Source organism: Streptomyces sp. NPDC056061, assembly GCF_042266885.1.
Classification (GTDB): Bacteria; Actinomycetota; Actinomycetes; order Streptomycetales; family Streptomycetaceae; genus Streptomyces.
Genome location: NZ_JBHJWQ010000017.1, coordinates 1 through 54,497, shown reverse-complemented (window position 1 = coordinate 54,497; position 54,497 = coordinate 1). Strand labels below are relative to the sequence as shown.

Genomic DNA, 54,497 nt, shown 5'->3' with positions numbered 1-54,497 from the left:
CGAGCTCCGCCGGGTCACCGGGAACTGACCCTCCCCCCACGAGAGAACACCCAGGAGGGTTGATCATGGCAGAACTGTTCCGAATGCCCGCCGTGGCCGCCGACGCGGACGCCGCGGTGCTGTCCGCCTGGCAGGTGGCGGAGGGCGCGACGTTCACCAAGGACGACGCGCTGGTCTCCATCGAGACGGACAAGGCGGAGGTGGACGTCGCCGCAGACCGGGACGGCGTGCTGCTCAAGACGCTCTACGAGCCCGGCGTGGAGATCGAGGTCGGCGACCCGATCGCGGTCCTCGGTGCCGTCGGCGAGCAGGCCGGTGACCTCGACGCCCTGCTCGCGGAGCTCGGCGTCGCCGTGGCCGCGCCCGGCGCCGCCCCGCAGGCGGTGCGCCGCGACGTGCCCGAGGAGCCGGCCGCGCAGGCCGCCCCGGCCCCGTCGTCGGCGTCCGCCGGCACCGCGGATCGCGGCGGTCGCGTCTTCAGCAGCCCGCTGGCCCGCAGGCTGGCCCGGGAGGCGGACCTCGATATCGAGACCCTCACCGGCACCGGCCCCGGCGGCCGCATCGTCCGGCGCGACGTCGAGGCCGCGGTCGCGGCCGGTCGCACGCGGCGGACGACGCCGCCCCCGGCGCCTCCGGCAGCGGCCCCCGCACCGCAGGCACCCGTGCCCGCACCGCAGGCGTCCGTTGCCGCCGACGAATCCGGTGATCACGAGGACATCCCGCACAGCCGGATGCGCCGGGCCATCGCCAGGCGACTTACCGAGAGCAAGCAGAACACCCCGCACTTCTACCTGCGGGCGACCTGCGCCGTGGACGAACTGCTCGCGCTGCGACAGCGGATCAACGCCGTCAGCCCGGTCAAGGTCTCGGTCAACGACCTGCTGGTCAAGGCCGTCGCCACGGCACACACCCACGTGCCGGAGATGAACGCGATCTGGCGCCAGGACGCCGTCCGCAGGTTCACCGCGGTCGACGTGTCGGTCGCCGTCGCCACCGAAACGGGCCTGGTGACCCCGGTCCTGCGCGGCGTGGAGAACCTGTCGGTGTCGGCGATCGCCGCCCGGACCCGCGAGGTCGCGGACCGGGCGCGATCCGGGGCGCTGCACCCCGCCGACCTGGAGGGCGGCTCGATCACCGTCTCCAACCTCGGCATGTACGGGGTCGAGGAATTCGCCGCCATCATCAACCCGCCGCAGGCCGCGATCCTGGCCGTCGGCGCCGCACGCGACGAGGCGGTGGTCCGCGACGGCGCGGTCACCGTGGCCAAGGTGCTCGGTGTGGTCCTGTCCGTGGACCACCGTCCGGTGGACGGCGCCATCGCGGCACGCTGGCTCGCGGCCCTCACCGAGGCCGTGGAGAACCCCGTCCGGCTCGTCGTCTGAACCCATCCGGTGACCGGCGGCCCGCGGCGTCATCGCCGCGGGCCGCCGGGCCCCGCCCCCTCGGCCGCAGCCCGCGCCCGTCGGCTGCCAGAGCACCCTTGAGGACACCGATGTCTTTGATCCGCGGTTCCCGCACCCCAGGTGCGGACACACCACACGCAACCCCGCGCGATGCGCTCGGCGAGCTCGACCACCGCAATATGCGGCGGCTGATGCCGCTGCTGCTGGCCGCCTACATCATGTCGTTCTTGGACCGGACCAATATTGGCCTGGCCAAGGAGCGCCTGGAGGTAGATCTCGGCATCTCCGCCGCCGCCTACGGCCTGGGCGCGGGGCTGTTCTTCCTCACCTACGCCGCCTCCGAGGTGCCCAGCAACCTGATCATGTACCGGGTGGGCGCCCGCTGGTGGATCACCCGGATCATGCTGACCTGGGGCGTCATCTCCGCCTGCATGGCCTTCGTGCAGGGCGAGAAGTCCTTCTACGCCATGCGCCTGCTGCTCGGCGCGGCCGAGGCCGGACTGCTCCCCGGCATCCTGCTCTACTTCACGTACTGGTTCCGGTCCGAGACCCGCGGCAAGGCCATCGGGCTGCTCCTGCTCGGCGCCTCCATCGCCAGCGTCGTCGGCAACCCGCTGGGCGGACTGCTCATGGAGATGGACGGGATCGGCGGCTGGCACGGCTGGCAGTGGATGTTCGTGATCGAGGGGGTTCCCTGCCTCTTCCTGGCCGTCGCCATCTTCAAGTTCCTGCCGGACGGACCGGCCGAGGCGCCGTGGCTGTCGGCCGAGGAGGCCCGGCTCGTCCAGGACGCCGTCACCCGCGAGCAGACCGAGGGCGCCCAGGCCGCCGGAAACGACTCCGGCTCGCTGCTGACCGTGCTGCGCGACAAGCAGATGCTGCTGGCCATCTTCGCCAACTGGACGCACCAGGTCGCCCTGTACTCCGTCGTCTACTTCCTGCCCGGCATCATCGGCGGCTGGGGCCACCTCTCCCCGTTCACCATCGGCCTGCTCACCGGGCTGCCCTGGCTCACCGCTGCCGTCGGCGCCATCCTCGTGCCGCCGCGGGCCACCACGCCCCGCCGCTCCCGCAATTTCGTGGTGGTCGGCCTGCTGATGATGTTCACCGGCCTGATCGTCGCCGCCGTCGCCGGCCCCGTCATCGCCCTGCTCGGCTTCTGCTTCACCGGTCTGGCGTTCTTCGTCGTCCAGCCCCTGCTGTTCAACTTCCCGGCCACCCGCCTCGCGGGCAAGACCCTCGCGGGCGGCCTGGCGCTGCTCAACACGATCGGCATCACCGGTGGCTTCGTCGGCCCGTACATCATGGGCTACGCCGAGGACGCCACCGGCAACCACCTCTCCGGGCTGTGGGTCTCCATCGTCCTGCTGGCGCTGGGCGCGCTGGCGGCCACGAGGCTGCGCTTCTCCCCGAAGTCCTGAGGCACTCCCGGGTCCGGACCGCGCCACGGTCCGGACCCGGACGCACGTCGTGGCCCCCGCGGAAGACATCGGCGCCGAGAGCGTTTCGGGAACCCGCGCGTGCCGGATGACGTGAGGGAGCCGCCGCCAGGCCCAGCAGCGCCGGCCCAGGTTCGTCACCCCCATGGTCGTGATCAGCGAGCGTCCGGCCGAAGCCGAGGACCGGGCGGTCCCCGGCCACTGAGGGCGACTTGATCATCGGCAAGGACGGCAAGTCGGCCATCGGCACCCCGGTCGAGCGCGCCACCCGCTACGTCATGCTCCTGCACCTGCCCGCAGACCACGGCGCCGAAAGCGTCCGGGACGCTCTGGCCGACACGGTCCAGACCCTGCCCGCCCACCTTCGACAGTCCCTAACCTGGGACCAGGGATCAGAGATGGGCGCCCACGGCGCCTTCACCGTCGCCACCGACGTCCCGGTCTACTTCTGCGACCCGGCCAGCCCCTGGCAACGCGGCTCGAACGAAAACACCAACGGCCTGCTGCGCCAGTACTTTCCCAAAGGCACCGACCTGTCCGTCCACACCCGCGAGCACCTCGACGCGGTCGCTGCCGAGCTGAACGGCCGCCCACGCAATACGCTCGGCTGGGAAACCCCAGCCGAGCGCCTGCATAAACTACTCGCGGCCTGATCAAACCGACCACGTGTTGCGACGATCCCTAGAAACCGCCACGAGTGCCCGCCCCTCGCGGTTCCCGGCGTTCCCCGTGCGTCACGGCCGGCTCCGGCCCACCGCTCGTGCCCGCGGTCCGTCCGGGAGGACGTACGTCCTCAGCCCATGGCGTTCTCCGCCTGCGCACTGAGGGTGGACGGTCCCTGCCGGGCGTCCTTGCAGTAGGGGACGGTCCCGGTCAGGTCGGCGTACCGGGCGGAGATCCATGCCGCCTTGTTGCGCAGCAGGTACCAGACGTCATTGCCCGCCGTGTCCTGCGCCCGGACCTTGCAGCGCACGCCCACCTGATCCCGGTAGTGGAGAGTGCCCACCACCGACGAGTCCGTGCTGGGGTACTGCCGCTCGTTCAGGCCCGTGGGGCTGACCACCGTGGCGTAGGGCTTGGCCGGAACGAGCGGGGCCGCGGCGGCGAGCGGCGCGGCACCGAGTACCACGGCGGCGGCTGCCCCGGAGGCCGCGGCGACGTGCCGAACACGCATTGCCCACATCCATGACATGGCTGTTCCTCCAGATCGAGGTCGTGACTGGTGGCCGTATCCCACCACCGCGGAGGGCCGCCGCCCGGCACACCGCGCCAAGGGAGCGGAAAGCTTGCCGGAACGGGTGAAGACCCTACGCACGTGGACGACATGTGCCCGACCGGTTCTCGGCACGGTGCGTGCCGTTGAGGCGGAGGACTCGTCACGCACACGAGGACGAGCGGCTCGTCGCGGACGTGTCCGCCATGCCCGCGGGGCGTCGGCGACGCACGGTCCGCTCCGAGGCGCCGGACCCCGGGGTCGGACGCATCGGTTGTCGCACCAGCCATGACCAGTGAACCCGTGCGTACCGCTCCGTTAGCATGTTCGAACTCGTCACGGGTGCCCCCATCGCCCGTCCTTCACCGGAAGGCCACGCAATTCGGTACGAGGGGCGACCTGTTCAGTCAAAACCTAACAAATCGGCCAGTTAATTGATATCTAAAGTGTCGCGGGTGTCTTCGCGAATAAACGTAAGAGCTGCGCTCGCCGCCTGGCGTACGCCACGGGCGATGCTGTGGACCGCGACGGCTGTGGTGGCCCTCGGATTCCTTGTCGCGCTGGAGATCGCCGCGCGCCACTACGGCCTGCCGGGGCCGATCGCCAACCAGGCGAAGGAAGTGGTGGTCGCCCCCAAATCGGGATTCCTGCTGTACGCCAGCATGGCGCTGATGATGGTGGTGCTCACCTGGAAGCAGCGGTTCATCGCGACCGGTGTCGCGATCGGAATCGACCTCGTCTTCCTGCTCGTGCGATGGGTGGCGGGCATCGAGGTGACCGAGGGGCATCCCTTCGGGAACGGCGCCCTGTGGGTGATTCTGGGCTGCGCGGTCATCGCGGTCACGCACCGCACGGGCCGGGAACGCGTACTGCTGCTGAAGGGCGTGGGGCTGGGACTGCTCCTGGTGGCGGGCCGCAAGACCGGTGACACCTGGCTGCTCATCACGTCGAAGACCCGCCCGATGGTGCTCGACCAGTACGTGGCGACCGCCGATCACGCGCTGGGCAACCCGTCGTGGGTGGCGGGGCGGATCGTCGAGGCCGGCGGGCCGGTCGTCAACCACATCCTGCACTTCGTCTACGGCCAACTCGCGGTGGCCGCAGTCATCTTCGCGCTGTACCAGCTGCGCCACGTTGCGGCCGAGCGGCGCTTCCCCAGCCACCATCTGGTGCGCACCTTCTTGGTCATCGGCCTCCTCGGACCGGGCATCTACATGATCTACCCGGTGGTCGGGCCGATCCTCGCCTACGGCCCCGACGGCGGGCACTGGGCGCTGGCCGACATATGGCCGGGCACACCGCCGCCGTTGAACCCCCCGCATTCGATGCCGTTCGACGAGATCACCCCGCGCAACTGCATGCCCAGCCTGCACACGGCGTGGGCCACCGCGATATTCATTCATTCCCGCAAGGGGCCACGGCTTCTGCGCTTCGCCGGTACGTTCTGGCTGATCGCCACGCTCGGTGCAACGCTGGGATTCGGCTACCACTACGGTGCGGATCTCGTTGCCGGTGTGGTGTTCACGCTCACCATCGAGGCGGCACTGCGCTCGCTCGAACGTGGCTGGGACCGGTCGGGAACCCAACTGGTCGCCTACGGCGCGACGGTGTTCGCCCTGCTCCTGGCGTCCTACCGCTACCTGCCGACGGAGATGGCCAGGTATCCGTGGGTGTTCGGACCGCTTCTGATTCTCGCGATGGTCTCAGTGATCTACTGCTATGTACGGACCATCAGGCGGTGGGAGCGGAAGGAAGCACCGGTGCTCGAACCGGAACCTCAACTCGAACGCGTGTGAGTCGCATCGCGCCGGTACGTGAGCGAGTTCCGGGCACGACCCGGGGCGATCGCAACGGCCGCCCCGGTCCCCGGGACCGCCGCGGTCTGCTTCCCCGTCCCGGGCGGCAGCGGCGGTCGCGGTGGCCGAGCGGGACGGGGGAGCACAAGGACCCCGAGCGTGGCCCCGGCCCCGTGCGGGCGGGTGTCCCGCACCCGCCCGCACGGGGACAGGCATCTGTTCGCCGACCCGGGCGAGTCCGCCCCAACCCGTCGGCGCACGATCGCCGGTGCCCCACCTCGTCGCACTCGTCCGCTCCGGCGCCGGGTTCCGGAACGGCGTTTTCGTCGAACGCATGGAGAGCACCGCAGTGTGATCGGATTCGTGGCCGGGCTCACCGATCGCTCAGGAGGGCGGCGAAGCGACCGAATCCCTCGTCCTCGGCGCGATTGTCGGCGAGCTCCGCGCACAACACAGGAAAATCGGCCCAGGCATCGACCAGGGACCGCCACCCGGGGTGCACTCGAACAAGCGTCCGATGTTGATCAGGCCACGGCGACACCTGCGGAAAACACAACCGGAACCGCCCGCACCAGCGATCGTCCCGCCTCGTGACGAACGTCTCCGGCGGTTCGACCGGGTAGGACCCTCTCATGCGTCGAGCGCAACGGGGGCTTGAGAAGGGCGTCTTCGAGCACCCCGGGATACCGCCGTCGGCATGCACCACCAGAGAACCACAACTCTTGACAACTGCTCGCGCCCCGTTCGGGGCCGGACCGGCTCGGTGGAGCACCGGTCGACGGTGTGGTCGTGGTGGACCTGTTCCCGGACGCCTCCCCCCCTGCGCAGCCTGGTGGAGTACGGCCAGGGGCGGAGACATCGGCGGCGACGCAGGGGAGGGCCCGCCGTCCCTGGGTCGTTGTCCACCCCGTGCGCCAGGCCATCGCCCCGCTGGAGCCGCTGCACGAGACCGACACGCTCGTCCTCACCCGCCTGCCCGCCGACAGCGGACGCAGGAGCCGCGCGGGCACGCGGACCGGGGACACCACGAAGACCAACGGTGAACTGCGGCGGCTTCAGGACCGGACGAACTCCGCCTTCGCAGCCGTCGGCGGTGGGGCCGCGATACCCCGGACCTCGCGCTGCGTCCGGGATCGGAACGTCACAGCGCCGCCCCACCATCCACCCGGATCACCTGGCCGGTGATGTACGCCGCACGGTCCGAAAGGAGGTAGGAGACCAGTTCGGCAGTGTCCTCGGGGCGGCCGAACCGCCCGAACGGGATGCGCTCGAGCATCTTCTCCCGCATCGGTACGGGGATGTCCTCCATCATCTGAGTATCGGTGATTCCGGGAGCGACCACATTGACCCGGACACCGTGGCCCGCGACTTCCCGCGCGAGCGACTTGCTCATGCCGATGATGCCCGCCTTGCTGGCGGCGTAGTTGCTCATGGTCACGAATCCGCTCAGGGCGACGATGGAGGAGATGTTGACGCAGGCACCGGACTTGCGCCGCAGGAAGCGGTACAGGACCGACTGGCACACGTTCCACATGCCGGTGAGATTGGTGTCGATGACGTCGTCCCATGCCTCACCGGGCAGCAGGGGCATGGGGCCGTTCTTGGTGATCCCCGCGTTGTTCACGAGCGCCGTGACGGGACCCAACTCGCTCTCGGCGCGGGCCACCATCTCCTCGACGGCGTCGCGGTCGCGCACGTCGCACTCCGTGAACAGCGCGCGGACACCCAGGGCTTCGACCTCCTCCTGCGTCTCGCGCGCCTCCTTGCTCTCGGACCGGTGGCAACCGATGACGTCGTAGCCCTCCGCGGCGAGCTTGAGGGCGATACTCCGGCCGATTCCCCGGGCCGCCCCGGTCACCAGGGCGCAGCGCCGGTCGTCCGGCTCGCGTTCCGTGTGGTGTGCGGGCCGGTCTCAGCGATGTCGTCGGACAAGGTCTCTCCCCGGGGCGCGGCACTGTGGCACCACAGGAAAGCATCAGCCCCCAAAGAACCACTTACTGACTTCGGCTCGTTAGGGTGATCTTCGTCGAAGTCCCTGATGGGCCTGGGGTGTTGGTTGTATCCCGTGGTGTGTGAGGTATGCGGATGGGGGCGGGCTGACCACTGCAGGACGTCAGCGCCGGGAGACGGTACGGATGCAGGCGGCCGAGCTGTTCGAGCAGAAGATCAAGCCGCCGGAGGTCGCACAGCGCCTGCGGGTGAGCCGGAAGTCGGCCTACCAATGGCACCAGCTGTGGCGGGACGGTGGTGAGCAGGCTCTGACCTCCCGTGGACCGAGCGGATCGCGATGCCGTCTGTCCCCGCGCTGTCCGGAGAAACTCGCTGTTTACCTGGAGCAGGGCCCGGCTGCGCATGGCTGGGTGGAGGATCAGGTGTGGACCGCGGCGAGGGTGGCCACGCCGATCGGCAGGAAGTTCCACGTCTCCTACAGCGTCTCGGGTGCCACCCGGCTGATGCACCGGCTCGGCTTCAGCCCGCAGGTGCTCGCGCGGCGGGTGGCCGAGCGCGACGAGCAGGCCGTGACCGTCTGGAAGGAGGCGACCTGGGCGGAGGTAAAAGAGCTCGGGCGGCCTGCGGAGGTTACATCTGCTTCGAGGACGAGGCAGGCTTCACCCGGCAGCCGCCCAAAGGGCGCACCTGGGGCCGGCGCGGCCACACCCCGGTCGTGACGGTAAGCAGGCGGCGTTCGGGACGGCTGTCGGTGGCCGGACCGATCGCGATGCGGCCTGGCTCCCGCACCCGGCTGTGCCACCGCCTGCGCACCCACCCTGCGGGCCGGGGCAAGCGCCGCAGCATGGGCGAGCGCGACTTCATCGCCCTGATCGACGGTGTCCACCAGCTCGTCAAGGCACCGATTGTGCTGGTCCGGGACCGGCTGAACACCCATGTCTCCCACACCTTGCACAAGTTGATCGCCGAGCGCGAGTGGCTGACGGTGTTCCTGCTGCCCGCCTGCTCGCCCGACCTCAACCCGGTCGAGGGGGTATGGGCCCACGTCAAACGCAGCCTGGCCAACCTCGCCGTCGTCGCCCTCGACCGCCTGGAAACGCTCGTCCGCAACCGGCTCAAACGCCTTCAGTACCGGCCCGACACCCTCAACGGCTTCATCACCGGGACCGGCCTCGCCCTCGACATCCCAACGTCACCCTAATGAGCCGAAGTCAGTAACGGGAAGGTCGTGCCCTGACTCGATCCTTTCATGAAAACGAGTCTCCATTCGAAGCGGGGCGGTTCAAGGGCGGGAGTCCGTTCATGCCTCAGCGCGCGGACGGCGAGCGCTGCTCTACGGGTTGTTTGTCACCTCGAAGCCCGAGCCGTAGACGTTGGCGGGGTCGGCGGAGTCACGGGCGCGCAGGTCAGCGAGGATGTTGGCCGAGCTGGTGTACACGTAGGGAGGAATACCGAGGATGATGCCCTTGGTTATGCCCGCCCATGGGCCTTCCGCCTGGAAGCCGTTGGCCTCGGAGGGGTACGGCGTACCGGGTACATGCCAGATGGCCGGGCCACCTGAGTCGCCGCCCTTGTGCTTGGCGTGTGACTGGTAGACGCCGCTGCTGTTGTTGGTGATGCGCCCGTACCAGACTCCCAGTTGTCCGGACACCACGAGTTCGTTGTTGTTGAACAGAGCGGCGCCGAGGAGACGCTCGTCGTCGCGGGCCGGCGTCAGGGCGTTCGGGCTGGCCTCGCCGCCGGGGACCTCCAGTTCGTCGGTCTGCTTCAGATACGGCCCCTGCGACGAGAGTGCGACCCCGTCGACCAGTTCGATGATCATGTAGTCTTTGGTCAGGTGCCCGGTCATCGATCCCTCGGGGTCTTTGAAGTACCGCACGTACCCGATCGGGCCGGCGGCGGTGTCCTGCCGGTGGTAGACGGGGGCGATGTCCTCGTGGATCTCGCGGTCCGCGTAGCGCGGGTCGTTGAGGCAGTGGCCTGCGGAGATGGCGATCTTCCGCCCGTAGTCGTCCTGGCCGACCGCGCCCAGGGTGCAGAAGGCGTTTGGCATGGCGGGGTTGAAGGCGATTTGCATCCCGTTGTATACACGCTTGCCGGAGACGCGGTCCTCCGGCGTGGTATCGGCGGCGGAGGCGGCAGAGGTCGTGCCGGTGGCGAGTGTCCCGGCGAGTGCCAGGGTCACGGTGAGTATGCTGAGTCGTCTGAACATGGGTGCTTCCTGTCCGTCGGGGTGACTGTTCAAGGGCTACTGCACCGTGCGAAGCCGGCCGGTGAGGCCGTCCAGGCGGAGGCAGAACGTGTCAGGGGCTGTGTCCTGTTCCGGGGCTCGGGGCCAGCACGCCTCGGTCCACCGGCGCAGCAGTAGAACGATGACGGCCGCACAGCACCGCTACACCGGTCCCCAGCGCTACCAGCCCCTTCCACCGCCGCAGAACGAACAGCCCTCAGGCCCTCTGGCCAGGTTGCGGCCGCACGCGTTTCAAAGACGTCCGTATCCGCAAGGTTGGCCGCATACCTCCGGCAGATCGGCCGGACAGGACCTCTTGCTACCGCGGCGCCCGCACCTCTACGCAGCAAGACGTGGGTGTCCATCACCTCGAAGTGTGGAGATGCGGTCATCGATGAAGACATGGCGCTCACTCAGGAGAAGATCGAGAGTGATCCGGTGCTCTCTTCCCTGTTGCCGGGCTGGAAGGCAACACCAAGAGCTGAGGCGCGAGCACCGAACTGAGCGTGCCGAACCCTTGAGCTTGACGCTGTCGGTGATCTTGGAGTTTCCCGGTGCGTCAGCATGATCAGCGGGCATGCTCGGGGCTGTTCCGAAGACCGATGTAGCCACCGAGGTGTCCGTTGTCGCTCCGTGCCCGTCCCGGTGACCAAGTCCCGTCTCTGACCGTGCAGATCGCGCGGGCGAGCAACCCGGGCGGTACGACGGCGATGTGGGTGAGAGACCGGCTGGATGGGCTGTGGTGCGACGAAGGCCTCGCGGGCTGGTACCCACGTGACGGGCGCCCTGGTCTCTCACCCGCCCAACTGGCCACCATCTCGGTTCTGCAGTTCCTGCTCGGACTGTCCGACCGGCAGGCCACCGAGGCGGTGCGCTGCCTACAAACGCTGCATGGCCTACGACGCGCCGCTGACCCTGTTGCTGGTGAAGGAGACCGGGCTGCGGGCCAAACCTCTATGGAGCCGCCGGTTCGCCTCCGAGACGGGCGCATTCGGCTCGGCCGGTGCCGGGCAGATCACCGAGCACCTGGCCACTCATCCACCAGCGACGGACTTGCACGTGCACGAGGTCGAGTCGGGCCCCGGTCGGCCGAACTGGTGCGCCAAGCCGTGCCGCTGGTGCGGCTGACAGGTAGCCAAGGGCGCCGGACAGGTTCTCGGCCACGGAACAGAGGCCGAGGTCGGGCACCGGCCGCGTAGGTGCCGCCAGCCCGCGCGGCAGGACCGCGCGCTCTGCGGGATCGCCTGTGTGCAGGCGTCGGCCGAGTGGGTCCAGGTCCGCGACCCGGAGAACGGGCAACGGTGGGAGGCCCGTCACCGCGGCGACTGCGCGCGGTGGCCGAGCCCCGAGAAAGACCCGCAGCGCCGGGAGGAACTGCGCCTGCAACGTGAGAAGGAGGAGCAGGCCGAGCAGAAGCGGGAGGCAAAACGAAAGGCCGCCCGCGAGGCGCGGGAAGCCAAGCGCCGCGTGGCCGAGAAGGAGCGCCAGGCCGCCCGGGAGGTCCAGGAGCGGGTGCAGCGTCTCGGGGTGAAGGGATCGGTCGACGTGGCCGTCCCGTTCGACAAGGGGTTGGACCCCAACACGCGGATGCGGCTGGTGGAGCGGCGCCTCACTCTCGGCGACGACACCACCGCCACCGTCTGGGACGTCGAGACCTACGGTGCCGGCCGTCCCACCAGCGCGTACGAAGACGACGGCGAATACGCCCCGGACGACCGGGGCGGACGCTACTACCGCCTGCCCGACGCCCGCACCGAGTACCAGCAGCACAAGTGGACGCCCCTGCCGTACGAGCCGCCGAGGCGTCCCCGCTTCGAGCCCGCACCCAGCCCGTCTGATCCGTCGATGAGGCACTGCGACCACTGCGGCGGAACCGCCTCGTTCCCGGACGGTGCCAGGCGTGCGGGCAGAGTGTCCCGTCCGGGGACGGCACCCTCATCGACGACCGGCTCCTCACCGAGTGGAAGGTCAGCACTGGTACAGCGGAGAAGGCCTTGTGCGGGGAGTACACGGCACTCGACCAGGACCCTCGCCGACCCCCGCCTCTGCGCGGCCATCGTCGACCGTCTCACCTTCGGCGGCAACATCATCGAGACCGGCGCCGACTCCTACCGCCTCGCCACCACCCGCGCCCGCGCAGGCCTGGCGCGCCCGGCTTCACGGTGGTCCCCTGCCGCCGGCCGTATCCGCCTGCGGCTGGGCCCGGTCCCAGGCTCAGCCGCAGGGGCCATCCCCGCCGGGGGATTACGGGGACGTCATCCGGCGGACAGGACGCCGGCCTGTCCGCCCTCGGTGCGGGCCTTGATCTTGCGGGGCGAGCGCGGGTCGGTCTTCACGGAGACCTTGCGGTCCCCGCCTTCGGTCTTGGCGTCCACGTCGTACGTGCCCTGGGGCAGGCGGACAGTGGCGTCACCTCCGCCGGACTCCACCCGCACCTGGTTGGGGACGGCGGAGAAGGAAACGGACGCGTCACCCCCGTCCACGAGGGCGGTCACCGTCTTGGCACCGGACTCCAATATCTGCACGGAACCACCCTCGGACTTGCCATAGGTGGCACCGGACAATCCCCGGACGGTGATCTCTCCGCCGCCGAGCATGAGATGGGCGGAGGTCGATGCGGGTACCTCCACGATGTACTTCACGCCGCATTTCTCGGCGCCGGAGCCGCAGCCGGGGCTCTTCAGTAGCAGTTCCCCGCCCTTGACGGAGTGTTCGGTCTGCGGCTTGCCGTCGCTGTACTCATACTTCTCGGTGACCTTGACGGTGTCGCCGTTGCCACCGACGACCTCGATGGATCCCGCATAGTCGTCGACGCGCAGTGACGTGATCTTCTCGGTGACCTCGTACGACTCTTCACCGGTCTTGGGCGGCGTCAGGGAGCACGCCGTCAGCAGGGAGGCGGCGACCGCGCACAGCGCGGCCACCTTCGCTCCGCCGGTGATAGGGAGGGAATGCGACTTGGTCGTCATGGCAGTGGAGTTCCTCATGCTGTGCTGGAAGCGGTGATGGGACGAGACTCGGGCGGCGTGCCGAAGGCCGCGACGTGTTTGAAGCAACCGGTGGTCTCGGCGACCCAGAAGCGGTTGGCGATGACGATCGGCGGGACCGGCAGTACCCGCCGTGCCTGCCGGAAGGCGACATGTACGTCCTCGACGCGGTGGGGAACCTTCCCCCAGGCGACGGTCCAGTGCTGCCCGTCCTGTTCACCGCGCCACGCATCGCGCAGTAACGTGGGCGCGAGGTACGCCTTTCGTCGCTCCGGCCGATCCGCACGGACCAGCCGCTGAGCTGCGAGGAAGAGCTGCCTCATGTCGGTGCCAGCGAAGCTGTCGTCGATGGACTTGCTCTTGAGCAGCACGGACTGCTCTCCCTTCTCGGAGAGATGCGCTTGACGGGATTCTTCCTGGGCTGAAGACGCGTGTTTCTCTGAGCTGGGTCGTCGGGTGGCCGCCCGGCGACCCAGTTTTTTCGGGGTTCCTATTCGATCTCCTTGAGGGACCATTCCACAGAGGTCACGCGCCTACTGATGTCCGCGAGCTGCGCGGCGATCTCACCGAGCTTCTGGTCGGTGACTTCCTGGGCGGTGACGGACAGTTCGGTCAGCCGCTGGTACTCCCGCTCCCGTGCCAGCTGGGCCTTGGCTCGTGTTGTGGCGCCGGATTGGCGTATGGCCACGATCACCACCGGCACGATGAGGACAAGCGATCCCAGAGCCCAGACGACCGCGTCCGGATCATAGAACGTCACTGCAGCTCCTTCTGATTGCTTTCACCGGCTGATGCGCCCTCGATGTGGAGCGTTTCGGCAGCGGTCGCGATGCTCTGCGGTGTGAGGTGGAAGGCGAAGGACGTCGTCTCATAGAACTTCATCGCCTTGCCATCCTCGGAGAGTTCCAGCTGGGCGGAGACGAGCCCTGCCGCCTCCAGCTTACGGAGGTGGATCTGCAGCAATGCCCTGCTGATGCCCAGCTCTCGTGCGAGCCGGCTCACATAGTTTCGTTGCCGGGCGACAGCAGCCACGACCCGCATACGGTGCGGGTTCGACAGCGCCGCCATGACCCGCACCAGATCGTCGCCGGTCACACCGATCAACGCGGTGTTCCCCTTGCTCATGCCAATGGCAGTTAGCAGGTGCTAGATCGTCGGGCAACGCCGTGCCGTCGTCAGGCCCCCCACGCCTGGCCACCCGGAGCGCAGCCAAGTGCCGCATATAGGGCCCGTATAGGGCTGGCATGCCGCCGTGCAGGGGCGGGGTGAGTGAATCGGCCCACCTGCGAATCCTGCGAGGAGTTCTTTCCATGGCTGAAGAGCGGATCGATGACCGCACCTACCGCGTCGTGCTCAACGACGAGGAGCAGTACTCGATTTGGTGGACCGACCGAGACCTGCAGGCGGGCTGGCGCGCCGAGGGCAAGGAGGGCACTCGGGAGGAGTGCCTCGCTCACATCGACACCGTCTGGACCGACATGCGACCGCTGAGCCTGCGCCGCCACATGCAGGAGCAGGCCGCCTCCTGACCTGCCCCGGTCCCGTACCCACCGCTGCTGGTCACGCAAAGGAACACCATGCCCTCTGAGCCGCAGTCGGGCGACTTCTCCGACGAGAACGCGCTCACTCACGTACTCATCGCCCGCCGGGCTGCGGCCTCGCCAACACGCACGGCAGTGATCTCGGGCGAGTCCGCCCTGAGCTACGCCGAACCGGACGCACGGGCGAACCAGTTGGCTCACTTTCTTCGGGACAGCGGCGCGGGACCGGAAACACTCGTCGCCGTCTGTATGCGGCGCGGCACCGACCTGCTGACGGCCCTGCTCGGGATCTGGGAGGCGGGCGCCGCCTACGTCCCCCTCGACCCCGGGCACCCGAGACAGCGCACCGAGTGGGTCCTGGAGGACACCGGGGCCGCCCTCGCCCTCACCGACGAGGCGTCCGCCGACGCCGTGTTGGGCACCACGGCCCGCTCCCTCGTCATGGAGGCCGTCCGCGAGCAGGTCGCCGCCCGTCCCACGGATGCCCCCGTCTCCGCCGTGGGGCCGCAGAACGCCGCCTACGTGCTGTACACCTCCGGCACCACCGGCCGGCCCAAGGGCGTCGTCGTCAGCCACGCGGGGGTCGCCAACCTCAACCGCTGGATGGCCGACGTCCACCAGCTCACGGACACCGACCGCGTCCTGCAGAAGACCACCCTCACCTTCGACGCCTCCTGCTGGGAGCTGTTCGCCCCGCTGATCGCCGGCGGCACTGTCGTCATGGCACCTCACGGAGCCGAGAGCGACCCCGCGGCCCTCGTCCGTGCCGTCGCCGCACACGACATCACCGTCCTGCAGGTCGTGCCCTCCGTCCTCAGGCTCCTGATCGAGGAACCCGCCTGGGCGGGCTGTACCGCGCTGCGCCTGGTCCTCTCCGGCGGCGAACCCCTGCACGCCGCACTCGTCCAGCAACCGCTCCAGCGGGCCGACGTCGAGGTCTGGAACAACTACGGTCCCACCGAGTGCACGGTCAACGCCACCGAGCACCGCTTCGGCTCCGCCCAGACCGCCGGTTCTGCGCTGCGAGCGTCAGGCCGACGCCTGCCCCACCTGCCGCCGAGACATGTCCATCCCGCCGGGGTGCCGAGGCGAGGCCTGGACCGCGCCGGGAGGGGGTTCAGGCTCCGGGCTGCGCGGTGTGAGGTGCGGCGGCCTCCGCTGTGCGGCGACGTACCTCGCCCTCCTGGGCGAGCCGCCGGAGCAGGGCGAGGACCGGTTCGAGGAGCAGGGTGAGAATCGCGGCGCGTTCGGCGAGCGCCATCCGGTCCTCGATGCCGTCGAGCCGATCGAGGTCCAGCCGCGCCACGGCGGCGGCCAGCCCGGCATACGGGAGGAGGTCGTCCACGCCGAAGTCCACTCCGAGGCGGCTGAGCTCTCGCAGGCTCGCGGCCAGTGCGAGGCGGTGGGGCGAGGTTTTCGATACGTCCCAGTCCATGGCCTCCACGAGGCTGTCGACGCGTTCCGTCAGTTCCTCGGCGCCGGCCGCTCCGGTGGCATCGGCCGGGGTACGCAGGGCGTAGTGGATGACGCCGAGCATGCCGCGCGGATCATCGGACGGCTGGTCGATCTCGGCGAGCACACCGCGGGCGGCGGCGATGGACAACCCTCCCAGCGTTGTCAGCGCCCGGATCAGCCGCAGGCGCTGCACATGCTCCTCGCCGTATTCCGCCAGGGTGGCCCCCATCGCGCGGCCCGCGGGCATCAGCCCCTCCCGCAGGTAGTACTTGATGCTCGCGACCGGCACCCCCGACTGTCGGCTCAGTTCCGAGATCCTCATGCGCTCCCTCGATTTCCGTGCTGTGACCAGTATCGCTGCTTCTCAGTTCGACAGCCCGAGCTGGATAGTGTCACTATCCAGCGATTGGATAGTGAAGGTTTCCAGCCTGGGGCTCGCCGGCCCGAGGGCTGGACCGTCTTCTGCCGCGCGCGCCTTACGAGCACCGCGGCGCGACATCGCACCTGGAGCAGACTTGCCGGCCTCATGTCACACAAGAGTCATTTGTCATGAAAGTGCCTCGATGGCGCCCCTTTCCGAGGGGAGGCGCCATGTCTGAGCCGAAGCATCCTCATCGAACGCCCGGGCGAAAGGTGCTGCGCCGGCGAAGCCTGTGGATCCCGTCTGCGCTGATCCTCGGCCTGCTGTCCTTCGTGCTCTCGCTCCTGTACATGGGCGCGAACAACAATCCGACCGGCTCCATGCACGATCTGCCGATCGCGCTGGTGAACGCCGACAAGGGCATGAACATGGGCGGGAAGCAGATCAACCTGGGTGATCAGATCACCTCGACGATCGCCCATTCCCCGGAGCTGAAGGACAAGGTCGCCTGGAAACGGGTCAGCCGGAATGAGGCCGAGGAGATGCTGGGGAAGGGCAAGGCGTACGGCGCCCTGGTGGTCCCCGAGAACTTCTCGGCATCCGTGGCCGCGCTGGCCGTCCCCCAGCAGCAGGACCCGAAGCGTCCCACCCTGCAGGTGCTGACCAACCCCGCCTCGGGAAGCTTCGGCTCCTCCATGGCCTCCGAGATCAACCGGGAGGTGGCCCACACCACCTCCACCGAGCTGGGCAAGCAACTGGGCCGGCAGGCAAAGCTGCAAGCAGCCCGTGCGGCGAAGGCCGAGGCGAGCGGGCACGCGAAGCCGAAGGCGGACCGTGCGGTGAAGGCCGAGCAGCCGAGCACGGCCGAGCGGCTGCTGATCGCCGACCCGATCACGGTGACGGTTCAGGAGGGCCACGAGATCGGTACCCACAGCGGACTCGGGCTGAGCGCGTTCTTCTACACCTTGGTGCTCGTCCTGGGCGGCATGCTGGGCGCCAACGTGATCCACACCCAGCTGGACGCCATGCTGGGGTACGCGGCCAGCGACTACGGCCCCTTCCGCCGCGTGAAGCCTGCGGAGCACATCAGCCGCACGCGCCACTTCGCCATCGGGTGCGTGCTCATGGCCGGCCTGTCGCTGGTGACGTCCGCCCTGGCACTGGTGGCGGCCGTGAATATCGTCGGCATCGATGCCTCGCACCTGGCGCTCCTGTGGATCTACGGGGCCTGCGCCACCACCGCGATGGGCATCACCGCGCTGGCTCTGCTGGCGGTCTTCGGGATGCCCGGCCAGCTGGTGTCCATGCTGGTGCTGGTCGGCCTCGCCATTCCGTCGACGGGCGCCACGATCCCGCTGGAGGCCCTTCCGGACTTCTACCGTTTCCTCGCCGAGTTCGAGCCCTTCCGACAGGTGGTCGACGGTGTCAGGTCCATCCTCTACTTCGGCGCACAGGCCGATGCCGGACTCGGCCGTGGCTGGACCATGATCGGGGTGGGCTTCGTGGTAGCGCTGCTGTGCGGCTTCGGCATGACCCGCTTCTACGACCGCAGGGGCTTGCACCGAACCCCGATCAAGGCGCTGGAGCCCCAGCCTGCCCCGACCGCCTGACCGTCGCGTGCCCCCCGGGGGCCATCCGGAGGCCGCCCCACGAACGGGGCCCGTCCCGAGCGGAGGCGGCTCCCGATGGTGCCGCCCCGTGGGGGACGGGGAAGCGGCACACATGACAGGGCTCGACAGTGGAAGCCCGATGACGGCTCCACCGCCGAGCCCTGTCAGCGTCCGGCCCGTAACGGGAGGGAACCGTGCCCAGGAGTTCCCACAGCGGAGTGGAGCCGGCGGCCCACTGGGCGAGCAGGTGGCGGTCGACCAGGTGAAGTCGCTGGGAACGGGCGAAGGCGACGGCTTTGTCCGTGAACCGGCCGTTGGTGACCAGCACGACGACATCGCCGTTGTGGACGGGCCTGCCGGTGCCGTTAAGGACGTGCAGGTCCGGGGTCCCGACCGCAGAGCCGGCCAGTCCGGCCCGCCGATGCTTACATTGGACCACCCACAGACGGCCGAAGGGGTCCGTGGCCTTCACATCGGCGCCGTTGTCACCGGCCCCACCGACCCGGATCGCCCCAGGACAGCCGTCACGGCGCATCAGATCCCGAACGGCTTCCTCGAACTGTCGGTGGTGCAGGGCGTCGATCTGCGGCAGCGCGTAGCGCAGTCCCCGCTCACGCACCCGGTTCCAGCGTGCTGTCTCCCGGCACCTGTGCACCCACGCCCCACCGGCCGCCGCCGCGATCAACAGCAGCACGACCGGTACCCAGGGGTGCGCCGCCAGCCACCGCAGCGCACCGACGAGCAGGCTCCACACCACGGCGAGCACCAGGAGCAGCAGACCAGCCTGCTCCCAGCCGAAGGTCCGCCCCCGGCGGGGAGCCGTACGACGCCTCGGCGCGGGCCGGCGTCGAGAAGCGGGAGGCGGGCGGCGCCGACGTGGTGGGGCGGGGGAGCGGCGCGTGCCCGGCCGAGGGCGCGGGCTCATGTGCCGGCCTGCGAGACGCCGCTCACCAACTGCTTGATCACATTGAAGATGCCCTGACCCAGTGGGGTCGGCGCGATCACGATGCCCAGGGCCAGGACGAAGAGCGCGGTGTTGCGCTCCTCCACCCGGCTTCTGGCCTGGGTCCTGCGGCGTAAGCGCATCACCACGATGATCGCGAGCAGCACCCCCACGTTGATCGTCATCATGCGAAATCCGCTCCCGCCCGCCCTCGTGGCCCGCATACTTTCCCGGCCTCTCCGAAGCGGCCGGGCACCAGTGCAACGGACCGCGCCCCCGGGCCGCAGCCGGTCGGCGAACGTTGGCGAGAACTCCGCCGGACGCTGTCCGGTTACCGCCCGGACACTCGTTCCCGCAGGTGAAGAGAGCCGAGGAATCAGCTGACCCCACCAGCCACTGCGGTCTGACGACCGCACCCGTCCGGACGAACGGGCCTCGAAGCACCGGCCGCCCGCAGCTCCGAGCGCGGCCGGGTCCGAGGGCAGGTAGCCATCTGCATGGGCATCGGCGGTCCCTGCCTCTGATCAGGCAGTCCTTCGTGGATTTGGCCGCCGCACACGCCTACGGGGCGGACGCCGGGTGGTGGCAGCGCCTGGGCGCGCCGGAACTCGTGACGGCTCTGATGCGGATTCCTGGTAGCGGGCCGTGGACCGCTGCTGCTGCCGATTTCACCGGGGATTTCGCTGTCTATCCGCACGGGCAGGCCGCGGACCTCGTCAACGCGGCCCGGCCGCGGTGGGCGATGATGAACCTCCTCAACCCACGTACGAGATGTCCGCGCGGATCGCCGCCCTTCTGGGCCCCGGCACCTCCGCCACGTCGCCGGGTACGTCGTCGTCAACCACCTGTACACCCTCGACGGCCCGGCGGGTCCGGCCGGGCCGTGCTCCGTTTACCTCCTCGGACGGGATCTGGTCACCCCCGACCACGTCCCCATCGGGGGACGGGGACCGACCCTTGACGGCCGCGCTTGACGGCCGCCCGGTCCAGAGGGCCAACACCTCGGACCTCCACTTCGACGTCGCCACCCCCGTCGCGCGCGCCGGCGGCCTGACGCCCCTCGAACCGGGAGACCTGATCACCACCGGCACACCGGGCGGCACCCTCTCCCACCCCCTTGCCCCGGCCGGAACCTCCGCGTCGCCGTCAAGGGTCTGGGTGACATCGACTGCCTCGTGGCGGCACCGCTGTCCTGCGCCATCGAGCCTCGAGTGTGTGGAGCGGCATGGATCTCAAGATCACGGACGTCGTGCCAGGAAGACGAACTCTCTTCCCGGGCGATCCGGTGCGTCGCGAACGTCGTCCACCGCGTAGCCGTGTGCTACCAGGTCCCGCTCGACTTCCTCTCGCTCTCGGAAGCGCAACGTCGAATCCGACGTCAGCACCTGTCCGTCCGCTGCGAACTTGTAGGTCCAGCGGAATGTCACCAGAGGCAGGCTCACGTCGATCAGCTGGACCCAGCTCTCGACGGAGCCGGCGCCCGGGATCTCTGTCACGCGGTAGGAGCTCTCGCGTGTCCACTCTTCCCAGGCGCGTCTGGCCGGGTCGCGCGTCTCGAAGACCAGATGTCCGCCGGGCCGGAGTGTCCCGTAGGCCCCCCGCAGCGTCTTCTGCCACGTAAGCGGGTCGGCGATGGCCTGGGCGACATTCGCTGTCATTGTGGCGAGGTCAGCCCGCAGCAGGGGGAGGGCTGTCACGTCACCGCAGATCCAGCGCACTTGCTCACTGCCTGGTTTGGCCCGGGCGACGTCGATGGATGCCAGTGCGGGATCGACGCCGACGACCTCGGTCCCGCGGCCGGCCAGGAGAAGCGCGAACACCCCCGTGCCGCAGCCGATGTCCAGCACTCGGTGCGCCTCGAACTCTTCCGCGATCTGGAGGTATGCCCCGAGATCGCTGCGGTCGGGGTCGAGCGGATCGTAGATCGCGGCGAGCCGTGGATGCGCGAAGCAGTCGTCAGCCATGCGGCCGAACGTATGCAGAGTTGGGCCCGAACAGCCACTCGGTTTCGCTGGTAGACCTAGGTCCGGCTGCGGGGGCAGCCCTTGTGTTTTCGCCGCGGGTCAACCAGCGGTGTGTACGCGGGGTCGAGTGGGCACGGGTGGCACGCCAGGGCGGGTGATGTGTTGATCAGGCGCGTCCTCGCTTCGATCGCCGAGGGTTGCCGAGCCTGGCTCGGGCACTCGTCGCGGGAGCGAGGTCACCGACGCTCGCGTGCGTGTCACGGGACAAGGCCGGGCGAGCAGCGCTTCACGAGGGCGGCGAACCTCGATCCCGGCGCCGCGGCCGCCACCGCGGCGGCGTCGGGTGCTGTGTCCACGTCGCGCAGGAGCGGCAGGTCGCGCACCCGGAGGCCTGCCCCGGTGAGGCGGTCGCGCTGGGCGGCGCCGGTGTACGCGGTGGACATCGGGACGCCTCGCAGCAGCGCCGGGGCGGGCGCGGCGAGGCCGAGCGCCCAGAACCCGCCGTCCTCCGCCGGGCCGAACCACGCGTCGCACTCCAGCCACGCGCCGGGTTCCAGTGCGGGGGCGAGGAGCTTCGGGGTGAGCTGTGGGGTGTCCATGCCGACCAGTAGGGCGGGACCGTCCGGCGCGGCGGCGAAGGCCGCGGCCAGCCGCTCGTCCAGGCCGCCGGACGCCTGCGGGATCACCTCGATGCCGGGCGGCAGCCAGGGTCCGGGCGCGCCGTCCAGGACGAGCATCCGGCGGCGGGCCGGGCAGCGCAGCACGGTCTCCAGGGTGTCGGCGAGCGCCGCCTTCGCGAGGGCGGCGGCCTGGGCGGGGGTGAACGGCGGCGTGAGCCGAGTCTTGACGTGTCCAGGCCGTGGTTCCTTGGCTATCACCAGCAGCGCGGTCGGTCCGGCCGGGCCGCTCACCGGGGGGCGCCCGCCGGACGGCGGGGCGGCTCGCCGAGGACCGCGCGCATGTCGCGCACCGCGTGCCAGGTGCCAAGCCAGGTGCCCGTGACCTTGGAGCGGCCGGCGCGTGGGCGGTAGGGCACGTCGACCTCGCGCACCCGCCATCCGGCGTCGGCGGCGCGGATGACCATCTGCAACGGGTAGCCCGACCTCCGGTCGGTCAGGTCCAGGTCGAGCAGGGCCTCCCGGCGGGCCACCCGCATCGGGCCGAGGTCGTGCAGGCGCAGACCGGTGCGGCGGCGGATCAGCCGGGCCAGCTCGCGGTTGGCGAGCCGGGCGTGCACCGGCCAGGCGCGGCGTGTCGTCGGCCTGCGCCGCCCGAGCACCAGGTCCGCCTCGTCGTCCAGGACGGCGTGGGCCAGCGACGGCAGCAGCGCCGGGTCGAGGGAGGCGTCGCAGTCGCAGAGACAGACCACGGGCGCGGTGGCGGCGCGCAGCCCGGCCGCACAGGCTGCGCCGAAGCCGCGCACCGGTTCGCTCACGACGTGGGCGCCCAGCGACGCGGCGAGTTCGGCGGAGCCGTCGGTCGAGCCGTTGTCGACGACCACGGCGCCCCACCCGGGCGGTATCCGCTCCAGCACCCAGGGAAGCGCGGCCGCTTCGTCAAGACATGGCAGCACGACGTCCATAAGGGGCCGATGCCTCTCGGTCATGTCTTTCAGCGTACGGATATCAACGTATGGGCGGAAATGGGTGATGTGTCCGGACTGTCTGATGCGGTCCGCCGTCGCCCTCTTCGACGGCGACGCGGGGTCCGGGCGGCGGGAGCCTGGGACCGGTGCGGGCCGCGACGGTTGCGGGGCCCCGGGTTCGAGGCCGTCTCCCGCACGCGCGTCACCGAGGTTTCGACGCCCGGCCGCGCAGGGGGGCTCCGGCGAACTCCCGCACGCCGTCGGTGAACGGCACCCGGGGCAGCCAGCCGAGTTCCTCGCGCAGCCGTGACGAGGAGGCGGTGATGTGGCGGACGTCGCCCAGCCGGTACTCGCCGGTCACCACCGGCGCGGGCCCGCCGTGGGCCGCGGAGAGCGCGGTGGCCATCTCCCCGACGGTGTGCGGGCTTCCGCTGCCCACGTTGTAGGCGCGCAGTGTGCCGTCCGGGATCGCGGCGCCGACCGCGCCGAGCGCTGCCAGGTTGGCGGCGGCCACGTCGGCGACGTGGACGAAGTCCCGGCGCTGACCGCCGTCCTCGAAGACCCGGGGCGGCTCGCCGCGGGCGAGCGCGGAACGGAAGAGCGAGGCCACTCCGGCGTAGGGGGTGTCGCGTGGCATTCCCGGTCCGTAGACGTTGTGGTAGCGCAGGGCGACCGCCCGGCCGCCGGTGGCCCGCGCCCAGGCGGCGGCCAGGTGCTCCTGGGCGACTTTCGTCGCCGCGTAGACGTTGCGCGGGTCGGGCGGCGCGTCCTCCGGCACCAGGCCGGGGGTGAGCGGGTCGCCGCAGCGCCGGCAGACGGGCTCGAACCGTCCGGCGTCCAGGTCGGCGACCCGGCGCGGGCCGGGCCGGACGGCCCCGTGGCGGGCGCATGCGTAGCGGCCCTCGCCGTAGTAGACCATCGAGCCGGCCAGGACGAGCTCGCTCACCCGCAGCCGGGCCATGGCCGCAAGCAGGACGGCGGTGCCCAGGTCGTTGCACCCCACGTAGGCGGGCGCGTCGTCGAAATCCCGGCTCAGGCCGACCATCGCCGCCTGGTGGCAGACCGCGTCCACCGCGTGCAGCGCCTCCTCGACCACCGTCCGGTCCCGCACGTCGCCGCGCACGAACGCCACACCGGGCGGCCGTGAGGGCGGGAAGGCCGCCGTGCCGTGCGCCGCGGGCAGCACCGCGTCCAGCACGCGCACCTCATGTCCGGCCTCGACCAGCGCACCGACGACGTGGGAGCCGATGAACCCGGCCCCTCCCGTGACAAGCACCAGCATGCCTTCGAGGCTACGGCCGGATCCGACACCCGGCGCTGCGAGGCCGTCCGCCGTGCTCGCGGCTGCCACGATGGCGGGTGTGGGAGTACGCACGCTCTGCGCCACGGCACTGCTCGCCGCCCTCGTCGCCGTCGTCGCCGCGACGGTCCGCCTGGGCGGTGATCTCGGCCATCCGGCCGCGCTGCTGTACTGGTACGCCGCCGCGTGGATGCTGTTCGCCGGGGCGGCGTGGACCGTGCGGCGCGTGCCGGTGCGCACCGCCGTGGCGCTGATCCTGGCTGGGGGGATCGCCCTGTGCGTGGCGGCGCTCTCGGGTCCGCCGCGCACCAGCGACGACATGTACCGCTACGCGTGGGACGGTCGCGTGCAGGCTGCGGGGATCTCCCCGTACGCCTACCCGCCGGACGCGCCGCAGCTTGCCCGGTTGCGTGATCCATGGCTCTTCCCCGCCGGGACCACGTGCCGCGGGTGGGACCTCCACCCGGTGGCGGGTGTGTGCACGCACATCAACAGGCCGTCCGCACCCACGATCTATCCGCCCGTGGCCGAGGGATGGTTCCTGCTGGTGCACGCCGTCTCCCCGGCGGGCGGGCGGCACAAGCCCCTGCAACTCGCCGGTGCGGTGCTCTCCGTCGCCACGACGGTGGCGCTGCTGCTGGTGCGGCGGCGCACGTGTGGTGACATGCGGCGGGTGGCGCTGTGGGCATGGTGTCCGGCGGTGCCTTTCGCCGCGGTCAACGATGCCCATGTGGACACCGTCGGAGTGCTGCTCACGGTGGTTGCGCTGGGCGCGGCCACAGGAGCACGCCGTGGAGCGCTGCTCGGGGCGGCGATCGCCGCCAAACTGCTGCCCGCACTCACCCTTCCGGGCGCACTGTCGGGGGTGCTGGCCCCCGGGCGCAGCCCGCGTACCCGGCTGCGGGAGGCGGCGAGCGTGCTGCTCGCCGCCGTTGGCGTCGTGGTGCTCGCCTATCTCCCTTACCTGCTGGCATCCGGTTCCGCGGTCCTCGGTTATCTCCCCGACTATCTGCGGGAGGAGGGGTACGAACCGGCCGACGTCGGCCGGTTCGCGCTGCTGCGGCTGGTGCTGCCGGACGCGTGGTCCGGTCCGGCCGCTGCCGTACTGGTGGCGCTCACCGCCTGGTACGTCCTGCGGCACGGCGATCCGGAGCGGCCGTGGCATGGATCGCTGCTGGTCACAGGCACCGCGCTGCTGCTCGCCTCGCCCGCGTACTACTGGTATGCGCTGCTCGTCGTGGCTCTCGTGGCCATGGGTGGCCCAGGGGAGTGGCTCGCCGTCGCCGCCGCGGGCACCGTGCTGTATGTCGCGAACGAACTGCACTGGCCCGGTGTCCAGGCAGCCGCGTACGGGATGGCCGCCGCGACGGTGCTCGCCGGTGTACTCGTCCGGGCGCGGGCGCGTGGCGGCGGAGACAGGCGGCGGGACGGTGCGGGAGGGCAGGCGTGCGGGCCGCATCGGGCGCGAGGGGGTCATCGTTGGCGGCGTCTGAAGACGACCATCCGCAGGACGGCGAAGCGCACCACGGTCACCAGGGCGAAGCTCGGCACGAGCACCAGGGTCTCCGCCGCCGGCGAGGCGGTGGGCCGGTAGTGGCGGAAGAGCAGGACAGCGCCCGAGGTGACCAGGTACGCCAGGACGAAAAGGCACCCTGCGGCCAGATGCGCCCGGAGGACCCGGACCGAAGACCCGCCGAAGGTCAGCCGGCGGTTGGCCTCCGTGTTGAGGACGGTGACGGCGAGAAGGGAGGCGAAATTGGCCACGACGGGCGGCGACCAGTGGCGCAGAACCCAGTACAGCAGGGCCTGGGCCGCCGTGGAGGCGACACCGATCACGACGAACCAGAACGCTTCCCTGGTCAGCGCGGTGCGGCCGGGCCGGGTGGAGGCGCTGCGCTGTGTGCCGAGGCGTCGCACCCCACCATCATGGGGCCACCGGGCGACCCGTCGAGCCGTGCGGAGCGCCGGTTCGGCCACTCGGCTGGCGACGGACACCCGCATGCGAGCCGGGCGCGGAAGGACGCCCCGATCTGTGCCAGTTTGTAGCCGACGACTCGACAGACACTGACGGCGCGGCGGGATTCGATCCACCCCTCGGAGAGTCGGCACGGAGGCGGAGGAGGCGGCCGGTGGGCAGTGGTGGACGGCAGTCGGCACCGGACTCCGGCGGGCCGCAGCACCCGGGACCGGACGAGGACCACGCTCCGGGGCGCCTGGAGCGCGTTCGCGCTGCCGCGGCGGCGCGGGCCACCAAGGGGGCCGCTCGTACCCGGGCCCTTGTACGGCGGGTCGAGCGGACTCCTCCGCCCCCGGGGCCGTTCCGTCCCGGCTTCTGGCGCAGTCCCCTCCGCGGGCCCTGGCTGACATCCGTGTTCGGCCTGGTGCTGCTGATCGGCATCCCCCTGCTCTTCCTGACCGGCGCGCTGTCCTACGCCGCCTACAACCCCGGCCTCGGCGCACTCAACGACCAGACCCCGGACAAGGGCCTGCTGGGCTTCTACCTGTTCGACTGGCCCACGCACCCCTACTGGCTGTACCGGCTCACCCAGGGCGTGCACGTGACGCTCGGCGTGGTCCTGGTGCCGGTGGTGCTGGCCAAACTGTGGTCGGTGATCCCGAAGCTGTTCGAGTGGCTGCCGGTCCGCAGCGCCGCCCACGCGCTGGAGCGGCTGTCGCTGCTGGCCCTGGTGGGCGGGGTCGTCTTCGAGTTCGTCACCGGGATCCTCAACATCCAGCTCTACTACGTCTTCCCGGGCTCCTTCTACACCCTGCACTTCTATGGCGCCTGGGTGTTCATCGCCGCGTTCGTCGTCCATGTGAGCCTGAAACTCGGCCGGATGACCCGCTCCCTGCGCTCCCGCAACCTGCTGACGGAGCTGCGCACCGGGCTCGCCGGCACCCGGCCGGAGCCACCCGATCCGGACGGTCTGGTCGCGCTCGACCCCGCGGCGCCGACCATGTCCCGGCGCGGCGCACTCGCCATGGTGGGGGCCGGGTCGCTGCTCCTCCTGGTGGCCACCGCGGGACAGAGCATCGGCGGCCGACTGCGAAGGACCGCCCTTCTCGCGCCGCACAACCGTGACCCGGGCGGCGGCCCGAAGGACTTCCAGGTCAACAAGACGGCCGCTTCCGTCGGCGTCACCCCCGCCCTTGTCGGGCCGGACTGGCGGCTGGAGGTCCGCGGCCACGGGCCGACGCTCGTCTTCACCCGCGCACAACTCCTCGCGATGCACCAGCATGCCGCCGCGCTGCCGATCGCCTGCGTGGAGGGGTGGTCCACCGACGACCAGGACTGGAGCGGCCTTCGGCTGACCGACCTCGCCGCCCTGGCGGGCCTCCCCGACGCCGGAAGCGTCCTGGTGGAGTCCGTCCAGCCCCGCGGCCCTTACAGCGCGGTGGTACTGCGGGGCAACCAGATTCACGATCTCCGATCGCTGCTCGCCCTGCGGGTCAACGGCGCGGACCTCTCGCTCGACCACGGCCACCCGGCCCGCGTCATCGTCCCGGCCAATCCCGGCGTGAACAACACCAAGTGGGTGCGCCGGCTCACCTTCAGGACGTGACCATGGCGCGCTTCGTCCGTTGGTACGGCTCCGGCCCCCTCCATCTTCTCGTCCTGGTCGCCTCGTTCGCCCTCACCGGTTTCGCCCTGGTGCGACTGTTCGCCGTCCGCCCGTTCCAGGTCGCGATCTGGTTCGTCGGCGCGGCGATCGTCCACGACCTGATCCTGCTCCCCCTGTACTCACTCGCCGATCTGTCGGCTCAAGCCGTCCTGCGGCATCGCGCCCCCCGCATGCCGCAACCGCCGTGGATCAACTACCTGCGGGTGCCCGCTTTCCTCTCCGGCGTGCTCCTGCTCGTCTGGTTCCCCCTCATCCTCGACCTCGCGATCCCCTACCCCGATGCCGCACGACTGTCCGAAGGCGTCTACCTCGGCCGATGGCTGGCCATCACCGCCGTGCTCTTCGGCGCCTCCGCCCTTGCCTTCGCCCTCAAGCTCCGCCGCCTCCGGCGGGCCGCCCGCGCCGACGAGGAACGACCCGTATCGGGTCACGACGCCGCGTCATGACGCCCGGCGAGGAGCGGTCGCCCTGCGCCGACGCGGACCCCTACGCACTGGCCCTGCGCAGTGGCCGCGAACCGGTGTACCTGCGGCTGGCGGACGGACGCCGGATCCGGATGCCGGTGGATCGCTGGCACGCATACCCCACGGTGGCCGACGAATCCGTGCTCAATCGCTGCGTCGGCCCCGTTCTCGACGTCGGCTGCGGGCCCGGCCGGCTGTGCAGGGCACTCCTGGGGCGCGGAGCCTTCGCGCTCGGCGTCGATGTGGCTCCCCGCGCGGTGGCCCACACCATCGCTCTCGGCGGAATCGCGCTGCGCCAATCGGTGTTCGACCGGGTACCCGCCGAGGGAGTCTGGGAGACCGTCCTGCTCATCGACGGCAACATCGGCATCGGCGGCGACCCGCGAGCCCTGCTGTACCGCTGCAACCAGGTCACCGCCCCGACGGGTCTTCTCCTCGTCGAGGTCGACCTCGACGACGTCGAGGAACGCTGCACCGCCCGATTCGAGGACAGCCATGGCCACGAAGGTCCGCCGTTCCCCTGGGCACGTCTGGGAGCACCGGCACTCCACAGGATCGCCGAGGACCTTGCCCTCAGCGTCACCGACCAGTGGAGATGCGGCCAACGATGCTTCCTCGCCCTCGGCCACTGGCACACGGCCTCGGGACGTCGTCGCTGAGCCGGGGCCGACCACGCGGTGACGAGGAGACAAGACGCCCGCAAGCGCCGGTTGTGACACAGGGTTCGAGTTCCGTACGCGGAGAAAGTTCTCTGCCCGCCCTCCATGTTGAAGCAAGGCGGTCGTGGCCCCAGTCCCGGAATCGCGCAACGAGTCGAGGCCGAGAACTCCACGGAGTACGAGCAGCGAGCCGACAGGTATGACTCATCGTCAAATGAGCGTCGAAACGACTTCTCGTCGTCCCCGCGAGGATCGGGCCCACGAACCCTCCGTCCAGCATGACCTCCACAATATTGCAGGTCAGAGGTACCCATCGGCCACGTGACAGGTTCGACGTCATGCGCTCCGGAAACGAGTCGATCACCGCCTGCATACCTGAGGCAACCTAGGAAAACCGCAGGTCGGAAGCCCTGCTTAACAGGCTCCAGAATTGCCACGCACTCCACATGATGCGTCATCGAAATGATGTCGGCCCGAGCAAGTCTCAGGAAACACCAGGTCAGAGCCCATCTCACGGATCGCTGGCCTGCCCGCGGACGCCGAGAGCGTCAAACGAGCGTCATGCCCAGCAGTCCATCCCTCCTCTTCGGAGCGGGACAGGCTGCCACGGCCGACTCCCCCTTCAGCCTCGCCGCCGTCACTACCATCGAGGCAGCCCAGGGCTCAGGGAGCGATGCCGGCGAGGCCGCGGTTGAGCGCGCTGTCGGGGCGGCCGCTGAGCTCCTCCCAGGTGCCCTCCTCCACGATGCGTCCGGCCTCGAGTACGGCGATGCGGTCGGACCTCCGGATGGTGGCGCGGCGGTGGGCGATGACGATGGTCGTGCGGTCTTTCTGGCGCAGCGCGGTGGCGAGTTGGGCGTCGCTCGCGTTGTCCAGGTGGGCGGTGGACTCGTCCAGTATCAGGACCCTCGGCCGCACCAGCAGGGCGCGGGCGAGGGCGATGCGGGCCCGCTGGCCTCCGGAGAGGGTGGAACCGCGCTCGCCGACCAGGGTGGTCAGCGGGGCGATCCGGTCGACGCCGCACAGGCGGGCCGTTTCGACGAGGAGGTCGTCGTCGGCCTCGGGGGCGGCAAGCCGCAGGTTCTCGGCGAGAGTGCCGTGGAAGAGCGGTGTCTCCTGTCCCACCAGCGCGACAGCGCCCCGGAGTTCGGCATCGTCCAAGTCCCGTATATCGATGGCTTCCCCGTCGGCGGCTACGAGCCGTACCGTGCCCTCGGACGGGTCCCAGAAGCGTGCGATGAGGTGGGCGCAGGTCGACTTGCCCGCACCCGAGGCGCCGACCAGGGCGAGCGTCTGTCCCGCGCGGACGGTCAGTTCGATGCCGTCGAGGACGGGACCGCCACCGTAGTCGAACCCCACCTGGTGCAACCGGACGCCCAGTGGGCCAGGGGGAAGCGTGCGGGGCGCGGCGGCCGGCGGGGCGAGGGCGGGAGCCCGGACGGCCGCACCGACGCGTGAGGCGGCTGCGCGCAGGGAGACGGCCCGGCTCAGGGACCGGGCCGACTCCGCGACAGGGCCGAGGACAGCCAGAGCAAGCGCCATCGCCGCCGGAGCCCACGCCCCGTGCAGTCGTCCTGAGGCCATGGACTGTGCCGCCGCGGTCACCACGCCGAGGACGGCCAACACGATGAGGAGATCGCGGACCGCGTCCGTGACGGCTTCCCACGTGGCCTCGGCACGCTGGGCTTCGCCGACCTCGCGTCCGCGTCCGGCCAGTCGGTGTCGGCGTCCGGCAAAGGTGCCGAAGGCGAGCAGCTCGCGCAGTCCGTCGACGGTCTCCACCGTGTCGGCGGACAGTGTGGCGACGGCCGTACTGGTGCGGGCGCCGCGTACCGCACGTCCACGCGCGTCGGCAAAGGGAGCGGCTGCGAGCAGGACCGTGACCGGCAGCACGGCAGCGAGCAGCCACGGCTCCACTGCGACGAGGACCGCCGTACCGCCGGTGAAGACGGTCCCCGCGGCCAGGAGCTGGGCGGTGGTGTGGGCGTAGAAGAACTCCAGCGCCTCCACATCGGCCATGGCGGTGGCGGCGAGGTCCCCGCTGCGCCGGCCGGCCACGCGGGCGGGCGCGCTGCGAGCCAGTCCGTCGAAGACACGTACCCGCAGCGCGGCGAGGACCCGGTAGGCCAGATCGTGCGAGAGGTCCATCTCGCGCCAGGTCGTCAGAGCTCGTACGAGGACCAGGGCGACGAGTGCGGTGACGGTTCCGGACGACGGGGCCTTCGACTCGATGACGGCGGTGCCGATGGTGTGGGCGGCCAGGGTGACCAGCGCGACGAGGGAGCCTTGTTCGAGGAGCGCGGCGGCGCAGGTGCGGATCGTCATGGCGCGGTGGCCGGCGAGGGCGGGCAGCAGGGCGCGCAACGATCCCCGCTCGGGCACGCTCGTCCGGGCCGTGACGGTGTCGATGGCGTGGCTCATGCGGCGTTCTCTCCTCGGTGGGTACGGCCCGCCTCGATGAGTCGGGCGTAGACGCCACCGGCCTCGACCAGCCGGGCGTGGTCCCCGGTGCCGTCCACCCGTCCCCCGTCGAGGACGACGATGTGGTCGGCGTTCCGGACGGCGGCGAGCCGGTGGGCGATCACCAGGACGGTGCGGCCGCCGGCGGCGTTCAGCAGTTCGCGGACGATGTCTGCCTCGCGGCGTTCGTCGACCGAACTCGTCGCCTCGTCGAGGACGAGTACCGGGGCATCCGCCAGCAGGGCTCGGGCCAGCGCGAGCCGCTGACGTTGCCCGCCGGACAGAGTGGCGCCGCGTTCGCCCAGGACGGTGGCGTAGCCGTGGGGCAGGGCGGCGATCTCGTCGTGGATGCCTGCGATGCGCGCCGCTGCCGTCAGGTCGGCGTCCGTGGCCTCCCGACGGGCCATGCGCAGGTTGTCGGCGATGGAGGCGTGAAAGAGGTAGGTGTCCTGCGACACCACGGCGACGCCCTGCCGCAGCGCGTCGAGGGAGTACTCGGCGGTGAGGCGCCCGTCGAGGGTGATGCGGCCTTCGTGCGGGTCGTGGTGGCGCAGGAGCAGGGCAAGCAGGGTGGACTTGCCCGCGCCGGACGGGCCGACGATCGCGGTGGTCCGTCCGGCAGGTGCGGTGAAGGAGACACCGTGGAGGACGGACGCCTGCGCGCCGTCGTAGGCGAACCGCACGTTCTCGAAGCGGAGTTCCGGGGGATGGGGCCAGTCCGCGGACGCCGTGCCCGTGTCGTGGACCGCGGGTTCGGCGGTCCGCAGCGTTGCGATGCCGTCCGCGGCGGATACGCCGAGGTATCCGGCATGCCACTCGCGGGCGAGGTCGCGGACCGGCCGGAAGCATTCGGAGGCCAGCAGCAGCACCAGGTAGGTGTCGGTCGCCGTGGTGGATCCGCCGACGGCGGACCAGCAGGCGAGGACCGCGGCGGCGGCGGTGCCGCCCTGGATGGCGAGATCGGTGATGCCGGTGTCGACCAGGGAGACGCGCAGCTTGGCGACGGTCGCCCGGTGCAGCGCCGTTGAGCGCTCCTCCAGACGTGCGCGGGTGCGGCCGACCGCACCGGCGGCCCGTAGAGCGGGCATACCTTGCAAGGCTTCCAGGTAGTCGGCGCCCAGTCGTTCGTACGTGTCCCAGTGCTCCTTGCCGCGGGCGGTGAGGAGGTGGTCCCAGGCGCGCGGACCGAAAACGGCCAGCAGCAGAGCGGGGACGAGACCGAGCAGCACTGCCGGTTCCACTGCGGCCAGGACGGCGAGCACCAGAGGCGGCATGCTCAGGGCGATCAGGAGCTGGGGCAGGTAGCGGGAGACGTAGGCGTCGACGCCCTCCACACCCTCGACGAGGGTGGTGCGGACGGCTCCGGCGCGGGCGGTGGTCAGGTGGGCGGGGCCCAGGCGTCCGAGGTGGGCAAGGAGTTCGTCCCGCAACGCCACCCTGACCTCGGCTCCGGCGCGGGTGGCGGTCCGCCGCTGCCAGGTGCCGAGTCCGGCGCGGGCGACGACGACGGCGAGCACCGCGGAGAGCAGCCACGGTAGTTGCCCCGCCTCGCCAAGTGCGAGGGCTGCGAGGGCGAGGGCCAGTAGGGCCGCCTGCGCCAGGTGGGTGAGGGTGACCGCGCCTTGCAGGAGGGTGGCCGTGAGCAGGGGACGCCGTGCGCGTCGGGCGGCCCGGCGCAGCTCGGGGTGGACGATCATGCGGTGTTCTCCTCGTCGGCGTGAAGGGTGCCGAGGGCCAGTCCGTGGACGATCCAGTCCTGGCCGGGCGCGGCGCCGATGGCAGCGCCGAGGTCCGCCTGCTGCCAGGAGCCCACGGGCCGGGCGGTCAGTCCGTGGTGTCGGGCCGTGACGTGGGCGAGGTGGACGGCGAATCCGGCCCGCAGGTGGGTGCGGCGGACATGCGGGGCGTCGGCGTCCGCGGGGCAGCCGCGGGCGAGGAGCACGGCGCCCGCGTCCGCGATCCAGGCCTGACCCGCAGCCCAGACCGCGAGCGTCGGGCGGGTCTCGCCCGCGGCACAGCGGTGCAGTGCAGTGTTGTCCAAAGCGAGTTCCATCAGGCCGGGCCGTGGGGGTCCGACGGCGGCGCACCACCGCAGGTCGCCGCCACCCGCGTGCGATGCGCTGCGGAGGACCGCCCGCAGGGCGTTCGCGTGCGGAGTTCCGGGCAGCGGCGGCGGGGTACTGCGGCGGGCCAGCAGTTCACCGGGCGTGGGCGCGCTCGCAGACGGCTGGGCAGTCCGGGGGGCTTCGGGGTGGCGCGCAGGGTCGGGTGGGCGGATGCGCACGGCGGCCAGCGGGCTCTCGGCCGCTCCGTCCAGGCGGAGTTCGGGCTCGCCCGAACCGAGCGCTCGGGTCGCGAGGAACAGCGCCCCGGCGGCGTGCCCGGTGTCGAGGAGCAGCAGCGGCCAGGCACGGTGACCGTAGTGGGAGACCGTACGGCGTGCGGTGACGGAGAGTTCGGCCGTCACGCCCGGCGGCGTGCCGACGGGTTGTCGGCCGAGGCGGTGGACACAATGGCGCACCGGGTCGTAGCCGTAGCGGCCGGGAGGCAGAGAACAGCCGGCGCCGACGACGAGCTCCGCGTCGACCGGGTGCAGCGCACCGGCGGAGGGGGCCGGGCGCAGCCGCGCCGAACCGTCCGAGGCGGCGAGGGAGAGGTGCAGCAGGGCCCGCAGGTCGAGCTCGGCCGGGCCGGCCTCCGGGATCGGCAGCGGCGGTCCCGGCCAGGCCGGGACCGCCGGGCCCGCAGGTGTGCCGGGGCTGGGACACCGCGCGGAGCGGGCGTTCCGCAGAGCGGTGGCGAGGTCCACCGGAAGGCTCTCCAGCGGGTGGCCCATATCTCCCGGGCGGCCGCCGCCGACGGGGCGTTTCATGCTCGCTGGACGGCCTTCCCGGGGGTGTTTCACCTCCCCTGGACGACCGTCGCCGAGGTGTTGCACGGCCTCGGGGCGGCGGCTCTCTGAGTGGTGATCTCCGTCCATCGGGCGGTCGTGGTCGCGGCGTTCCACTGTGGTCCTCACATGTGGGGCGGAGGCGCGAGGGTGAAGTCCTCGGGCGCCTCCGGCGCGGTCGTGCGCCAGCCCCGTCGCACGGCGGCCTCGGCGAGCCGAGTGCAGCCGAAGTAGCCGAAGGCGGCGGGGGCGTTCGGGAGAAGGCCGGAGACGAGGACCCGGGCCACCCGCAGGGACGTTTCGGCCACGTTTTCGGTGGTGAGGTCGAAGGTCATGAGGCGGTGGCCGCCCGCGTGGAGCGCCCTTTCCAGCCGCTCCCGGCTGCCGTGCTCGACCGCGTCGACGGACACCGTCCCGTGGGCAGGGGCGGTGAACCGGCGGGCCTCGGCCGACATCCGTTCGTCGAGCCACACCTGTACGTGCGCGCCCAGGTCCCGTACGTGATCGAACCGCTCGCCGCACGCGTCGAGGTACCGGCCGTCGGCGCGGTGCTCCAGGTAGAGGCCGCGGGCGAGCAGGCCGGCCTCGACTGCCTGGAAGACCCAGCCGTCTGGGTCGGTCAGGCCCTGCGTGAAGACCCAGGTGTGGACGGCTTCGAGGACCGCCTTGCGGGCAGCTTCGGCCGGGTCGTACTTGCATGCGAAGCCGGCGGCGTAGAGACCGCGTAGGGGGTCGTGGACGAGCGCGGCCATGCACGGGGCGAACTCGGAGGGCATCTCGACGAGGTGGACGTCGAGCGCGGCTCCGGCGAGGTCGTCCAGGAGGCCGGGAACGCTGGCCGGGTCGATGCCGCGGGTCGGTCCGTCGAGGTGCCACCACAGCTCCAGGGCGTCGCGCTCGACGACCTCCAGCAGGCCGCGTTCGACTGCGTCGTCGAATCCCTGGCCGGTGGCGATTCCTGCGTAGTTGAGGTGGTGGGTCCGGGGCAGCTCGCGCAGTTCGCCCTGACGCCAGTTGAGGTGGGTGAGGGCGACGGGCGCCCAGATCTCCGTCGTGGCGCCGTCGGGCAGCCGCTCGGTGCCGTGCGTCCAGAGGGACGGGGTGTCGGCGGTGAAGCGTCGGTAGGGGAACTTCTCCCGGTCGTGCTGCCACGTCGCGTACGACGGGATGTCGTCGGGGCCGTAGATCCGCATGCCTTTCGCCGTCAACTCGGCGGCAGTGGCGCGCAGCGGGGCGTCGGGATGGCCGGTCGGTGGCACGCGGTTGCCGCAGTACCGTTCTATCCCCTCAGCTATCGCGGCGATGCGGGCCTGCTCGGGGTCGCCGAAGGTGGTGCCGAGGGAGACCCGGTCGGCGGGCCACAGGCCGAGTCTGCGGGCGTCGGATATCTCGGCGGTGTACGCGGTGTAGCGGGGCGGGGCACCGGCGGGGTGTTCCACGGGCTCGACCTCGCGGACGATGCCGCAGACGGGGTCGACGAGTGCTTCCAGCGGCAGCGCCGTCATCGCAGGATCTCCTTGGCGGGGTCGATGGAGTGGGGGCGGGAGGGGAGGACGTGCAGGGTCAGCGTCACGCTCGCCGGGTCGACTTCTCGCCGCGAGGAGAGCAGCTGGTCGGCCGTGACGGGGTCGTCGCCGGTGTGGGGGTTGCGGGCGTGGGCCGGGAAATGGTGCCCGGCGATCTCGAGCCGCAGCTGCGTGCCGGCCCGCAGGCGGCGCGTGGCCCGGCCGAGTTCGAAGGTGAACTCACCGTCCGTCGGCTCCTCGCGCCGCAGGACGCCGACGGCGAGACGCTCGGCGACCCCGTCGGGTGTGAGGGCGACGAGGCGGACCGCCCAGTCGGCGGACGGGGTGTCGGCGGTGGCCCGCAGCCGTACCCGCACGGGTCCGACGGCGTCGAGCGGACGCGGGAGCGGTGGTGTGGCCAGCAGGCAGCGGTCGGGGATTCCCCTGGTGTGGACGGTGAAGTCGTCGGAGCGTACGGGGCGTTCGGGGTCGGCGGTGAAGCGGGAGCCGCGCAGCAGCCGCAGCCGCAGCGTGCGCGGTTCACCTTCGGCGCCCGCGGGCAGCCACAGGTCGCCGCCGCCCAGCGCCGACGCGCCGTGGCGGCCGGGGGCCAGGCCACGGCTCAGGGCGCGGCGTGCCCAACGCGCGTACAGCTCGCCGAGGACCACCCGGTGGGCGGGGCCGGCGTCGGGTCCGGGCGCGGCGAGGAGGCCGTGCCCCCAGGGGCCGAGGAGGAGGCGGGCCGAGGGGCCGCCCCACGCGCGCCAGAGGGCGACGGTGTCCTCGGTGAAGTGGTCGTGGTGGCCCCCGATCGCGAGCAGAGGCACGTCGGCGTGCGTCGCCCGGGATACGAGTCGGCCGCGCTCGCGTCGCTGCCACAGTCCCGCCCAGGAGGGCAGGCTTCGGCCCAACCGCTCGGGGAGGCCGGTGAGGGGCAGATGGGTGAGCAGGCAGGGGTCCGCGGCGAGGGCCTTGGCCAGCGCGTCCTCGTCGGAGTCGCGCCGGTCGCCGTGGGCGGCCCACCATCCGGCGCGGGCCAGCAACCGTTCCACGCCGGAGGGTTCGCGGGCGGTCTCGGCGGCGCCGAGTGCGGGCACAGCGGCTATGACGGCGTTCGGCCGTGCCTCCGCCTCACCCTCCGCGTCAAGGGCGAGGACCAGGGCGCAGTGGGCGGCGTAGGAGGCGCCGATGGCCACGTACCGGCCGTCGCTCCACGTCTGTCGCCGAATCCACCGGGCCGTCACCAGCCCGTCGGCGGCTTCGTTCTTGTACGGGTGCCACTGCCCCGGCGACGCGAACCGGCCTCGGACGTCCTGCACGACTGCGGCGAAGCCCCGGCGGGCCCAGCCGCGCGCTTCGGCCAGGTGCCGGGTGCGGTCGTAGGGGGTGCGGATGAGGACGGCGGGGAAGGGGCCGGCACCGTCGGGGAGGCGCACGTCCGTGGCAAGACCTCCGACGGCCTCGTAGACGGACGTCATCCGTCCTTCTTCGGCATCGGCGTGGCGTCAGGCACTGGCAGGACGGGGTGCTCGGTGACGGTCAGGGTGCGCAGGTCCACGTGACGGAGCCGGCGCCTGGCCGGGAAGCCGGCCGTGTGGGTGGCCTCGGTGGCCCACCTGCTGAGATCGTCTGCCATCAGAGCAGTGAGCAGCGCGGCGGCGGGAACGGTGAGCGGGACCGGCACGCCCGAGGTACGGGGCCCGCGCCAGTAGGCGGCCAGTTCGCGGTGGGCGGGGGTGGCTGCTAGCCGACGAGCGCGTACGTGGGCGGCGGTGACGTCGCCCGGGGTGGCGGCGAGAGGCTCGACGTACGCCTGCCAGCTCTCGCGGTGGCAGCGGAGCCAGGCGACCCCGTGCTCGGGCAGCCGGTCGGCGTCCTCCCACAGCCCCTCGGGTACAGGGCCGTCGAGGCACCACACGACGGCGGCGGGGTTTCCGTCGAGCAGTTCCTCGATCCGCGCCGTCGCCCCGTCGGGTGCGGTCACGGCGGGTGCCGTCCGGGGCTCGGCTCCCAGGGCGGCCAGGTGCGCGGCCAGCGGGCGGGTCAGTACCGGGGCGCCGAGGAGACGGACGTCCCGGCGCTCTGCGGGCCACTGCGGAGGCTGCGGCTCGGCCGCCAGGTAGCCCGCCCCCTCGAAAGCCGCCACGACGCGGCGCAGTTCGCCGTCCGGCGGGGCGGAGTCGGCCCCGGTGAGTACGGAGAACAGGGTGTCTTTGTCCGCGCCACGTGTCCTGACGCTGAGGAACTCTCCGTCGGCGGTGCGGACGGCGAGACCCCGCCCGGGCACGGCGACGACTTCGACACCGGGTACGAGTCGGCTGTGGGACATGGCGGTCCTCCTGACGGAAGCGGGCTGGCAGGGGCGTGGGCCCGCCCGTAAGGCAACGGGCGGGCCCACGGTCGAGAGCGGTGAGGCCCTCGCTTACTCCTCGATGTCCTCGAAGGGGTTCTCGACGAGGGCGTTGGAGTGGGTGGCCGAGGCGTGGGCCAGCTGACCCGGGTCGGCGATCGGGGTGAAGATCTGCTCGTTGTCCATGAACTCTCCTTGTTCGTAAGGGAGATGCGGCGTTCGGATGAGCGCCGCAACTCGAACGTTAATGGAACTGATTTTCATTTTCTAGTTCTGGGAGAGGGTGATCTGGGTAACACACAGGCCAGCCGCCCTCGGGGTCCGCGCCGACACGGCCGGCCACCTTCAGCACGTCCGCCAGCAAGCCCGGCGTGACGACCTCCTTCGGCGTGCCGTCGGCCACCACACGGCCTTCGCGCAGGGCGACGATGCGTTCGGCGAACCGGGCGGCGTGGGCCAGGTCGTGCAGCACCATCACCACCGTGAGTCCGCGCTCCTCTCGCAGGCGGACCACCGTCCCCAGCACATCGAGCTGGTGGTGCAGGTCCAGGTATGTGGTCGGCTCGTCGAGCAGCAGGACGCGGGTGTCCTGGGCGAGCGCCATCGCCAGCCGTACCCGCTGCCGTTCGCCTCCGGACAGCGCGTCGACGTCCCGGTCGGCCCACTGCTCCACCCCGACGTCGCGCAGCGCCCGGTGCACCACGGGGTCGTCGCCCTCGCGCAGCATGCCCAGCGGGCCCCGGGCCGCGTACCGCCCCTGGCGCACCAGGTGCCGGACCGTCATCCCCGGTACCGCTGGGGCCGCCTGGTGCAACAGCGCTACCCGGGCCGCGGTGGCACGCCGGGAGAGGCCGGCGAGGTCGTCGCCTCCGAGCAGCACACGCCCCCGGTCCGGCCTCAGCAGCCCCGCGGCCAGGCGCAGCAGGGTCGACTTGCCGCAGCCGTTGAGACCGATGAGCGCGGTCAGCTCGCCCGGCCGTACGGTCAGGTTGACCCCCCGCAGCACGGGTCGCGCGGGGTAGCCGAAGTGGACCCCCTGGACGTGCATCCCCATGGAGTCGGTCATGCTCTGTCCTCCGTCGATTCAGAACGTACGGCCCGGCGCGCGGCGCACCACGACCAGCAGCAGGGCGGCACCCAGACAGGCGGTGAGCGCTCCGACCGGAAGCGTCAGCCGGCCGGTGTCCAGCACCTGGGTCAGCAGCCGCGAGGACGACTGAGCCGCGGCATCCGCCCCGCACACCACGACCGCGCCCAGCAGGGCCGCGCCAGGAAGGCTCGCCCGCAGGTCCGCGCCGAAGACCGCCACGGCCAGATGCGGGACAAGCAGTCCCACGAAGCCCAGCGCTCCGACGGCGGCCACCGCACCCGCCGTCAACGCCACCGAGCACAACAGAGCCAGGGTTCGGGCGCGCGGGGCGGAGAGGCCGGCGGCCAGCGCGATGTCGTCACCGCAGCGCAGCAGGGTCAGGGGCCCGGCCATGAGCCAGGCCGCAGACCCCCAGGCCAGTGCCCATGGCCACAGGAGACGCCAGTGGTCCCAGACCCTGCCCTCGGTGGTGCCGACCAGCCACTGCACGACGCTGCCGATTTCGCCCGGCTCCACGAGCAGCACCATGGAGGTGAGTCCGCCGAGCACCGCCGACACCAGGACTCCGTGCACTGCGGTCTGAGCCGGATCACCACCGGCACGGCCGACGAGCAGCCACAGCAGCAGCGCCCCGGCACACCCGCCCGCGCACGCGGCGAGCACCACGGTCAGCGGCGATTCCCACCCGGCAAGCCCCAGGGCCGTCGCGGTGACGGCCCCGAGGACCGCCCCCGGGGTCACACCCGTCACCTCGGGTCCGGCAAGCGGGTTGCGCAGCGCGGACTGCAGAACCAGCCCGGCTACGGCGAGGGACGCGCCTGCGGCCAGGGCCACCAGCATTCTGGGCAGCCTCAGCTGCCAGAAGATGTGCCGTTCCGTCAGGTCTCCGCCGCCGCCCAACACGTCCCAGACATCGCTCGGGGACATGCCGCGTCCGGCCACCACTTCCACCCCCGCGCAAATCACGGCCAGTGCCGCGAGGGCCGCGAAACGCCGGCTCACCGGGCGTCCTCCGTTCCGGTCTTCGTGACGCGGCGCGGGGAGGCGCCGCAGGTCCCGGGCTCGTCGTGACGCAGCCCCCGCGCCGGAGCGGCGGCCTTGCGCCCGCCGCTCCGGCCACCACGGCCCGACCGCATCAGGGCAACCCCGGCCGGAACCCCCAGCAAAGCAGTCCAGGCACCGGCCGGGGTCTCCACAGGAGCCAGCGCCAGCCGGGCCGGGACATCGGCAGCCGTCACGGCGACGGCACCCCACGCGGCGGACCACGGCAACCAACGCACGGCTCCCGCACCGGGGTTGAACCACCGGGCCAGGTGCGGGGCGAGGAAGCCCACCCATGCGACGGGGCCGCACACAGCCGTGACGGGCGCGATCAGCAGGACGGCTATGGCGAGCGCCGCCAGCCTGGCCCGCTGGACGCGCACGCCCAGCGCCTCGGCGTCCTCGTCGCCCAGCCGCATGACCGAAAGCACCGGCGCACAGAGCACGAGGGCCGGGACCACGACGAGCAGCCACAGCCACAGCCCCTCGACGTCGCCCCAGGTCCGGGCGGAGAGGGACCCCAGCAGATAGCGGTAGATGAGCTGGAGGTCGAGCTGGTCCGCCATGACCATCAGGACGAGCAGCGCGGCCTGCAGAGCGGCCGCGACGGCGGCGCCCGTCAGCAGCACTGCGGACGGACTGCGCCCGAGCCCGGCGGCGAGCAGGGTCAGCCCTCCTCCCAACGCGGCCCCGCCGAGGGCCAGCACGGGCTCGGCCACGGCGGGCAGTGACAGGGCCAGCACCAACGGTGCCGCCACGCCCAGCGCCGCCCCGGAGGAGACACCCAGCATTTCCGGCACCGCCAGAAGATTGCGGAGCGCTTCCTGGAGCACGAGCCCTGCCGCGCCCAGACAGGATCCGGCGATCAGCGCCAGCACCAGTCGCGGGAGGCGGAGTTCGGTGACGACGACCCCCGCGAGCGTGGCCTCCCCGTCCAGCACCGCGCCGGCGAGCCGGTGCGGTGGGACGTAAGGGACGCCGAAGCACAGCGCGCAGACCGAGGCGACCATCAGCACCCCGATCACCAGCAGGGGTTGCCTCCGCGCGCGCCGCAGTGGCTGCCGGGCCCTGCCCGCCAGGTCGTCCGCCGTTACGGGCGCCGAGGAAGGAGCCCTCACCGCAGCGCGGCCGTCGCCTCGTCGAGGACGATGCCCATCGAACGAGTACCGCGCCCCTTGGCCCACACTTCCGCGTTCACCTCGTGGACGTTGCCGTTCTTCACGGCCGGGATCTTGCTCCAGAGGGGGTTCTTCGTCAGTTTCTCCGACAGCTTCCCGTCCCCGCCGCCGAAGCTCATGGTCTCGACGAAGAGGACATCGACGTTCTGGGCGAGTATCTCTTCGAGGCTGTAGGAGCCCTCCACGCCCAGGGACTTCCACGGGTACTCGGCGATCTTGGGAAACAGGCTGGCCGTCACATCGGTTTCCGGGGTCGCGACGCCGAAGTTCTCGTCGCTGCCGTAGATGATGAGGGCGGTCTTGTCGCTCGGGGCCTTCTCCGCCTTGGCGAGCTCGGTACGGAAGGCCCGTTCGGCCTTCTCCCCCTCGGAGGTGCGGCCGGTGAGAGATGCGGTGTCGCGCAGGTAGCCGACGCTGTCCTCCCACGTCTCGGGCTGCATGGCCCAGAACGTGGTGGCGCCCTTCAGCGCGGGGGCCAGCTTGCCGTGGGTGTCCCCCAGGCCGATGACGAGGTCCGGCTTGTGGGAGAGGATCGCCTCCACTTCCGGGGCGATGAATCCGCCCGGGACGACGGCGACCTTCTTCGCCTTGCCCTCCCCGAGGAAGCCGGGGCGGGCGAGCAGTGCGCTGTTGGTGGCCGTCGGGACGATGCCGAGTTCGGTCAGGATGTCGTCGCAGAGCGCGAACAGGCAGACGATCCGCTCCGGCTGCTTCGCCAGGGAGACCTTGACGCCGTTCACGTCGGTCAACTCCGTGGCCGCCTTGATGGGTTCGACGGTGACCTCGGTCTTCGCCGCCGGCCGCGCCTTGCCGACCGCCGGCTCCTCCGCGGACGAGCCGCAGCCGACCAGGACAGAACCCACCGCCACCGCAGCGAGCCAACTACCAACGAACTTCGACGGTGCGCGCAACATCGGCGCCCTCGTTTCTTCTTCGGAAACTGGAACGCCCTGAACATACATGATAATCGTTTTCATTAAATAGACTCTGGAGGACTCATGACCACTACCGCTTCCGCGCTCCTCGTCTCCGACCACGTGGACGGGTCCGTGCATGTGGCGAGCGTGCCGGACGGCGTGGTCACAGGACGCCTGACAGGGCGCCATCTCTCCGAGCACGCGGGGTTCCTGGCGCTGCCGGGAGGGCGGGTGGCATGTGTCGACGACCGCCGGGGGGAACTACTGGTGCTCGACCCGTTCGGCGAGGAACTCGTGGAACTCTCGGTTCCGGTGGCCGTGCCCGCCGAGCACCTGGCCTGCGATCCGTCCGGTCGCCGAGTGGCCGTCACGACCGGCCTGGGCGAGAACGAGCAACCGTGGTCGGACCTCCTGACAGTGGTCGACCTGGCCACGGGAGAGTCCTCACGGGTACGCACACGCGTCGGCGAACCGGGTGTGACGGTGCTCGGCGGCGACGCGCTCGTCGTACTGCGACACAGGGGCCCGGGCGCGCTGGCGGTCCACCGGTTCGCGGAGCTCCTCACGGCCCCGCCCGGCTGCCCGACGGTCACTCCCCACGCACTCCTGCCCCTGCCGGACGACGGGCACGGTGACGCACACGACCCAGGCTCCGGGCAGGTGTTCGCTGCCACGAGCGAGGGAGTGCACTCGGCTCACCGGAACGGCGACACCCTCGCGGCCGGGAGGCTGATCCCATGGGAGTCGCCCGCCCGCGGCTGGTACCTCCGCCTCGACACCCGTCGACGGGCGCTGTGGACCACATTGCGCGGGGGCGATCCGGACCCGCTGCGGTGGCCGGACTGGACCAACCAGGCATGGCGCCACGACCTGGAGACGGGCCGTACGCTCCTCACCGAGCTCGGTCCCGGTCTGGTCTTCCGATTGGCGCTCTCCCGGAGCCATACCGCCTGCACCCGTATCCACCCCGACGGGGACGAACTGGTGCTCATGGGCGCCGACGACACACTTCGGCGCATCCCGCTCCCCGCCATGGACGGCGCGCCCCGGCGTGGCGGCACCCCTTGGGAGGGCGTGGAACGCCGTGCGGTGGCGGCCTCGCCGGGCTCCGACTGGGTCGCCGTCACCCGCGGTGGTCACGGCGAAATTCACCTGATCGACGCCGAGACAGGCGAGGAGGCGAATCGTCTGCGAGGGGACACGCCGCTGCACCACGGCGGCCGCGTCATGCTGCTCAGCCGGAACGACGGCGCCGACGGCGATCCGGTGGGCCGCTGACGCGACATCGCCCGCCCGTGCACAGGGTGAACGCAGCCGGCCGTTGACGATCGGGATCGTCAACGGCCGGCTGTTGACCGGCAGGACCCGCACACCCCGGCGAACTCGATGGTGTGCTCCAAGTCCGTGAACCCGTGCACGGCGGCGATCCGTCCCGCCCTACTGCGCAACGGCCTCTGGATCCACGGGGCGGCCGGCGTAGCAGCATCGGCAGACGAGGCAGTGCTGGTGCCCTTCGGCGGAACGCAAGCGGAACAGCCGCCTTCCTGAACACACATGGGCGACGTCGAGGCCACCTTGCGGCCTCGACCTGCCTGAGCGCGCGGTGGACGGCGGTCAGGCCCATGCGTACGCCCCTGCCGGTCAAGAGCGTGTGCAGTTCGTCGGCCGAGACGAAATCACCGCGCTCGGCGAGCGCGGCCGCAACCGCCGACCGCTTGAGCGTCACCCGAGCGTCCACACCCGTTCACCGCTTCTCCGGCGCAGGAGCCCCACCCACGCGCGTCGTGGCGTCACTCCGGCAGGGCCGCCATCGCCCATACATGGGTGGGCACTCTCCCCGGCGAACCCGGATACGGTCAGCGGTCCGTGTACGGCAGCAGTGCCATCTCGCGGGCGTTCTTGATGGCGGCGGCGAGCTGTCGTTGCTGCTGGGCGGTGACGCGGGTGACGCGACGGCTGCGGATCTTGCCGCGGTCGGAGATGAACTTCCGCAGCAGGCCGGTGTCCTTGTAGTCGATGTACGTGATCTCGGCGGCGTCGAGCGGGTTGGGACGGGACTTCACGGGCTTGCGGGGTTCCTGGCGGCGGGCCATGCGGGTTGTCCTTCTTGGTCGAGTTGTTCGTGGGTCAGGCGGCGTCGAGGAGGGAGTCGAAGGCGGCCGGAAGGCGCTTCCAGCCGTCCGGACCTGCCGCGTACTCCTCGTCGGTGAGGAGGCAGGACTCGAGGAGCTCCTCCAGTCCGTCACGGTCCAGGCCCGGCGAGGTGAAGACGAGGTGCTGGCAGCAGTCGCCGTGCTCGGGGTGCCAGTCCATGGCCGCGGCGGCCCTGCGCATCGGCGGGACCATCTCCCAGGCGGCGTCCGGCAGGGAGGCGAGCCAGGGCCCGGCGCTCTCCACGCACAGCGCCCCACCGGCGGCGTCCCAGGCGAGCAGCGTGTCGGGGCGGTCGGCGAGCCAGAACCGGCCGCGGCTGCGGGCCGCGGCGCAGCACAGATCCTCCAGGGCCTGGTACAGGCGCGCGGGGTGGAAGGGGCGGCGCCGGTGCCAGACGAGTGTGGTGACACCGGCGTCGTCCGCGTCCTGGGGCAGCAGTGCGTATGCGGGGTGCTGCGCCGCCGCGGCGGCCTCGACGTCGAAGCCGGCGAAGGCGGCCTCGGCCAGGTCACCCGAGTCAGCCGCTACGCGGCGGGCGGTCGGGTGCAACTGGGCGAGCAGCGCATGGTCCTCGTCGTCGGCCTCCTCGTTGTCGACGAGAGCGAGGACGGGCGCGTACTCCAGCTGACGGGCGAAGGTGTCGCCGACGGTGCGCTGGTCGGTGGGGGCGGCGGCCAGGCCGCCTTCGGAGAGGTCGTCACCATTGCCGAGGTACGGCAGCACGAGAGCCGGGTCCACCGCCGTGATCACGTTGGTGAGCGTGAGATCGTCCCCGGCGTGGGCGGCGACGACCTCGGCCATCGCCCTGGGCTCGACCGAGTCCCACAGTTCGACCACCGCGAGCCGGGTCAGACCGGTGCCGGCCAGCCGCTCCAGTTCCGGTACGAGGTCCTCGCGCAGGGCGCAGCACGCGCAGTCGTTGACCAGCGGCGTCCCGTCCTCGGACAGCGGCCCGGAGGCGTCGCGGATCAGGCGGCGCACCGCACCGCCCGCCGCGCCGGACAGGTCGTGGTGAAGCGCGACGCTGCCGGGGACAGCCCGCAGGAGGCGGTCGACGACCTCCTTGCGGGCGTCGGAGTGGAGCCCGGCGACGATCACGACGGGCAGCCGGGAGCCCTGCGCCATCAGCGGACCTCGTAACGGCGCTCGAAGCGTTCGACGCGGCCGGCGGTGTCCACGACGCGGGCGGTGCCGGTGTAGAAGGGGTGGCTCGCGGAGGAGATCTCCACGTCGACGACCGGGTAGGAGTGGCCGTCCTCCCACTCGATCGTCTTCTCGCTGGTCATGGTGGAACGGGTGAGGAAAGCGGTGCCGGAGGCGGAGTCGCGGAAGACGACGGGGCCGTAGGCGGAGTGCAGACCGGGCTTCATGGCAGGGACCTTTCGGTAGTGGGGCGGGGATTCAGCGCTCTTCGCGGAAGTCGACGTGGCGGCGAACCACGGGGTCGTACTTGCACAGCACCAGCCGGTCGGGGTTGTTTCGCCGGTTCTTGCGGGTGACGTACGTGAAGCCGGTGCCCGCCGTGGAGCGGAGCTTGATGACCGGGCGGAGTTCATTGCGTGCCATGAGGCTAGTATATGGCAACGGTTTTCATTACCAATAAGTGATGGCTGCAGAGAGAGGCAGGTAACCATGTCCGCCCACTGTCAACTGACCGGCGCAAAGCCGGGCTTCGGCAACACGATCTCCCACTCCCACCGGCGCACTTCGCGTCGCTTCGACCCCAACATCCAGCGCAAGCGCTACTGGCTGCCCAGCGAGGGACGGCATGTCCGTCTCACCCTGAGCACCAAGGCGATCAAAACCGTGGACGCGATCGGCATCGAGGCGGCCGTGGCACGGATCCGGGCACGAGGAGTGAAGGTCTGATGGCGAAGAAGAGCAAGATCGCGCAGAACGAGAAGCGCAAGGAGATCGTCGAACGGTACGCCGCCAGGCGAGCCGAACTGAAGGAAATCATCCGGCGCCCCTCCTCCACCGCCGAGGGGCGCCGGACCGCGCAGGCGGAGCTGAGCCGGCAGCCGCGCAACGCCAGCGCCACGCGGGTCCGCAACCGCGACAGCGTCGACGGCCGCCCCCGCGGCTACCTGCGCAAGTTCGGACTCTCCCGGGTCCGCGCGCGGCAGCAGGCGCACGCCGGCTTCCTCCCCGGGGTGACGAAGTCCTCCTGGTGATCCCCACCGGATGACGTGCGAGCGTCGGCCGGGCGCCCCACCACGAAGATCCGGTGGGGTGTGCTCGGCCGGGGCCGCCGGACCCGGGATGCCCACGACGTCGACCGCCCGATCAAGACGCCCGGACGCCGGAGGGGGGGGGCAGAGGGCGGCCATGAGCAGCGACACTCCTGTGATCCCCGGTTACGCGACCTCGTCCGTCACGGGCCGCCGGGGAACCGGCGCGCGACGAACCGAGATCCTGAAGTTCCTCGAAGCATCGGGCCGATTCCTCACGGCCCGGCAACTCCACGTCCTGAGCGTGATCCAGGGGTCCGGCACGAGCTTTTCCACGGTCTGCCGAATCCTTCGGTCCGCTGACGCCTCCGGTCTGCTCGAGGTCGTGCACGTCCCCTCCGGGAAGGCGTACCGCCTTCTGTCCGCCAGCCACGAACACCGCCTGGCATGCCGCGGGTGCGGAGAGGGCGCCCTGTTCACCTCGGAGGCACTTGAGGTGTGGCTCGCAGGACTGGGCAGCCGTTACGGCTTCCATGACGTACGGCACGCCGTGAACGTGACCGGGACCTGCCGCCGATGCCTGCCCATCAAGGCATGACATTCACACGGAAGTCACTTCACCGAAGGGTCTCCGCATGAACTTCCATCGGACGACCGGTACGCCCAAGGGCTTGCTGAGCGTGGTCGCCGGAAACTCTCCCGAGATCCGCGGAGGTCTGGTTGAACAGTTGCTCCGCACAAGTCCGGAGGCGGTAGTCCTCTCCGTGTCGGTCGAGGTCGGCCCCTTCGGCGGCTATCCGGTGGTCCGGCGCCTGATGACCACCGTCGGTCCCCGGTCGGCGGCACCGGCTTCCCTGGGCGCGACCGGAGACCCCGTGGTGATTGTGCGTCAGGACATGGTCGCGCTCCACCGGGCCACGAAAGACGTCCATGTCGTCCTGGCTCTGCCCGAGCACGTCGACGTTCTCCCTTTCCTGCATCGGTTGTGGCGAACCCGGATCGGCGCCGACAGCCTGGACGACCACTACGACGCCGCTCCGGTCCTTGTCGGCGTTGATCCGGCCGCCTTCCTGACGGACATCACCTGCGTGCACCGGACGGTACGGGTCTGGAGCGGCGACGCCCAGGACGAGCCGCTCACTCCGTCGGAGGCCGCCGCCCGGCAGGTGGAGCGGCCGACGCCCTCGTCCTGACGGACGCGTCACCGGGGAGTCAGGAACCCGGCCAGGCCGCCGCCGCGCTCATGCGGCACCTCAATCCCCGCGCCGGCGTGATCACCCTCGGCCGGATCGCCGCCCGGCAGCCGGCGTCGGGTCGGGTCCTGCCCCGCCCACAGGTTCCCGCGCAAGGGCGAGAGGCGTGGGAGTCGCGGCTCGACGCCGTGACCTGCTCGTGCGCGTACCCCGAAACCAACCAGGCCGTCTCGTCTGTCGTGTGGCGCTCCCGACGCCCGCTGCACCCGGAGCGGCTCGCCCTCCTCTGTCGAGTGGGTTCCGCATGCTGTGAACCGGTGCGCCTTTGCCCGGTCGTGGGTCGCGGCCGGTGGCTAGCCGACGGCCATTGAGTGGTGTGCATCGTGAAGTGGCAGTTCACGGGCCTGGTGTGATTCCGTGCCCCGGTGCTCGTGCTGGTCGCGCGCGGCAGTCTGCCGTGCAGATCGTCGGGCAGGGAGGTCTTCGTGGGCTCTGTCACGTTGGCTGGCGGGGTGAAATGATCTCCGGGTTGATCATGGTGGAGCGGGCTGTTCGTGGGGAGCGCGTCCCCGTCGTGCAAGGGGCATCGGTACCCAGTGGAGGTGATCTCGCACCGCGTGTGGCTGTACTTTCCCTTCCCGCTCAGCTGCCGCGAGGTCGAGGAGCTTATGCTCCGGCGCGGCGTGATCGTCTCCCACGAGACCGTCCGCCGCTGGTGCGCAAAGTTCGGGCAGGCCTACGCCGACGGTCTGCGCCGCCGCCGGCCCCGGCCGGGTTCCCGCTCCTCCAGGCCCTCGTCGACGATCCGTTCGATGGTCTTGCACAGGACTCGATGGCGCCCCTCGCGTGCTACTGCACGATCGGGTGATCTGGGTGGGATACGAGGATTCCGCCCGGTGCACCTACAGCCGCGCGTGACGCTCTGACCGCCAATGCCGCCGAGGTCGATGCCCTGTCTCAGATGCTCGACACCTGCGAGGCCCGACGCTTCCAGGCAGCACACCTAGCGGTACCGGGCAGAGCTTCCGTCGGAGCGCCGGACGGTGACTTGCGGCCCCGACCCGTCGCCGGGGCAGAGGGAGATGGGACACCCTGCCCCGGCCGCTGCCCCCGCGGCGACTCCCCACCTCCGGCCGTGTACATCGTGGCCCGCACCATTACCGCACCGAACCCTCGCGGCGCCCTTCGCAGCACCACCCGGTGCTCGCGGTTGCGGCCGCATTCCTCGTCCCGGCGGCCCAGGCCGAAGTCGTGGTCATGTGCGCGCCCCACACCACTGGCGTGTGCAGGGCCGGCAGTGCGTGCCCGGCTGCCGCGACCGCCGAGTGCAAGGACGGGACCTACAGCTACTCGAAGACGGGCGGCCGGGGTGCCGTCCACGACGCCAGCGGCGTGGGCAACGCCGCCGCGTTCTGCATCGCTGTTGCTGCGACCGGTGTCCACGGCAGCGGACACCATGCCCGACACCCGGTACCGGGAACGGCGAGGCAGCGGCTTCGTCACCCGATCGGGTGGGCCGCACCAGGAAAGCCGACCGGCCCGGGCCCGGGGCCCGGATGATCAATTCGACCGCCCGCCCCTGTGGTAGGCGACTCAACTACACCTATTCGACCAGGGAATTGCGAAGATCCTCATGGCTGAAGCACTGAAGTACGGCGACCGGATCCACCTGCAGAACGGATACGGCAACTGGGGCGGCGGGTACCTCGACACGAACGGCGCGAGCTCCGCGAACGGCGCCGTCTACGGGGTTTCCACCGCGGAAAGCCCGACCCGCGGAACGGGTACCGGGACGTGGGAGATCGCGTCCGCCCAGGGCAAGGCCACCGGCACACCGGTCTCCAGCGGCGACCTGATCACCCTGCGCAACCTCTACGGGGCCGGAAGCTACCTGGACACCAACGGGCACGCCACCGCGGCCCAGAAGAAGGCCGGCGGCAAGTACGACGTCCTCACCGCCAAGAACGACGACCGCGGCACGGGCACCGCCGAGTGGCGCATCTTCGCCCAGACCTCCAACCCCCAGGACACCGCCGTCCACATCGGCGACACCGTCCACCTCTGGAACACTTACGGAGGCAACGGCGGCTTCCTGGAGACCAACGGCGCCGGCCCCACCGGCGGCAAGTACGACGTGTGCACCAACGCCTACTACAACCGCACCGGCAACGTTGCCGACTGGCGCATCTCCCGCGCCTGACCCCCAGCCGGCCCCGGGCCATCAAGGCTCGGGGAACCGGGAACGGCGCCCACCCCGCATGCCCGAGGTGGGCGCCAATGCCGCACTCTGCCAAGAGCGGCACGCCGAAACCGAAGCCGGACAGCCACGTTCGTGCCCGACCCGCTGTGGGGACAGGGGAGACGGGTTGAGGACATCACGCTCCATCGCCAGTTCCTTGTTGTCTCGTTTGAGCTGCGCATTCTCCCGCCGCAGCCGCTCCAGCTCGTCATTCCCGCCCCGGCGCGGTGCCCGCGCGGCGAGCCCGCGACACCCAGATGGCCAGCGTGGTCTCGTTGATCCCCAGATCCTTCGCGACCTCGGCGATGGTCTTGCCGGTCTCGGTGACGATCCGTACGGCCCCCTCACGGAACTCCGCGTCGAACTACCGCCGCTTCTCTGCCATGACTCCCCACTTCCCCTGCAGTCACGGTCTTCACGCTACGAGGGAAGGGACGCAATCACACGCCGGAGCAGCCGAGTTGAACTCCACCAGCGCGAGCACGTACAACTGCGGCAACAGGGTCTCCTGGATCTCGGTCGGCTTCGCAACCCCGAGCTACCAAGAGACCCTGTTTCCACGCCCGCGGCCAGCCGCGATCACCCGATCGAGACTCCCGTTCGACGCCCACCCCTCAAGATCGGAACGACAACAGCTACTGACGCCAACGATGCCTCGGACGACGGTCTAGCGGCCGTGGACCTGTTGCCGAAGTCGTCGATCGGCGCAGCCTTCTACGCGCCGGAGGCAGGCCACTACGTACCCCCGGGCGGGGTCTGGTCGGCGTGGCTGTGCGGCACCCAGCTTGTAGCCGAGCGGTGCGATGTCCTCCGCCGGTTCGCCGACGGCATCGACGCCGCCGGCCACCGGGTCCACCGCGCGTTCCTCGCGAGCGTTCGCGTTCTGGATGAAGGCGACCACTGGAACCCGCTGTGTGCAGCGCTGATCGGGGGCGGTGGCGCCTGTTCGCCCGGTGCCCGCCGACCACCTGCCGGTGCCTGCCGCTCCGGCAGGTGGTCCGCGGGCCGCTGGCGAGTGGTCAGCGGGCTCTTCAGGCAGGGTGAGTGCAAGGTTGATCTGGCAAGCGAGGATGGTCGAGGAGCAGGCCGTGACGCTCCGGAGCAGCCCCTCGGCGGCATGGCTGGTGAGGGGAAAAAAGGCTGGAAGTGACGTAGGCGCAGGTGAGAGCGTGGTCCCATGAGCATGATTGATGACGTCATCGCCCTGGCCGCCACCCACGGCCCGCGCCTGTCCGCGCAGGACGCCACCGTGAACGAGGCGGGCCTGGACTACCGCGTCGTCATGGCCTCCGACACGACTGACCAGAAGTGGGTGCTGCGCGTACCGCGCCGCGCCGACGTCTCCGAGGGCATGGCCGCCGAGACGCGCATCCTTGACCTGGTCGCGCCCGTCCTGGCCGAGAACGGCGTCGCGGTCCCCGACTGGCAGGTCCGTTCCCCCGAGCTGATCGCCTACCCGGCCCTGCCCGGCGCCCCGGGCCTGACCCTGACCGACGCCGGGGAGCCCGACTGGCACATGGACCCTGCCAGCCCGGACTACGCCGAGCGCCTGGGGCGTCTGCTGGCCCGTCTGCACTCCATCACCCCGGAGCAGGCCGAGGCCGCGGGCGTCGAGGTCCGCACCCCGGCCCAGGTACGTCAGGCGTGGCGGGACGACATCGCCCGCGTGAGCGATGCCTTCACTGTTTCCCCCGCCCTGACCGAGGCATGGCAGGCCTGGCTCAAGGACGACACCTGCTGGCCCGAGCAGACCGTGATGACCCACGGCGAGATCTACCCCGCGCACGTGCTGTTCGACGAGGAGGGCACGATCACCGGGGTCCTGGACTGGACCACCGCCCGCGTGGACGACCCCGCCCGTGACCTGTCCGCCCAGTACGGCGCCGCGGGCGAGGAGATGCTGCAGGCCACCCTCACCGCGTACGAGCAGGCGGGCGGGAACGTCCACCCCGGCCTGGCAGCCCAGGCGAAGCACCTGTGGAACACCTCCCCGATCGGGTACGCCCTGTTCGCGCTGACCACCGGCGCCGAGACCGACCTGGCCACCGCGGCAGCGATGCTGAACCCCGAGACCTGATGCCCCGCCCGGTCCGACGACGGTGCACCTTCCCGCCCCGGGAAGGTGCACCGTCGTCGGACCGGAGATCCGTGGGGGCACATGAGGTGGGTCACGCCCCGGCCGAGCGCGGCCTGGTCGCCCCGGTCGCCGACGTCACCCTGCTCGACCGGTGGGAAACCGTTCTTGCCACAGCCGCGCCCGAACTCGTCGGTCACGTCCAACTCCGCTGGATCACACCGAAACTGATCGCGGCCGCCACCACAGCAGCCCCCACCGCGAACGTCCGCGCCCCGAACATCCTCCCGCCCAGCCCCCGGAAAACCAGCCCCACCGCAGACACCGCCGCCCCGGCCGCGCCCGCACCGCGCACACCCGCCCCCGCCGCGCAGCCCGGAGGGCGACCCCGGCCCAAGCACCCGTGCCACCTCGCCGCCCTGGCCGCCCACCGCACCGCCGGAGGCACCCGCGAGACCGGACTCGCACCCTGCATCCGCGAAGCCGTCGACCGCCAGACCCAGGCACTTCTCCAGCGCCGCGAGCCCGAGTACGCGTTCACCGAAGTTTCCGCCCAGGAAGAAATCCTCCAGGCCCAGGCCCGGCAGCGCCCTGCTCAGCCCGACGGCACCCTCGAAGACACCATCCGTACCGCCCTCACCTACAAGCGCCGCGGTATACCAGCAGCCCGGCCTTCCCCGTCGCGTATTGCGGCGTGATCCCGTTGATCGACTGCGGAGCGAACCCCTGGACTGGGACGGTGAGTTGGTACGAAAGGTGAGGTTTCATGCGAGGGGACAAGCGGCGGACCCAGACAGCGGTCCCCGGCGGTGCGGACTCGGAGGCGAGATCGGCCCCGGCCTGCAGTGCTCCGCGAGCCCCCGGCTCCGTGACCTTGCTGCGCGCGGCGCGTTGGGCAGGCCGACACGTGCAACGCCCGCCCCCACCGAGCACGTGTGACGGCCCTCGGCTCCCGCCCGGCGTCAGGGCCGGCGTCATGCCGGAGCTCGTCAACCACGGCCTGCGGCCCGCTCGGCTCGGTACTCAGCCGAGACCTGGTCCGAGTTCATGAAACCCCCTGTCGCCCTCCGCCCCGCGCGGCAGAATGTACGCATGCCACCGAGGATCAGGTTCAGCGGAGCCGAGAAGGACATGACGCTCGACGAGCTGGAGGAAGCCATCCAGCACGCGCGCAAAGCCGGAGCCGAGGGGACCTGCTACGTGTACGCGGTTCTCAGCACCAGCGGGAAAGTCAAAGAGGTGGGCGTGAACATCGGCGACGGCGCCGACTACTAGAGAAGGCGTGTGAGAAGTCGCGGAAACCACGCCTCCGCGCAGATAAAACCCCAGGTCAATCAGACTGCACGGGGATGGCCCCGGCGCCCGCTCGCCGCGCACCAGGAGGCGGAGCCGCCGTCGCGGGTGGGCCCGGCCATCGCGGAGGCAGTGGAGCGGCAGACCGCCGCGATGCGGGAGCTGTCCCGCCGCTCGTTCCCCGAGCCCGATGCTGTCCCGGAAGATCTGCGGCCCATCCTGGCCCCGGTCGACCTGGTGTGGGCGCGTCTGGAGCGTCCGTCCGCCCTCCGCCTGGTGGCCGCCGCCCGCAGCGAGCTGAGCGGGATGGTCGGGTCCGTCGGCCGTACGGACGCGCCGCAGGTCCTCGCCGACCGGCTCTCCCGGCGCCTGGCCGACCAGATGCGCACGGCCGGGCCGGTCAAGGACCCGGTGGGCTGGCTGAGCGGCCTGGCCCTGCCCCAGCGTCAGCAGTGCGGCGACGTGCGGTGCGACGACCGCGTGCTGCTCGACTCCGGCCGGACTGCCCCCGGTGCGCGGACCGGCAGGTCGACCGCCGGGCGCAGCGCGGTCGCGGCCGAGGTCGACGCCGCGATGCCTGGAGCCTCGGAGGCGGAGCGGCGGGTGGCCACCGCGCAGCAGTTGCCCCCGGACGTGACGGCCATGGCGTGGGTGAAGGCGTACGAGTGGGAGGAGGTCCGGGCCCGGCAGGCCGCCGCAGCTCTAGCCCGTACTGAAGCTGCGGCCGCGCGGCGCGGGGACGACGTACCGACCTCGCCGATGGCCCCGGTCGTGCTCCCCGCGCCCCGCCCGGCCGTAATCGCCCCGACCCCTGATCCGCAGCTGGGAGTCCTTCGCCCCGCGCGGCCGGTTCATCTCGTCGATCGGACACTCGACGACCCGGCCGGTCATCCGGTGCAGTTCGACCTTGTGCCGCAGCTCCAGGAACGTGAAGTACATGGTCAGCGCCTCCGACCGGGCAAGCCGGGTGCCGCTGGGCGAGTTCCGCAGCACCTTCCCGAAGTACGCGTCCGCGTCGGCGCGCTCCATGTCCCACAGCGGCCGGCCGAACCACGTACGCACCTGTTCCAGGTGACCGACGTCTCCGCGGATGGTGCCGTCCGTCAGCCCGGCAGACGCCCGCGCGAGCACGAATCCGGCCAGCGCGTCGGTCTCGAAATGCTCCAGCTCCTCTGCCGGGACGGGAGCCCGCACATCGCGGAGGTCCCTCACGACCGGTGTCGCACACAGGGGGCCGGAAAGGTTCACCCGAAGGAAGGAGACCGGCGGGGGCCTCCCCGCGAGACGGCTCCACGAGAGCAGCTCTGCTCGTGCAGGGGTTCCGGTGCTGAAATGGCCTCATGGCCGACACACCGTCCCACCCCAGTTCGCCCGCCGCCCACGACACCGACCTGATCATCGTCGTCGGCGGCCCGGGCG

General features: G+C 71.1%; 57 protein-coding genes and 6 pseudogenes (1 of these 63 running past the window's edge). 29 read left to right on the top strand and 34 right to left on the bottom strand.

Translation table 11 applies throughout. The features are described from left to right. The 4 genes and pseudogenes from ACFC79_RS23245 to ACFC79_RS23230 form a co-directional block, all read left to right on the top strand. Nucleotides 1-28 carry the end of a thiamine pyrophosphate-dependent enzyme gene (locus ACFC79_RS23245; protein ID WP_376243005.1) on the top strand. It extends 2,177 nt beyond the left edge of the window, so the window shows 28 of its 2,205 coding nt (coding positions 2,178-2,205); its start codon lies beyond the left edge, outside the window; the stop codon is at nt 26-28. Nucleotides 29-65: 37 nt separating this feature from the next. After that, nucleotides 66-1,382, top strand: coding sequence for a dihydrolipoamide acetyltransferase family protein (locus tag ACFC79_RS23240; RefSeq protein WP_376243003.1), 1,317 nt, complete (start codon nt 66-68; stop codon nt 1,380-1,382). Between the two features lie 110 nt (nt 1,383-1,492). Beyond that, entirely contained in the window at nt 1,493-2,824 is a 1,332-nt protein-coding gene (locus ACFC79_RS23235) for an MFS transporter (protein ID WP_376243001.1), read from the top strand. A 124-nt stretch (nt 2,825-2,948) separates the two neighbouring features. After that, nucleotides 2,949-3,495: pseudogene (locus ACFC79_RS23230) on the top strand (IS30 family transposase); the annotation flags it as partial. Nucleotides 3,496-3,635: 140 nt separating this feature from the next. On the opposite strand, the gene ACFC79_RS23225 reads toward ACFC79_RS23230, so the two are convergent. Beyond that, nucleotides 3,636-4,016: an SH3 domain-containing protein gene (locus ACFC79_RS23225; protein WP_376242999.1), complete on the bottom strand. Its 381-nt coding sequence runs from the start codon at nt 4,014-4,016 to the stop codon at nt 3,636-3,638. A gap of 551 nt (nt 4,017-4,567) precedes the next feature. Between ACFC79_RS23225 and ACFC79_RS23220 the strand changes: the two genes are divergently transcribed. Beyond that, complete coding sequence (locus ACFC79_RS23220) at nt 4,568-5,851, top strand: phosphatase PAP2 family protein (protein ID WP_376242997.1); 1,284 nt, start codon at nt 4,568-4,570, stop codon at nt 5,849-5,851. 1,141 nt (nt 5,852-6,992) lie between these two features. On the opposite strand, the gene fabG is transcribed toward ACFC79_RS23220, so the two are convergent. Continuing rightward, nucleotides 6,993-7,712, bottom strand: a complete 720-nt coding sequence (gene fabG / locus ACFC79_RS23215; RefSeq protein ID WP_376243245.1) for a 3-oxoacyl-ACP reductase FabG — start codon at nt 7,710-7,712, stop codon at nt 6,993-6,995. A gap of 235 nt (nt 7,713-7,947) precedes the next feature. Between fabG and ACFC79_RS23210 the strand changes: the two genes are divergently transcribed. Next, the gene (locus tag ACFC79_RS23210; protein WP_376243242.1) at nt 7,948-8,520 is read left to right on the top strand and encodes a winged helix-turn-helix domain-containing protein; all 573 of its coding nucleotides are present in this window, start codon (nt 7,948-7,950) and stop codon (nt 8,518-8,520) included. Then, on the top strand, nt 8,436-9,002 hold the full coding sequence (locus tag ACFC79_RS23205) for a transposase (RefSeq protein WP_376243239.1): 567 nt from the start codon (nt 8,436-8,438) through the stop codon (nt 9,000-9,002). Before ACFC79_RS23210 ends, ACFC79_RS23205 begins: the two co-directional genes overlap by 85 nt. A gap of 132 nt (nt 9,003-9,134) precedes the next feature. Here ACFC79_RS23205 and ACFC79_RS23200 read toward each other — a convergent pair whose 3' ends face one another. Continuing rightward, complete coding sequence (locus ACFC79_RS23200; protein WP_376242995.1) at nt 9,135-10,013, bottom strand: hypothetical protein; 879 nt, start codon at nt 10,011-10,013, stop codon at nt 9,135-9,137. Nucleotides 10,014-10,388: 375 nt separating this feature from the next. On the opposite strand from ACFC79_RS23200, the gene ACFC79_RS23195 reads away from it, so the two are divergent. The 3 genes and pseudogenes from ACFC79_RS23195 to ACFC79_RS23185 form a co-directional block, all read left to right on the top strand. Further along, complete coding sequence (locus tag ACFC79_RS23195; protein ID WP_376242993.1) at nt 10,389-10,535, top strand: hypothetical protein; 147 nt, start codon at nt 10,389-10,391, stop codon at nt 10,533-10,535. A 387-nt stretch (nt 10,536-10,922) separates the two neighbouring features. Further along, nucleotides 10,923-11,159: a hypothetical protein gene (locus tag ACFC79_RS23190; protein ID WP_376242991.1), complete on the top strand. Its 237-nt coding sequence runs from the start codon at nt 10,923-10,925 to the stop codon at nt 11,157-11,159. A gap of 891 nt (nt 11,160-12,050) precedes the next feature. Further along, a pseudogene (locus ACFC79_RS23185) lies at nt 12,051-12,170 on the top strand (AAA family ATPase); the annotation flags it as partial. Nucleotides 12,171-12,286: 116 nt separating this feature from the next. Here ACFC79_RS23185 and ACFC79_RS23180 read toward each other — a convergent pair. The 4 genes from ACFC79_RS23180 to ACFC79_RS23165 form a co-directional block, all read right to left on the bottom strand. Then, a complete protein-coding gene (locus tag ACFC79_RS23180) occupies nt 12,287-13,000 on the bottom strand; it encodes a hypothetical protein (RefSeq protein ID WP_376243278.1) in 714 nt (237 codons plus the stop codon). A 14-nt stretch (nt 13,001-13,014) separates the two neighbouring features. Beyond that, the gene (locus tag ACFC79_RS23175; protein ID WP_376242989.1) at nt 13,015-13,389 is read right to left on the bottom strand and encodes a hypothetical protein; all 375 of its coding nucleotides are present in this window, start codon (nt 13,387-13,389) and stop codon (nt 13,015-13,017) included. 119 nt (nt 13,390-13,508) lie between these two features. Further along, nucleotides 13,509-13,778 carry a hypothetical protein gene (locus ACFC79_RS23170; RefSeq protein WP_376242987.1) on the bottom strand — a complete coding sequence of 90 codons (270 nt, stop codon included), beginning with the start codon at nt 13,776-13,778 and terminating at the stop codon, nt 13,509-13,511. After that, a complete protein-coding gene (locus tag ACFC79_RS23165) occupies nt 13,775-14,143 on the bottom strand; it encodes an ArsR/SmtB family transcription factor (protein ID WP_376242985.1) in 369 nt (122 codons plus the stop codon). Before ACFC79_RS23165 ends, ACFC79_RS23170 begins: the two co-directional genes overlap by 4 nt. Nucleotides 14,144-14,328: 185 nt before the next feature. Here ACFC79_RS23165 and ACFC79_RS23160 point away from each other — a divergent pair, with 185 nt between their 5' ends. Both ACFC79_RS23160 and ACFC79_RS23155 read left to right on the top strand, forming a co-directional pair. After that, nucleotides 14,329-14,547 (top strand): MbtH family protein, encoded by a 219-nt coding sequence (locus ACFC79_RS23160; RefSeq protein ID WP_376242983.1) that lies wholly within the window; start codon nt 14,329-14,331, stop codon nt 14,545-14,547. A 48-nt stretch (nt 14,548-14,595) separates the two neighbouring features. After that, entirely contained in the window at nt 14,596-15,792 is a 1,197-nt protein-coding gene (locus tag ACFC79_RS23155; RefSeq protein ID WP_376242981.1) for an AMP-binding protein, read from the top strand. Here the strand turns inward: ACFC79_RS23155 and ACFC79_RS23150 are convergent. After that, complete coding sequence (locus ACFC79_RS23150; protein ID WP_376242979.1) at nt 15,677-16,336, bottom strand: MerR family transcriptional regulator; 660 nt, start codon at nt 16,334-16,336, stop codon at nt 15,677-15,679. The genes ACFC79_RS23155 and ACFC79_RS23150 overlap by 116 nt on opposite strands. A 269-nt stretch (nt 16,337-16,605) precedes the next feature. On the opposite strand from ACFC79_RS23150, the gene ACFC79_RS23145 reads away from it, so the two are divergent. Further along, entirely contained in the window at nt 16,606-17,985 is a 1,380-nt protein-coding gene (locus ACFC79_RS23145) for a YhgE/Pip family protein (RefSeq protein ID WP_376242977.1), read from the top strand. A 187-nt stretch (nt 17,986-18,172) separates the two neighbouring features. Here the strand turns inward: ACFC79_RS23145 and ACFC79_RS23140 are convergent. Next, nucleotides 18,173-18,910, bottom strand: a pseudogene (locus ACFC79_RS23140) (restriction endonuclease); the annotation flags it as partial. Then, on the bottom strand, nt 18,907-19,116 hold the full coding sequence (locus ACFC79_RS23135) for a hypothetical protein (RefSeq protein ID WP_376242975.1): 210 nt from the start codon (nt 19,114-19,116) through the stop codon (nt 18,907-18,909). The gene ACFC79_RS23135 and the pseudogene ACFC79_RS23140, both read right to left, overlap by 4 nt. A 769-nt stretch (nt 19,117-19,885) precedes the next feature. On the opposite strand from ACFC79_RS23135, the gene ACFC79_RS23130 reads away from it, so the two are divergent. Then, a complete protein-coding gene (locus tag ACFC79_RS23130; protein ID WP_376242973.1) occupies nt 19,886-20,242 on the top strand; it encodes a fumarylacetoacetate hydrolase family protein in 357 nt (118 codons plus the stop codon). On the opposite strand, the gene ACFC79_RS23125 is transcribed toward ACFC79_RS23130, so the two are convergent. The 4 genes from ACFC79_RS23125 to ACFC79_RS23110 all read right to left on the bottom strand — a co-directional run bounded on the left by ACFC79_RS23125 (nt 20,167) and on the right by ACFC79_RS23110 (nt 23,759). After that, nucleotides 20,167-20,892 carry a class I SAM-dependent methyltransferase gene (locus ACFC79_RS23125; RefSeq protein ID WP_376242971.1) on the bottom strand — a complete coding sequence of 242 codons (726 nt, stop codon included), beginning with the start codon at nt 20,890-20,892 and terminating at the stop codon, nt 20,167-20,169. The genes ACFC79_RS23130 and ACFC79_RS23125 overlap by 76 nt on opposite strands. Nucleotides 20,893-21,149: 257 nt before the next feature. Then, nucleotides 21,150-21,803, bottom strand: coding sequence for a DUF2064 domain-containing protein (locus tag ACFC79_RS23120; RefSeq protein WP_376242969.1), 654 nt, complete (start codon nt 21,801-21,803; stop codon nt 21,150-21,152). Then, complete coding sequence (locus ACFC79_RS23115; RefSeq protein WP_376242967.1) at nt 21,800-22,498, bottom strand: glycosyltransferase family 2 protein; 699 nt, start codon at nt 22,496-22,498, stop codon at nt 21,800-21,802. Before ACFC79_RS23115 ends, ACFC79_RS23120 begins: the two co-directional genes overlap by 4 nt. A gap of 181 nt (nt 22,499-22,679) precedes the next feature. Next, nucleotides 22,680-23,759: an NAD-dependent epimerase/dehydratase family protein gene (locus ACFC79_RS23110; RefSeq protein ID WP_376242966.1), complete on the bottom strand. Its 1,080-nt coding sequence runs from the start codon at nt 23,757-23,759 to the stop codon at nt 22,680-22,682. Nucleotides 23,760-23,829: 70 nt separating this feature from the next. On the opposite strand from ACFC79_RS23110, the gene ACFC79_RS23105 reads away from it, so the two are divergent. Beyond that, entirely contained in the window at nt 23,830-25,371 is a 1,542-nt protein-coding gene (locus tag ACFC79_RS23105; protein ID WP_376243236.1) for a glycosyltransferase 87 family protein, read from the top strand. Here the strand turns inward: ACFC79_RS23105 and ACFC79_RS23100 are convergent. Then, nucleotides 25,329-25,778: pseudogene (locus ACFC79_RS23100) on the bottom strand (GtrA family protein); the annotation flags it as partial. The gene ACFC79_RS23105 and the pseudogene ACFC79_RS23100 sit on opposite strands and share 43 nt — an antisense overlap. A 359-nt stretch (nt 25,779-26,137) precedes the next feature. On the opposite strand from ACFC79_RS23100, the gene ACFC79_RS23095 reads away from it, so the two are divergent. Genes ACFC79_RS23095 through ACFC79_RS23085 form a run of 3 tightly spaced genes read left to right on the top strand, consistent with a single transcriptional unit; the run spans nt 26,138 to nt 28,523 of the window. Beyond that, nucleotides 26,138-27,340 carry a molybdopterin-dependent oxidoreductase gene (locus ACFC79_RS23095; RefSeq protein ID WP_376243233.1) on the top strand — a complete coding sequence of 401 codons (1,203 nt, stop codon included), beginning with the start codon at nt 26,138-26,140 and terminating at the stop codon, nt 27,338-27,340. 2 nt (nt 27,341-27,342) lie between these two features. After that, nucleotides 27,343-27,846 (top strand): hypothetical protein, encoded by a 504-nt coding sequence (locus tag ACFC79_RS23090; protein ID WP_376243230.1) that lies wholly within the window; start codon nt 27,343-27,345, stop codon nt 27,844-27,846. After that, entirely contained in the window at nt 27,843-28,523 is a 681-nt protein-coding gene (locus ACFC79_RS23085; protein WP_376242964.1) for a class I SAM-dependent methyltransferase, read from the top strand. The genes ACFC79_RS23090 and ACFC79_RS23085 overlap by 4 nt, the downstream gene beginning before the upstream one ends. Nucleotides 28,524-29,186: 663 nt before the next feature. On the opposite strand, the gene ACFC79_RS23080 is transcribed toward ACFC79_RS23085, so the two are convergent. The 11 genes from ACFC79_RS23080 to ACFC79_RS23030 all read right to left on the bottom strand — a co-directional run bounded on the left by ACFC79_RS23080 (nt 29,187) and on the right by ACFC79_RS23030 (nt 41,951). After that, nucleotides 29,187-30,944, bottom strand: a complete 1,758-nt coding sequence (locus ACFC79_RS23080; RefSeq protein ID WP_376242962.1) for an ABC transporter ATP-binding protein — start codon at nt 30,942-30,944, stop codon at nt 29,187-29,189. Then, complete coding sequence (locus ACFC79_RS23075; protein WP_376242960.1) at nt 30,941-32,680, bottom strand: ABC transporter ATP-binding protein/permease; 1,740 nt, start codon at nt 32,678-32,680, stop codon at nt 30,941-30,943. The genes ACFC79_RS23080 and ACFC79_RS23075 overlap by 4 nt, the downstream gene beginning before the upstream one ends. Next, nucleotides 32,677-33,855 carry a SagB/ThcOx family dehydrogenase gene (locus ACFC79_RS23070; RefSeq protein WP_376242959.1) on the bottom strand — a complete coding sequence of 393 codons (1,179 nt, stop codon included), beginning with the start codon at nt 33,853-33,855 and terminating at the stop codon, nt 32,677-32,679. Before ACFC79_RS23070 ends, ACFC79_RS23075 begins: the two co-directional genes overlap by 4 nt. Nucleotides 33,856-33,998: 143 nt before the next feature. Then, a complete protein-coding gene (locus tag ACFC79_RS23065; RefSeq protein WP_376242957.1) occupies nt 33,999-35,378 on the bottom strand; it encodes a YcaO-like family protein in 1,380 nt (459 codons plus the stop codon). Further along, on the bottom strand, nt 35,375-36,856 hold the full coding sequence (locus ACFC79_RS23060) for a CocE/NonD family hydrolase (protein WP_376242955.1): 1,482 nt from the start codon (nt 36,854-36,856) through the stop codon (nt 35,375-35,377). Before ACFC79_RS23060 ends, ACFC79_RS23065 begins: the two co-directional genes overlap by 4 nt. Continuing rightward, entirely contained in the window at nt 36,853-37,707 is an 855-nt protein-coding gene (locus ACFC79_RS23055) for a hypothetical protein (protein WP_376242953.1), read from the bottom strand. The genes ACFC79_RS23060 and ACFC79_RS23055 overlap by 4 nt, the downstream gene beginning before the upstream one ends. A gap of 93 nt (nt 37,708-37,800) precedes the next feature. Then, on the bottom strand, nt 37,801-37,914 hold the full coding sequence (gene amiA / locus ACFC79_RS23050) for a streptamidine family RiPP (RefSeq protein WP_376242951.1): 114 nt from the start codon (nt 37,912-37,914) through the stop codon (nt 37,801-37,803). A gap of 58 nt (nt 37,915-37,972) precedes the next feature. Further along, nucleotides 37,973-38,794 carry an ABC transporter ATP-binding protein gene (locus ACFC79_RS23045; protein WP_376242950.1) on the bottom strand — a complete coding sequence of 274 codons (822 nt, stop codon included), beginning with the start codon at nt 38,792-38,794 and terminating at the stop codon, nt 37,973-37,975. 18 nt (nt 38,795-38,812) lie between these two features. After that, nucleotides 38,813-39,820, bottom strand: coding sequence for a FecCD family ABC transporter permease (locus tag ACFC79_RS23040; protein ID WP_376242949.1), 1,008 nt, complete (start codon nt 39,818-39,820; stop codon nt 38,813-38,815). After that, a complete protein-coding gene (locus tag ACFC79_RS23035) occupies nt 39,817-40,869 on the bottom strand; it encodes a FecCD family ABC transporter permease (RefSeq protein WP_376243227.1) in 1,053 nt (350 codons plus the stop codon). The genes ACFC79_RS23040 and ACFC79_RS23035 overlap by 4 nt, the downstream gene beginning before the upstream one ends. A gap of 104 nt (nt 40,870-40,973) precedes the next feature. Then, complete coding sequence (locus ACFC79_RS23030; RefSeq protein ID WP_376242947.1) at nt 40,974-41,951, bottom strand: ABC transporter substrate-binding protein; 978 nt, start codon at nt 41,949-41,951, stop codon at nt 40,974-40,976. An 84-nt stretch (nt 41,952-42,035) separates the two neighbouring features. Here ACFC79_RS23030 and ACFC79_RS23025 point away from each other — a divergent pair, with 84 nt between their 5' ends. Further along, nucleotides 42,036-43,232, top strand: a complete 1,197-nt coding sequence (locus ACFC79_RS23025) for a hypothetical protein (protein ID WP_376242945.1) — start codon at nt 42,036-42,038, stop codon at nt 43,230-43,232. On the opposite strand, the gene ACFC79_RS23020 is transcribed toward ACFC79_RS23025, so the two are convergent. The 5 genes from ACFC79_RS23020 to rpmG all read right to left on the bottom strand — a co-directional run bounded on the left by ACFC79_RS23020 (nt 43,189) and on the right by rpmG (nt 45,674). After that, entirely contained in the window at nt 43,189-43,680 is a 492-nt protein-coding gene (locus ACFC79_RS23020; RefSeq protein WP_376242943.1) for a hypothetical protein, read from the bottom strand. The genes ACFC79_RS23025 and ACFC79_RS23020 overlap by 44 nt on opposite strands. A 130-nt stretch (nt 43,681-43,810) precedes the next feature. Further along, the gene (gene rpsR / locus ACFC79_RS23015; protein WP_376242941.1) at nt 43,811-44,047 is read right to left on the bottom strand and encodes a 30S ribosomal protein S18; all 237 of its coding nucleotides are present in this window, start codon (nt 44,045-44,047) and stop codon (nt 43,811-43,813) included. A gap of 34 nt (nt 44,048-44,081) precedes the next feature. Then, on the bottom strand, nt 44,082-45,233 hold the full coding sequence (locus ACFC79_RS23010; protein WP_376242939.1) for a CobW family GTP-binding protein: 1,152 nt from the start codon (nt 45,231-45,233) through the stop codon (nt 44,082-44,084). Beyond that, entirely contained in the window at nt 45,233-45,478 is a 246-nt protein-coding gene (locus ACFC79_RS23005) for a type B 50S ribosomal protein L31 (protein WP_376242937.1), read from the bottom strand. The genes ACFC79_RS23010 and ACFC79_RS23005 overlap by 1 nt, the downstream gene beginning before the upstream one ends. Before the next feature lie 31 nt (nt 45,479-45,509). Next, a complete protein-coding gene (gene rpmG, locus ACFC79_RS23000; RefSeq protein WP_376242935.1) occupies nt 45,510-45,674 on the bottom strand; it encodes a 50S ribosomal protein L33 in 165 nt (54 codons plus the stop codon). Nucleotides 45,675-45,740: 66 nt separating this feature from the next. On the opposite strand from rpmG, the gene rpmB reads away from it, so the two are divergent. From rpmB to ACFC79_RS22970, 6 genes and pseudogenes are all read left to right on the top strand, one after another. Beyond that, nucleotides 45,741-45,977, top strand: coding sequence for a 50S ribosomal protein L28 (rpmB, locus tag ACFC79_RS22995; RefSeq protein WP_376242933.1), 237 nt, complete (start codon nt 45,741-45,743; stop codon nt 45,975-45,977). Continuing rightward, on the top strand, nt 45,977-46,282 hold the full coding sequence (gene rpsN / locus ACFC79_RS22990; protein ID WP_376242931.1) for a 30S ribosomal protein S14: 306 nt from the start codon (nt 45,977-45,979) through the stop codon (nt 46,280-46,282). Before rpmB ends, rpsN begins: the two co-directional genes overlap by 1 nt. A gap of 154 nt (nt 46,283-46,436) precedes the next feature. Further along, nucleotides 46,437-46,877, top strand: a complete 441-nt coding sequence (locus ACFC79_RS22985; protein ID WP_376242929.1) for a Fur family transcriptional regulator — start codon at nt 46,437-46,439, stop codon at nt 46,875-46,877. A gap of 37 nt (nt 46,878-46,914) precedes the next feature. Beyond that, a complete protein-coding gene (locus ACFC79_RS22980; RefSeq protein ID WP_376242927.1) occupies nt 46,915-47,472 on the top strand; it encodes a hypothetical protein in 558 nt (185 codons plus the stop codon). Nucleotides 47,473-48,026: 554 nt separating this feature from the next. Continuing rightward, nucleotides 48,027-48,239, top strand: a pseudogene (locus ACFC79_RS22975) (IS6 family transposase); the annotation flags it as partial. Between the two features lie 866 nt (nt 48,240-49,105). Further along, nucleotides 49,106-49,672 carry a hypothetical protein gene (locus ACFC79_RS22970; protein ID WP_376242925.1) on the top strand — a complete coding sequence of 189 codons (567 nt, stop codon included), beginning with the start codon at nt 49,106-49,108 and terminating at the stop codon, nt 49,670-49,672. Nucleotides 49,673-49,919: 247 nt separating this feature from the next. On the opposite strand, the gene ACFC79_RS22965 is transcribed toward ACFC79_RS22970, so the two are convergent. Beyond that, the gene (locus ACFC79_RS22965; RefSeq protein WP_376243224.1) at nt 49,920-50,018 is read right to left on the bottom strand and encodes a hypothetical protein; all 99 of its coding nucleotides are present in this window, start codon (nt 50,016-50,018) and stop codon (nt 49,920-49,922) included. A gap of 339 nt (nt 50,019-50,357) precedes the next feature. On the opposite strand from ACFC79_RS22965, the pseudogene ACFC79_RS22960 reads away from it, so the two are divergent. The 4 genes and pseudogenes from ACFC79_RS22960 to ACFC79_RS22945 form a co-directional block, all read left to right on the top strand. Beyond that, a pseudogene (locus ACFC79_RS22960) lies at nt 50,358-50,606 on the top strand (hypothetical protein); the annotation flags it as partial. Between the two features lie 282 nt (nt 50,607-50,888). Then, on the top strand, nt 50,889-51,788 hold the full coding sequence (locus tag ACFC79_RS22955) for a macrolide 2'-phosphotransferase (protein WP_376242924.1): 900 nt from the start codon (nt 50,889-50,891) through the stop codon (nt 51,786-51,788). Nucleotides 51,789-51,859: 71 nt separating this feature from the next. After that, a complete protein-coding gene (locus tag ACFC79_RS22950) occupies nt 51,860-52,483 on the top strand; it encodes a hypothetical protein (RefSeq protein ID WP_376242922.1) in 624 nt (207 codons plus the stop codon). 394 nt (nt 52,484-52,877) lie between these two features. Continuing rightward, nucleotides 52,878-53,060, top strand: coding sequence for a hypothetical protein (locus ACFC79_RS22945; protein WP_376242920.1), 183 nt, complete (start codon nt 52,878-52,880; stop codon nt 53,058-53,060). Between the two features lie 464 nt (nt 53,061-53,524). On the opposite strand, the gene ACFC79_RS22940 is transcribed toward ACFC79_RS22945, so the two are convergent. Next, a complete protein-coding gene (locus ACFC79_RS22940) occupies nt 53,525-53,722 on the bottom strand; it encodes a hypothetical protein (protein WP_376242918.1) in 198 nt (65 codons plus the stop codon). A gap of 58 nt (nt 53,723-53,780) precedes the next feature. Then, nucleotides 53,781-54,290 (bottom strand): hypothetical protein, encoded by a 510-nt coding sequence (locus tag ACFC79_RS22935; protein ID WP_376242916.1) that lies wholly within the window; start codon nt 54,288-54,290, stop codon nt 53,781-53,783. Nucleotides 54,291-54,497: the final 207 nt, after the last annotated feature.

Coding starts and splice junctions, on each gene's coding strand:
- ACFC79_RS23035 (WP_376243227.1), bottom strand. CDS start 40,869: ATGGTCGCCTCGGTCTGCGCGCTGTGCTTCGGCGTCCCTTACGTCCCA.
- ACFC79_RS23160 (WP_376242983.1), top strand. CDS start 14,329: ATGGCTGAAGAGCGGATCGATGACCGCACCTACCGCGTCGTGCTCAAC.
- ACFC79_RS23190 (WP_376242991.1), top strand. CDS start 10,923: ATGGCCTACGACGCGCCGCTGACCCTGTTGCTGGTGAAGGAGACCGGG.
- ACFC79_RS23045 (WP_376242950.1), bottom strand. CDS start 38,794: ATGACCGACTCCATGGGGATGCACGTCCAGGGGGTCCACTTCGGCTAC.
- ACFC79_RS23165 (WP_376242985.1), bottom strand. CDS start 14,143: ATGAGCAAGGGGAACACCGCGTTGATCGGTGTGACCGGCGACGATCTG.
- ACFC79_RS23055 (WP_376242953.1), bottom strand. CDS start 37,707: ATGTCCCACAGCCGACTCGTACCCGGTGTCGAAGTCGTCGCCGTGCCC.
- ACFC79_RS22940 (WP_376242918.1), bottom strand. CDS start 53,722: ATGGCCGTCACGTCCGGGGGCAACTGCTGCGCGGTGGCCACCCGCCGC.
- ACFC79_RS23200 (WP_376242995.1), bottom strand. CDS start 10,013: ATGTTCAGACGACTCAGCATACTCACCGTGACCCTGGCACTCGCCGGG.
- rpmB (WP_376242933.1), top strand. CDS start 45,741: ATGTCCGCCCACTGTCAACTGACCGGCGCAAAGCCGGGCTTCGGCAAC.
- ACFC79_RS23060 (WP_376242955.1), bottom strand. CDS start 36,856: ATGACGTCCGTCTACGAGGCCGTCGGAGGTCTTGCCACGGACGTGCGC.
- ACFC79_RS23030 (WP_376242947.1), bottom strand. CDS start 41,951: ATGTTGCGCGCACCGTCGAAGTTCGTTGGTAGTTGGCTCGCTGCGGTG.
- ACFC79_RS23110 (WP_376242966.1), bottom strand. CDS start 23,759: ATGCTGGTGCTTGTCACGGGAGGGGCCGGGTTCATCGGCTCCCACGTC.
- ACFC79_RS23085 (WP_376242964.1), top strand. CDS start 27,843: ATGACGCCCGGCGAGGAGCGGTCGCCCTGCGCCGACGCGGACCCCTAC.
- ACFC79_RS23010 (WP_376242939.1), bottom strand. CDS start 45,233: ATGGCGCAGGGCTCCCGGCTGCCCGTCGTGATCGTCGCCGGGCTCCAC.
- ACFC79_RS23115 (WP_376242967.1), bottom strand. CDS start 22,498: ATGACCGAGAGGCATCGGCCCCTTATGGACGTCGTGCTGCCATGTCTT.
- ACFC79_RS23220 (WP_376242997.1), top strand. CDS start 4,568: ATGCTGTGGACCGCGACGGCTGTGGTGGCCCTCGGATTCCTTGTCGCG.
- ACFC79_RS23080 (WP_376242962.1), bottom strand. CDS start 30,944: ATGAGCCACGCCATCGACACCGTCACGGCCCGGACGAGCGTGCCCGAG.
- ACFC79_RS23145 (WP_376242977.1), top strand. CDS start 16,606: ATGTCTGAGCCGAAGCATCCTCATCGAACGCCCGGGCGAAAGGTGCTG.
- ACFC79_RS23025 (WP_376242945.1), top strand. CDS start 42,036: ATGACCACTACCGCTTCCGCGCTCCTCGTCTCCGACCACGTGGACGGG.
- ACFC79_RS23090 (WP_376243230.1), top strand. CDS start 27,343: ATGGCGCGCTTCGTCCGTTGGTACGGCTCCGGCCCCCTCCATCTTCTC.
- ACFC79_RS22945 (WP_376242920.1), top strand. CDS start 52,878: ATGCCACCGAGGATCAGGTTCAGCGGAGCCGAGAAGGACATGACGCTC.
- ACFC79_RS23125 (WP_376242971.1), bottom strand. CDS start 20,892: ATGGCTGACGACTGCTTCGCGCATCCACGGCTCGCCGCGATCTACGAT.
- ACFC79_RS23070 (WP_376242959.1), bottom strand. CDS start 33,855: ATGAAACGCCCCGTCGGCGGCGGCCGCCCGGGAGATATGGGCCACCCG.
- ACFC79_RS23180 (WP_376243278.1), bottom strand. CDS start 13,000: ATGACGACCAAGTCGCATTCCCTCCCTATCACCGGCGGAGCGAAGGTG.
- ACFC79_RS23225 (WP_376242999.1), bottom strand. CDS start 4,016: ATGCGTGTTCGGCACGTCGCCGCGGCCTCCGGGGCAGCCGCCGCCGTG.
- ACFC79_RS23075 (WP_376242960.1), bottom strand. CDS start 32,680: ATGATCGTCCACCCCGAGCTGCGCCGGGCCGCCCGACGCGCACGGCGT.
- ACFC79_RS22980 (WP_376242927.1), top strand. CDS start 46,915: ATGAACTTCCATCGGACGACCGGTACGCCCAAGGGCTTGCTGAGCGTG.
- amiA (WP_376242951.1), bottom strand. CDS start 37,914: ATGGACAACGAGCAGATCTTCACCCCGATCGCCGACCCGGGTCAGCTG.
- ACFC79_RS23105 (WP_376243236.1), top strand. CDS start 23,830: ATGGCGGGTGTGGGAGTACGCACGCTCTGCGCCACGGCACTGCTCGCC.
- rpmG (WP_376242935.1), bottom strand. CDS start 45,674: ATGGCACGCAATGAACTCCGCCCGGTCATCAAGCTCCGCTCCACGGCG.
- ACFC79_RS23155 (WP_376242981.1), top strand. CDS start 14,596: ATGCCCTCTGAGCCGCAGTCGGGCGACTTCTCCGACGAGAACGCGCTC.
- ACFC79_RS22970 (WP_376242925.1), top strand. CDS start 49,106: ATGGCTGAAGCACTGAAGTACGGCGACCGGATCCACCTGCAGAACGGA.
- ACFC79_RS23235 (WP_376243001.1), top strand. CDS start 1,493: ATGTCTTTGATCCGCGGTTCCCGCACCCCAGGTGCGGACACACCACAC.
- rpsN (WP_376242931.1), top strand. CDS start 45,977: ATGGCGAAGAAGAGCAAGATCGCGCAGAACGAGAAGCGCAAGGAGATC.
- ACFC79_RS23005 (WP_376242937.1), bottom strand. CDS start 45,478: ATGAAGCCCGGTCTGCACTCCGCCTACGGCCCCGTCGTCTTCCGCGAC.
- ACFC79_RS22985 (WP_376242929.1), top strand. CDS start 46,437: ATGAGCAGCGACACTCCTGTGATCCCCGGTTACGCGACCTCGTCCGTC.
- rpsR (WP_376242941.1), bottom strand. CDS start 44,047: ATGGCCCGCCGCCAGGAACCCCGCAAGCCCGTGAAGTCCCGTCCCAAC.
- ACFC79_RS22955 (WP_376242924.1), top strand. CDS start 50,889: ATGAGCATGATTGATGACGTCATCGCCCTGGCCGCCACCCACGGCCCG.
- ACFC79_RS23240 (WP_376243003.1), top strand. CDS start 66: ATGGCAGAACTGTTCCGAATGCCCGCCGTGGCCGCCGACGCGGACGCC.
- ACFC79_RS23135 (WP_376242975.1), bottom strand. CDS start 19,116: ATGATGACGATCAACGTGGGGGTGCTGCTCGCGATCATCGTGGTGATG.
- ACFC79_RS23065 (WP_376242957.1), bottom strand. CDS start 35,378: ATGACGGCGCTGCCGCTGGAAGCACTCGTCGACCCCGTCTGCGGCATC.
- ACFC79_RS23150 (WP_376242979.1), bottom strand. CDS start 16,336: ATGAGGATCTCGGAACTGAGCCGACAGTCGGGGGTGCCGGTCGCGAGC.